The sequence below is a fragment of the Enterobacter sp. CPE_E890 genome (genome assembly GCF_046521475.1).
GTDB lineage: Bacteria > Pseudomonadota > Gammaproteobacteria > Enterobacterales > Enterobacteriaceae > Enterobacter > Enterobacter adelaidei.
The window spans coordinates 4251704-4308769 of record NZ_JBKFZW010000001.1; the positions used below are offsets into that span (position 1 = coordinate 4251704).

The 57066-nt window shown below is 55.0% G+C and carries 56 protein-coding genes and 1 riboswitch (2 of these 57 only partly in view); of the genes, 29 read left to right on the plus strand and 27 right to left on the minus strand.

The features are described 5' to 3' along the window. On the plus strand, positions 1 to 404 hold the 3' end of the coding sequence (locus tag ACLHV9_RS21000; RefSeq protein WP_028019654.1) for an aldo/keto reductase. Its footprint begins 637 nt before the window's first position; only the last 404 of its 1041 coding nucleotides appear in the window; the start codon falls outside the window, past its left edge; the stop codon is at positions 402 to 404. 44 nt (positions 405 to 448) lie between these two features. Here ACLHV9_RS21000 and ACLHV9_RS21005 read toward each other — a convergent pair whose 3' ends face one another. Both ACLHV9_RS21005 and ACLHV9_RS21010 read right to left on the minus strand, forming a co-directional pair. Beyond that, a complete protein-coding gene (locus ACLHV9_RS21005) occupies positions 449 to 937 on the minus strand; it encodes a TIGR00645 family protein (protein WP_023309169.1) in 489 nt (162 codons plus the stop codon). An 81-nt stretch (positions 938 to 1018) separates the two neighbouring features. Next, a complete protein-coding gene (locus ACLHV9_RS21010) occupies positions 1019 to 1522 on the minus strand; it encodes an ESA_00282 family adhesion-associated protein (protein ID WP_028019653.1) in 504 nt (167 codons plus the stop codon). A gap of 103 nt (positions 1523 to 1625) precedes the next feature. Here ACLHV9_RS21010 and ACLHV9_RS21015 point away from each other — a divergent pair, with 103 nt between their 5' ends. Then, a complete protein-coding gene (locus tag ACLHV9_RS21015) occupies positions 1626 to 2030 on the plus strand; it encodes a hypothetical protein (protein ID WP_028019652.1) in 405 nt (134 codons plus the stop codon). Position 2031: 1 nt separating this feature from the next. Beyond that, entirely contained in the window at positions 2032 to 2484 is a 453-nt protein-coding gene (locus ACLHV9_RS21020; RefSeq protein ID WP_028019651.1) for a hypothetical protein, read from the plus strand. Between the two features lie 45 nt (positions 2485 to 2529). Here ACLHV9_RS21020 and exbD read toward each other — a convergent pair whose 3' ends face one another. Further along, the gene (gene exbD / locus ACLHV9_RS21025; protein WP_028019650.1) at positions 2530 to 2955 is read right to left on the minus strand and encodes a TonB system transport protein ExbD; all 426 of its coding nucleotides are present in this window, start codon (positions 2953 to 2955) and stop codon (positions 2530 to 2532) included. Between the two features lie 4 nt (positions 2956 to 2959). Continuing rightward, positions 2960 to 3691, minus strand: a complete 732-nt coding sequence (gene exbB, locus ACLHV9_RS21030) for a tol-pal system-associated acyl-CoA thioesterase (RefSeq protein ID WP_028019649.1) — start codon at positions 3689 to 3691, stop codon at positions 2960 to 2962. A 251-nt stretch (positions 3692 to 3942) separates the two neighbouring features. Here exbB and metC point away from each other — a divergent pair, with 251 nt between their 5' ends. Next, on the plus strand, positions 3943 to 5130 hold the full coding sequence (metC, locus tag ACLHV9_RS21035; RefSeq protein ID WP_028019648.1) for a cystathionine beta-lyase: 1188 nt from the start codon (positions 3943 to 3945) through the stop codon (positions 5128 to 5130). A gap of 143 nt (positions 5131 to 5273) precedes the next feature. Continuing rightward, positions 5274 to 5933, plus strand: coding sequence for a DedA family general envelope maintenance protein YghB (yghB, locus tag ACLHV9_RS21040; protein ID WP_028019647.1), 660 nt, complete (start codon positions 5274 to 5276; stop codon positions 5931 to 5933). 46 nt (positions 5934 to 5979) lie between these two features. Here the strand turns inward: yghB and ACLHV9_RS21045 are convergent, their stop codons facing one another. Further along, positions 5980 to 6879, minus strand: a complete 900-nt coding sequence (locus ACLHV9_RS21045; protein WP_049005046.1) for an AraC family transcriptional regulator — start codon at positions 6877 to 6879, stop codon at positions 5980 to 5982. 195 nt (positions 6880 to 7074) lie between these two features. Here ACLHV9_RS21045 and yqhD point away from each other — a divergent pair, with 195 nt between their 5' ends. After that, positions 7075 to 8238, plus strand: a complete 1164-nt coding sequence (gene yqhD, locus ACLHV9_RS21050; protein ID WP_108090465.1) for an alcohol dehydrogenase — start codon at positions 7075 to 7077, stop codon at positions 8236 to 8238. A 105-nt stretch (positions 8239 to 8343) separates the two neighbouring features. After that, positions 8344 to 9171, plus strand: coding sequence for a 2,5-didehydrogluconate reductase DkgA (gene dkgA, locus ACLHV9_RS21055; protein WP_049005047.1), 828 nt, complete (start codon positions 8344 to 8346; stop codon positions 9169 to 9171). 34 nt (positions 9172 to 9205) lie between these two features. On the opposite strand, the gene ACLHV9_RS21060 is transcribed toward dkgA, so the two are convergent. Continuing rightward, positions 9206 to 11377, minus strand: a complete 2172-nt coding sequence (locus tag ACLHV9_RS21060; protein WP_049005048.1) for a YgiQ family radical SAM protein — start codon at positions 11375 to 11377, stop codon at positions 9206 to 9208. A gap of 200 nt (positions 11378 to 11577) precedes the next feature. Between ACLHV9_RS21060 and ACLHV9_RS21065 the strand changes: the two genes are divergently transcribed. Continuing rightward, positions 11578 to 13053 (plus strand): TrkH family potassium uptake protein, encoded by a 1476-nt coding sequence (locus ACLHV9_RS21065; protein ID WP_028017173.1) that lies wholly within the window; start codon positions 11578 to 11580, stop codon positions 13051 to 13053. A 32-nt stretch (positions 13054 to 13085) separates the two neighbouring features. On the opposite strand, the gene ftsP is transcribed toward ACLHV9_RS21065, so the two are convergent. The 4 genes from ftsP to ACLHV9_RS21085 all read right to left on the minus strand — a co-directional run bounded on the left by ftsP (position 13086) and on the right by ACLHV9_RS21085 (position 18236). Continuing rightward, positions 13086 to 14498 carry a cell division protein FtsP gene (gene ftsP, locus ACLHV9_RS21070; RefSeq protein ID WP_028017172.1) on the minus strand — a complete coding sequence of 471 codons (1413 nt, stop codon included), beginning with the start codon at positions 14496 to 14498 and terminating at the stop codon, positions 13086 to 13088. 58 nt (positions 14499 to 14556) lie between these two features. Next, complete coding sequence (plsC, locus tag ACLHV9_RS21075; RefSeq protein ID WP_049005051.1) at positions 14557 to 15294, minus strand: 1-acylglycerol-3-phosphate O-acyltransferase; 738 nt, start codon at positions 15292 to 15294, stop codon at positions 14557 to 14559. Between the two features lie 163 nt (positions 15295 to 15457). Then, positions 15458 to 17716, minus strand: a complete 2259-nt coding sequence (gene parC / locus ACLHV9_RS21080) for a DNA topoisomerase IV subunit A (RefSeq protein ID WP_129324659.1) — start codon at positions 17714 to 17716, stop codon at positions 15458 to 15460. A gap of 118 nt (positions 17717 to 17834) precedes the next feature. Further along, complete coding sequence (locus ACLHV9_RS21085) at positions 17835 to 18236, minus strand: YgiW/YdeI family stress tolerance OB fold protein (protein WP_108090468.1); 402 nt, start codon at positions 18234 to 18236, stop codon at positions 17835 to 17837. Between the two features lie 138 nt (positions 18237 to 18374). On the opposite strand from ACLHV9_RS21085, the gene qseB reads away from it, so the two are divergent. The 4 genes from qseB to ACLHV9_RS21105 all read left to right on the plus strand — a co-directional run bounded on the left by qseB (position 18375) and on the right by ACLHV9_RS21105 (position 21401). Next, positions 18375 to 19034, plus strand: coding sequence for a quorum sensing response regulator transcription factor QseB (gene qseB, locus ACLHV9_RS21090; RefSeq protein WP_108090469.1), 660 nt, complete (start codon positions 18375 to 18377; stop codon positions 19032 to 19034). Further along, positions 19031 to 20368 (plus strand): quorum sensing histidine kinase QseC, encoded by a 1338-nt coding sequence (qseC, locus tag ACLHV9_RS21095; RefSeq protein WP_108090470.1) that lies wholly within the window; start codon positions 19031 to 19033, stop codon positions 20366 to 20368. Before qseB ends, qseC begins: the two co-directional genes overlap by 4 nt. 105 nt (positions 20369 to 20473) lie before the next feature. After that, positions 20474 to 21055 carry an NAD(P)H-dependent oxidoreductase gene (locus tag ACLHV9_RS21100; protein ID WP_108090471.1) on the plus strand — a complete coding sequence of 194 codons (582 nt, stop codon included), beginning with the start codon at positions 20474 to 20476 and terminating at the stop codon, positions 21053 to 21055. Between the two features lie 31 nt (positions 21056 to 21086). Next, positions 21087 to 21401, plus strand: a complete 315-nt coding sequence (locus ACLHV9_RS21105) for a putative quinol monooxygenase (RefSeq protein ID WP_028017166.1) — start codon at positions 21087 to 21089, stop codon at positions 21399 to 21401. Positions 21402 to 21446: 45 nt separating this feature from the next. Here ACLHV9_RS21105 and ACLHV9_RS21110 read toward each other — a convergent pair whose 3' ends face one another. The 5 genes from ACLHV9_RS21110 to ACLHV9_RS21130 are packed head-to-tail and all read right to left on the minus strand — an operon-like array spanning position 21447 to position 26121. Continuing rightward, complete coding sequence (locus ACLHV9_RS21110) at positions 21447 to 22334, minus strand: MurR/RpiR family transcriptional regulator (RefSeq protein ID WP_028017165.1); 888 nt, start codon at positions 22332 to 22334, stop codon at positions 21447 to 21449. Continuing rightward, a complete protein-coding gene (locus ACLHV9_RS21115) occupies positions 22331 to 23281 on the minus strand; it encodes an iron-siderophore ABC transporter substrate-binding protein (protein ID WP_108090472.1) in 951 nt (316 codons plus the stop codon). The genes ACLHV9_RS21110 and ACLHV9_RS21115 overlap by 4 nt, the downstream gene beginning before the upstream one ends. Before the next feature lie 10 nt (positions 23282 to 23291). Beyond that, the gene (locus ACLHV9_RS21120) at positions 23292 to 24332 is read right to left on the minus strand and encodes a FecCD family ABC transporter permease (protein ID WP_407221051.1); all 1041 of its coding nucleotides are present in this window, start codon (positions 24330 to 24332) and stop codon (positions 23292 to 23294) included. Then, on the minus strand, positions 24329 to 25312 hold the full coding sequence (locus tag ACLHV9_RS21125; RefSeq protein ID WP_407221052.1) for a FecCD family ABC transporter permease: 984 nt from the start codon (positions 25310 to 25312) through the stop codon (positions 24329 to 24331). Before ACLHV9_RS21125 ends, ACLHV9_RS21120 begins: the two co-directional genes overlap by 4 nt. Next, complete coding sequence (locus tag ACLHV9_RS21130) at positions 25309 to 26121, minus strand: ABC transporter ATP-binding protein (protein WP_108090474.1); 813 nt, start codon at positions 26119 to 26121, stop codon at positions 25309 to 25311. Before ACLHV9_RS21130 ends, ACLHV9_RS21125 begins: the two co-directional genes overlap by 4 nt. Positions 26122 to 26512: 391 nt before the next feature. On the opposite strand from ACLHV9_RS21130, the gene ACLHV9_RS21135 reads away from it, so the two are divergent. Further along, complete coding sequence (locus ACLHV9_RS21135; RefSeq protein WP_407221053.1) at positions 26513 to 28654, plus strand: TonB-dependent siderophore receptor; 2142 nt, start codon at positions 26513 to 26515, stop codon at positions 28652 to 28654. Positions 28655 to 28691: 37 nt separating this feature from the next. On the opposite strand, the gene parE is transcribed toward ACLHV9_RS21135, so the two are convergent. The 5 genes from parE to nudF are packed head-to-tail and all read right to left on the minus strand — an operon-like array spanning position 28692 to position 33100. Further along, positions 28692 to 30584 (minus strand): DNA topoisomerase IV subunit B, encoded by a 1893-nt coding sequence (gene parE, locus ACLHV9_RS21140; protein WP_049005057.1) that lies wholly within the window; start codon positions 30582 to 30584, stop codon positions 28692 to 28694. Positions 30585 to 30612: 28 nt separating this feature from the next. Beyond that, the gene (gene yqiA / locus ACLHV9_RS21145) at positions 30613 to 31194 is read right to left on the minus strand and encodes an esterase YqiA (RefSeq protein ID WP_028017158.1); all 582 of its coding nucleotides are present in this window, start codon (positions 31192 to 31194) and stop codon (positions 30613 to 30615) included. After that, positions 31194 to 32021 (minus strand): 3',5'-cyclic-AMP phosphodiesterase, encoded by an 828-nt coding sequence (gene cpdA, locus ACLHV9_RS21150; protein WP_108090476.1) that lies wholly within the window; start codon positions 32019 to 32021, stop codon positions 31194 to 31196. The genes yqiA and cpdA overlap by 1 nt, the downstream gene beginning before the upstream one ends. 27 nt (positions 32022 to 32048) lie before the next feature. Further along, positions 32049 to 32471, minus strand: coding sequence for a DUF1249 family protein (locus tag ACLHV9_RS21155; RefSeq protein WP_014833293.1), 423 nt, complete (start codon positions 32469 to 32471; stop codon positions 32049 to 32051). After that, a complete protein-coding gene (nudF, locus tag ACLHV9_RS21160; protein WP_028017156.1) occupies positions 32468 to 33100 on the minus strand; it encodes an ADP-ribose diphosphatase in 633 nt (210 codons plus the stop codon). Before nudF ends, ACLHV9_RS21155 begins: the two co-directional genes overlap by 4 nt. 204 nt (positions 33101 to 33304) lie before the next feature. On the opposite strand from nudF, the gene tolC reads away from it, so the two are divergent. From tolC to ACLHV9_RS21175, 3 genes are all read left to right on the plus strand, one after another. Continuing rightward, positions 33305 to 34783 (plus strand): outer membrane channel protein TolC, encoded by a 1479-nt coding sequence (gene tolC, locus ACLHV9_RS21165; protein ID WP_108090477.1) that lies wholly within the window; start codon positions 33305 to 33307, stop codon positions 34781 to 34783. A 161-nt stretch (positions 34784 to 34944) separates the two neighbouring features. Next, entirely contained in the window at positions 34945 to 35610 is a 666-nt protein-coding gene (locus ACLHV9_RS21170; protein ID WP_028017154.1) for a DUF1190 family protein, read from the plus strand. A 2-nt stretch (positions 35611 to 35612) separates the two neighbouring features. Then, positions 35613 to 36773, plus strand: a complete 1161-nt coding sequence (locus ACLHV9_RS21175) for a glutathionylspermidine synthase family protein (RefSeq protein ID WP_108090478.1) — start codon at positions 35613 to 35615, stop codon at positions 36771 to 36773. An 80-nt stretch (positions 36774 to 36853) separates the two neighbouring features. Here the strand turns inward: ACLHV9_RS21175 and ygiD are convergent, their stop codons facing one another. Further along, positions 36854 to 37642 carry a 4,5-DOPA dioxygenase extradiol gene (gene ygiD / locus ACLHV9_RS21180; protein ID WP_108090479.1) on the minus strand — a complete coding sequence of 263 codons (789 nt, stop codon included), beginning with the start codon at positions 37640 to 37642 and terminating at the stop codon, positions 36854 to 36856. A gap of 196 nt (positions 37643 to 37838) precedes the next feature. Here ygiD and zupT point away from each other — a divergent pair, with 196 nt between their 5' ends. The 5 genes from zupT (at position 37839) to ACLHV9_RS21205 (ending at position 43836) form a co-directional block, all read left to right on the plus strand. Next, positions 37839 to 38612: a zinc transporter ZupT gene (gene zupT, locus ACLHV9_RS21185; RefSeq protein ID WP_045909982.1), complete on the plus strand. Its 774-nt coding sequence runs from the start codon at positions 37839 to 37841 to the stop codon at positions 38610 to 38612. A 331-nt stretch (positions 38613 to 38943) separates the two neighbouring features. Further along, the gene (locus tag ACLHV9_RS21190) at positions 38944 to 39504 is read left to right on the plus strand and encodes a fimbrial protein (protein ID WP_108090480.1); all 561 of its coding nucleotides are present in this window, start codon (positions 38944 to 38946) and stop codon (positions 39502 to 39504) included. A 74-nt stretch (positions 39505 to 39578) separates the two neighbouring features. Next, positions 39579 to 42023, plus strand: coding sequence for a fimbria/pilus outer membrane usher protein (locus ACLHV9_RS21195; protein ID WP_407221054.1), 2445 nt, complete (start codon positions 39579 to 39581; stop codon positions 42021 to 42023). A gap of 9 nt (positions 42024 to 42032) precedes the next feature. After that, a complete protein-coding gene (locus ACLHV9_RS21200; RefSeq protein WP_407221195.1) occupies positions 42033 to 42791 on the plus strand; it encodes a molecular chaperone in 759 nt (252 codons plus the stop codon). Continuing rightward, positions 42775 to 43836: a type 1 fimbrial protein gene (locus ACLHV9_RS21205; protein ID WP_108090483.1), complete on the plus strand. Its 1062-nt coding sequence runs from the start codon at positions 42775 to 42777 to the stop codon at positions 43834 to 43836. Before ACLHV9_RS21200 ends, ACLHV9_RS21205 begins: the two co-directional genes overlap by 17 nt. Positions 43837 to 43880: 44 nt before the next feature. On the opposite strand, the gene ribB is transcribed toward ACLHV9_RS21205, so the two are convergent. Continuing rightward, on the minus strand, positions 43881 to 44534 hold the full coding sequence (ribB, locus tag ACLHV9_RS21210; RefSeq protein WP_028017147.1) for a 3,4-dihydroxy-2-butanone-4-phosphate synthase: 654 nt from the start codon (positions 44532 to 44534) through the stop codon (positions 43881 to 43883). 105 nt (positions 44535 to 44639) lie between these two features. After that, positions 44640 to 44790, minus strand: a riboswitch (FMN riboswitch). A 120-nt stretch (positions 44791 to 44910) separates the two neighbouring features. Between ribB and ubiK the strand changes: the two genes are divergently transcribed. Continuing rightward, positions 44911 to 45207: a ubiquinone biosynthesis accessory factor UbiK gene (gene ubiK, locus ACLHV9_RS21215; RefSeq protein ID WP_049005067.1), complete on the plus strand. Its 297-nt coding sequence runs from the start codon at positions 44911 to 44913 to the stop codon at positions 45205 to 45207. A gap of 78 nt (positions 45208 to 45285) precedes the next feature. Here the strand turns inward: ubiK and hldE are convergent, their stop codons facing one another. From hldE to ACLHV9_RS21230, 3 genes are read right to left on the minus strand one after another with little or no spacing between them, the layout of a single operon-like run. Further along, entirely contained in the window at positions 45286 to 46716 is a 1431-nt protein-coding gene (gene hldE / locus ACLHV9_RS21220; RefSeq protein WP_108090484.1) for a bifunctional D-glycero-beta-D-manno-heptose-7-phosphate kinase/D-glycero-beta-D-manno-heptose 1-phosphate adenylyltransferase HldE, read from the minus strand. 40 nt (positions 46717 to 46756) lie between these two features. After that, the gene (glnE, locus tag ACLHV9_RS21225) at positions 46757 to 49612 is read right to left on the minus strand and encodes a bifunctional [glutamate--ammonia ligase]-adenylyl-L-tyrosine phosphorylase/[glutamate--ammonia-ligase] adenylyltransferase (RefSeq protein ID WP_108090485.1); all 2856 of its coding nucleotides are present in this window, start codon (positions 49610 to 49612) and stop codon (positions 46757 to 46759) included. 21 nt (positions 49613 to 49633) lie between these two features. Next, positions 49634 to 50935, minus strand: coding sequence for an inorganic triphosphatase (locus ACLHV9_RS21230; protein ID WP_108090486.1), 1302 nt, complete (start codon positions 50933 to 50935; stop codon positions 49634 to 49636). Positions 50936 to 51164: 229 nt separating this feature from the next. Between ACLHV9_RS21230 and ACLHV9_RS21235 the strand changes: the two genes are divergently transcribed. Both ACLHV9_RS21235 and ACLHV9_RS21240 read left to right on the plus strand, forming a co-directional pair. Beyond that, on the plus strand, positions 51165 to 51785 hold the full coding sequence (locus ACLHV9_RS21235; RefSeq protein WP_028017142.1) for a TIGR04211 family SH3 domain-containing protein: 621 nt from the start codon (positions 51165 to 51167) through the stop codon (positions 51783 to 51785). A 61-nt stretch (positions 51786 to 51846) separates the two neighbouring features. After that, entirely contained in the window at positions 51847 to 53088 is a 1242-nt protein-coding gene (locus tag ACLHV9_RS21240; protein WP_108090487.1) for a multifunctional CCA addition/repair protein, read from the plus strand. A gap of 10 nt (positions 53089 to 53098) precedes the next feature. On the opposite strand, the gene bacA is transcribed toward ACLHV9_RS21240, so the two are convergent. Together bacA and folB are read right to left on the minus strand one after the other, a co-directional pair. After that, complete coding sequence (gene bacA / locus ACLHV9_RS21245) at positions 53099 to 53920, minus strand: undecaprenyl-diphosphate phosphatase (protein ID WP_032666809.1); 822 nt, start codon at positions 53918 to 53920, stop codon at positions 53099 to 53101. Positions 53921 to 54026: 106 nt separating this feature from the next. Then, a complete protein-coding gene (folB, locus tag ACLHV9_RS21250; protein WP_028017139.1) occupies positions 54027 to 54395 on the minus strand; it encodes a bifunctional dihydroneopterin aldolase/7,8-dihydroneopterin epimerase in 369 nt (122 codons plus the stop codon). A 107-nt stretch (positions 54396 to 54502) separates the two neighbouring features. Between folB and plsY the strand changes: the two genes are divergently transcribed. The 5 genes from plsY to ureC all read left to right on the plus strand — a co-directional run. Beyond that, on the plus strand, positions 54503 to 55117 hold the full coding sequence (plsY, locus tag ACLHV9_RS21255; protein WP_028017138.1) for a glycerol-3-phosphate 1-O-acyltransferase PlsY: 615 nt from the start codon (positions 54503 to 54505) through the stop codon (positions 55115 to 55117). Positions 55118 to 55227: 110 nt separating this feature from the next. Next, on the plus strand, positions 55228 to 56055 hold the full coding sequence (locus tag ACLHV9_RS21260; RefSeq protein ID WP_108090488.1) for an urease accessory protein UreD: 828 nt from the start codon (positions 55228 to 55230) through the stop codon (positions 56053 to 56055). Between the two features lie 10 nt (positions 56056 to 56065). After that, positions 56066 to 56368 carry an urease subunit gamma gene (locus ACLHV9_RS21265; RefSeq protein ID WP_003862556.1) on the plus strand — a complete coding sequence of 101 codons (303 nt, stop codon included), beginning with the start codon at positions 56066 to 56068 and terminating at the stop codon, positions 56366 to 56368. Positions 56369 to 56378: 10 nt separating this feature from the next. Continuing rightward, on the plus strand, positions 56379 to 56705 hold the full coding sequence (locus ACLHV9_RS21270; protein WP_108090489.1) for an urease subunit beta: 327 nt from the start codon (positions 56379 to 56381) through the stop codon (positions 56703 to 56705). Beyond that, on the plus strand, positions 56698 to 57066 hold the beginning of the coding sequence (gene ureC / locus ACLHV9_RS21275; protein ID WP_108090490.1) for an urease subunit alpha. Its footprint extends 1335 nt past the window's final position; only the first 369 of its 1704 coding nucleotides appear in the window; its start codon is at positions 56698 to 56700; its stop codon lies beyond the right edge, outside the window. The genes ACLHV9_RS21270 and ureC overlap by 8 nt, the downstream gene beginning before the upstream one ends.

The window sequence follows — 57066 nt, forward strand, 5'->3', positions numbered from 1 at the left end:
AGCAAAACGGGACGGGTTGCATTGCGTTTACCCCGCTGGCGCAGGGGTTGCTTACCGGAAAATACCTGAACGGGATCCCTGAAGATTCTCGCATGCAGCGCGAGGGTAAAAAGGTACGCGGCCTGACGGAAAAAATGCTGACCGAAGCCAATCTCAACAGCCTGCGTTTGCTGAGTGAAATGGCGCATGTCCGTGGACAGACGATGGCGCAGATGGCGCTAAGCTGGTTGCTCAAGGATGAACGCGTTACCTCAGTGCTGATCGGTGCAAGTCGCCCGGCCCAGATCGAAGAAAACGTTCGGGCCCTGGATAACCTGCACTTCAGCGAAGATGAGCTGGAAAGGATTGATCGACATGTTGCGGACGGGGAGTTGAACCTGTGGCAGGCATCATCAGATAAATAGGTCATTTCGCCCCCTCAGCCCGTAGGCCGAGGGGGACACGTACTTTACTTCTTACTGATCTTATCCAGATACCCCATCACAAACGCTGACAACACAAACGTCAGATGGATAATGACGTACCACATCAGTTTGTTATCCGGGACATTTTTCGCGTCCATAAATACGCGTAACAGGTGGATAGAGGAGATTGCCACAATCGACGCGGCCACTTTATTCTTCAGCGATGAAGCATCCATTTTGCCCAGCCAGCTGAGCTTCTCTTTACGCTCGTCGATATCAAGCTGGGAGACAAAATTTTCGTAGCCAGAGAACATCACCATCACCAGCAGTCCGCCCACCAGGGTCATATCTACCAGCGACAGCAGAACCAGAATCAAATCCGCTTCGGCAATGGAAAAAATGTTCGGCAAAACATGCCAGATTTCCTGAAAGAACTTAATCGTCAGAGCGATAAGCGCCAGCGAAAGGCCAAAATAGACGGGAGCCAGTATCCAGCGAGAGGCGTACATGGCATTTTCAAAAAAGCGTTCCATAAAGTCCTGTTTGCAAAAGAAACCAGCGCCCAGTATATCTCAACGGCGCTGACTGTTTGCAATAACTCAACGGTACGTCACTCAGACGTTATCCGGGTTAACCTCCGGACGTGCGTACTCCGGCCAGACAAGCGCCACCAGCTCAGGATAGGCTTCCAGACTGAACTCACGAAAGCACTGACGCAGATTTAATACGTCGAGGTCGGAATATGATACTTTCTCACCGTTCAGACAGCGTTTTTTGATATTATCATAATATTTATACACTGCTGAATTCAGGTCGCTGCAGCGACGCTGTGCCTCAAACAGTCCGGGCGTATCATTAATTTCCGACATTTTCATGCGTTTAATTGTCGCGTGTAAAAAGTCGATATATTCATGGTTCACCCGCCAGTACCAAACAGGCGTTACTGAGTTCATCAATACAGAGAAATGATCTTCCCCTTCCTCTTTTGTCATCCGTTCAGGTTGTGGAGGTTCACTGGCGTCCTTCGACACTTTCGTTTTATTGAATTCCTGCATCAATAAAAGAACACCAGCGGTCAGTAATAGTAATGTGATGACCGTAAAAAAGATGCTGTTCATGGGTAGGCTCCATTTTTTTTGATTTTAAAATTGCCTCATGATATTGTCAACGAATCTCACGCCTTTACCAACCCCACCCTGTTGAAATTAAAGGAAATTAAAAATGCTGCCCGACTATCTCGTCCCGGCTAAGTACCACATTGCGTCTGTGGAACAGCAACCCGCGGAAGCAGAAAAAGAGGCGAGTTTCACTCAGGGAAAAAGAAAGCTCTCCGATTTCGAGCCTGACATATTAATTGGCGTTTCCCAAACAGGGAAATCCCGTAATATGTTGCTGGAAGAGCACGATCGTCATATAAAGGACCGCTTATTTCGCGCTATAAAAATTGAAGCCTTTGTCCATCTGCTGAATGACCTGCAAGCCGAAGGCGAAATAGATGCCCAGAAACTAAGTCAAATAATGGCCGAAAAAACAGAAGAAATAAATGAAGCGGGCAATGAAATTTGGCTTAATCTAATTACACGAGAAAAAAACAACCCTATATTTTACACCCTGGGGGAAGATTAACGTGAAAGAAATTAAAAATAACGACGTTTATTTGACTTTAGATGATAAAAAAAGTGATGAATTTATCTTAAAGCAAAATCTCGACGCGCTGAGAAAGACAAAAAATGACGAGATGACGCGTATAACACAAGATTTGGTATCGATCCCGGCGACGCTCGTGCGTCTGAAATGGCAGAATCGCCGTGAAATTTACCCGCTACAGGTCAAAGAAGAAATTTACGGTGCCGTGGTGAATGCCATCATCGAGCAGCGTCCAGAACTGAAAGAGAAGGTGCTGGGACGTCTTGAGGCCAATTATCAGTATCTGCTTGCCAGAGAAATCGCCACCCTGCGTCTGACGCGCAAGCTGTCAGACGGTGAGTACCGTACCTCAAACGTCACCTGCGTGGCGCTTGATGAGGACGCGCTGGCTTCTCACCCGACCGCTCCTGCATCCACTGATACAAAAAAATAATCAAACCGATATGCATAAAAAAAGCCGGCTTTCGCCAGCTCTTTTTTACTTCACGGTCGCTTTCTCTTCGCCGACCAGCCCAATCTTCAGATAACCCGCCTGATGCAGCGTGTCCATTACCTTCATCATGGTTTCATAATCGACGGTTTTATCCGCACGGAAGAAGACCGTGGTGTCCTTCTTGCCACCCGTGAGCTGATCCAGTGCCGGGATGACAGAGTCGGCCGTCACCGGGTCGTTCCCGAGGAACATGGATTTATCCGCTTTTACCGAGATATAGATTGGCTTCTCCGGGCGCGGCTGTGGCTGGCTGGAAGAGGCAGGTAGATTCACCTTCACATCCACCGTCGCCAGCGGCGCAGCCACCATGAAGATAATCAGCAGAACCAGCATAACGTCGATAAACGGCGTTACGTTGATTTCATGCATTTCGCCGTTATCGTCCAGATTTTCGTTCAGACGCATCGCCATAGCATCAACCTGCGCGCAGTTTAGACGCCGCGTGCACCGGCTTAACCGAGCTGGCATTCAAATCAAGATCGCGACTTTGCAGTAGCAGAACCTGTGCTGCAACATCACCGAGAGTGGCTTTGTAACTGCCAATCATACGCGCGAAGATGTTGTAGATAACCACAGCCGGGATTGCGGCAACCAGACCGATTGCCGTCGCCAGCAGCGCTTCCGCGATACCCGGCGCAACCACCGCAAGGTTGGTAGTTTGAGACTGCGCGATACCGATAAAGCTGTTCATGATGCCCCAGACCGTACCGAAAAGCCCGATGAACGGCGAGATCGCGCCGATCGTCGCCAGATAACCATTGCCACGGCCCATATGTCGACCTACAGCGGCAACACGACGCTCCAGACGGAAGCCGGTACGTTCTTTAATACCTTCGTTATCTTCACTGCCAGCGGAAAGTTCCAGCTCGTTCTGAGCTTCATTAACTAACAGGGTGGTCAGGCTTTTTACGTGGAAGGATGAGGTCATATCTGAAGCCTGATCCAGAGAGCGGGCTTCAGCCAGTTGCTGTTGCTCCCGCTTAAGGCGACGCTTCTGCGAAAGCAGCTCAGCACTTTTGCTGAAGAAGATAGCCCATGTGACAACGGACGCCAGAATCAGGCCGATCATCACAATCTTAACCACGATGTCAGCATGTTGATACATGCCCCAAACGGAGAGATCCGTCTGCATCAAATTATTACCCACTCTGTATCTCCAGGACGCAAATCACAAAATCTGAACGTAATAATATCAAAACATCGTCGAATTGATAGTAGTTCTCATTAGTATTTGCATGGTGCCGTAATTTTCGCTCACTTTCCTTGCGCTTACGCAGTAAAAATTTCTTATGCGGTTTTTTGCTAATATTTCCTGCTTATTCGATAAGCATCCGGGTGCAGTTTTTTACAATCGTGGTAGTCTGGACGTCCAGACGTATAAAAACAGGGTTAGCGAACATGACAAAGAAGCATCTTGATACCACGCTGGTACAGGCAGGACGCAGCAAAAAATACACCCAGGGATCGGTCAATAGCGTGATTCAACGAGCCTCCTCACTGGTATTTGATACCGTTGAGGAGAAAAAAATCGCCACGCGTAACCGCGCAAAAGGCGGACTTTTTTATGGTCGTCGCGGCACGCTAACCCATTTTTCACTCCAGGAGGCCATGTGCGAACTGGAAGGCGGCGTGGGCTGTGCGCTGTTCCCGTGTGGTGCGGCAGCCGTCGCCAATACCATTCTGGCGTTTGTGGAACAAGGCGATCATATTCTGATGACCAACACCGCCTATGAACCCAGCCAGGACTTCTGCACCAAAATCCTCAGTAAGCTCGGCGTAACAACCGGTTGGTTCGACCCGCTGATCGGCGAAGGCATCGCAGAACTTATTCAGCCAAACACGCGTATCGTGTTCCTGGAATCTCCAGGGTCACTCACCATGGAAGTCCACGACGTCCCGGCTATCGTGAAAGCGGTTCGTAGCAAAGCGCCAGAAGCGATCATCATGATCGACAACACGTGGGCGGCGGGCGTGCTGTTTAAAGCACTGGAGTTTGACATTGATATCTCGATCCAGGCGGCGACCAAATACCTGATTGGCCATTCTGACGGCATGATTGGCACTGCGGTATCCAATGCACGCTGCTGGGATCAGCTGCGTGAAAATGCCTACCTGATGGGGCAAATGGTGGATGCGGATACCGCCTACATGACCAGCCGCGGGCTCCGTACGCTGGGCGTGCGCCTGCGTCAGCATCACGAAAGCAGCCTGAAAATAGCCGAATGGCTGGCGCAACACCCGCAGGTTGAGCGCGTCAACCATCCGGCGTTGCCCGGCAGCAAAGGTCATGAATACTGGCAACGGGACTTTACGGGGAGTAGCGGTTTGTTCTCATTCGTTCTTAAAAAACGGCTGAATAATGACGAACTGGCAAACTATCTGGATAATTTTACCCTCTTCAGCATGGCCTACTCCTGGGGCGGCTTTGAATCCCTGATCCTGCCAAACCAACCGGAGCAGATCGCGGCTTTGCGTCCCGGTGGTGAAGTGGACTTCAGCGGAACCCTGATCCGACTGCATATCGGTTTAGAAAATGTTGACGATTTAATCGCGGATTTAACAGCAGGGTTTGAGCGTATCGTGTAGAGTGCTGGCTGAAAATGTACTCCCTGGACGTTTTTGTGAACATTGCCACCAGAAAAGTCCGCATTAGTTGCGCCCGGGATCAAACCCGAAGCGCAAATAAAGGAGTACAATAGCTCTATATCTGCTGTTCCACAGGAAAGTCCATGGCTGTTATTCAAGATATTATCGCAGCGCTCTGGCAACACGATTTTGCCGCGCTGGCGGACCCTCACGTCTTAGGTATCGTCTATTTCGTGATGTTCGCGACTCTGTTTCTGGAAAATGGATTACTGCCAGCGTCATTTTTACCCGGTGACAGTTTGCTTTTACTTGCCGGGGCGTTGATCGGCAAAGGCGTCATGGACTTCACGCCAACGATGGTGATCCTCACTTCCGCAGCCAGCCTGGGCTGCTGGCTGAGCTATTTGCAGGGCCGCTGGCTTGGGAACACGCGCGTCGTGAAAAGCTGGCTGGCCCAGTTACCGCATAAATATCATCAACGTGCGACCTGCATGTTTGATCGGCATGGCCTGCTGGCACTGCTGGCCGGGCGTTTTCTGGCGTTTGTTCGTACTCTGCTGCCAACAATGGCGGGCATTTCTGGTCTGTCGAACCGCCGCTTCCAGTTCTTTAACTGGCTGAGCGCCCTGTTGTGGGTTGGTGTGGTCACGACGCTCGGCTACGCGCTGAATATGATCCCGTTCGTGAAACACCACGAAGATCAGGTGATGACCTTCCTGATGGTGCTGCCGATTTTCCTGCTGGTGGCAGGGCTGGTAGGGACCATCGCGGTAGTGATTAAGAAAAAGTACTGCAGTGCATAAACAAAAGCCGGGTGGCGCTACCGCTTACCCGGCCTAAGCTTCCCCTTCACGCTCCCTGCATGGTTCTTATACGTGACGCATCTTCCCCCGGCGTGACGCCGAAGTAGCGCTTAAACTCCCGACTGAACTGCGACGCACTTTCATAGCCCACCCTCATCGCCGCCGCGCTGGCCTTCATGCCATCGTGGATCATCAGCATTCGCGCCTTATGCAGGCGGTAGGTTTTGAGATACTGCAGCGGTGAAGTGCTGGTCACCGACTTAAAATTATGGTGAAACGCCGAGACACTCATATTCGCTTCTGCCGCGAGTTGGTCGACGCTCAGGTTTTCCGTGTACTGACTTTCAATACGCTTGAGCACGCGGCTTATCAGGCTGAAGTGGGTCTGTCGGCTCACCAGCGCGAGTAAAGCCCCTCCCCCCGGCCCCAGCAGTACATGGTAGAGAATTTCGCGGATAATCTGCTTGCCGAGAATACGTGCATCCAGCGGCCTTTCCATCACGTCCAGCAGACGCTCAATGGCGCAGAGGATCTCTTCAGATAATGTCGCGGAGTTAATCCCACTTGACGCCATTGACGGCTGAAAAAGCTCGTCCTCGCCAATCTCCATCAGCAGCTCCTGCAACTGAAGAATATCGACATTGACGCGAATACCCGCCAGCGGAACGGCCTCTGTCGCGAAAGTTTCACATTCAAAGGGTAAAGGTACTGTCAGCAGCAGGTATTCATTGGTGTCGTAACGGAAGACTCGTTCATTGATATAGCCAATTTTATGGCCAGAAAAGAGAAAAACGATGCCTGGTTGATACATGACCGGCGTGCGCGTTCCGGGTTGCGTACCGTAGAGCAGGCGAATGTCCGGCAGCAAATTGCTGACACCATTTTCATTATCTATCAGTCTCTTAATCTGCATTGTGAGCTGATGACAGATCGCTTCACGGTTCATATTACGTTACTCCGGGTACGGTTTCCGACGTTGATAGTGTGCGTGCTTTTCCGCGCTTTCTCCAGCGCTCTGTAGAAATGGGCAAGACATCGGCAGGAATGTGCATTGAGAGGATAGCCCCGGACAGCCACAATGTGCAGCATCAGGTAGCCTTCTGCGCCACCACGATTTTTCACCCACATAAGGGAACGAGCAATGAACAACTTTAATCTCCACACCCCAACCCGCATTCTGTTTGGTAAAGGCGCTATTGCCGAGTTGCGCGCACAGATCCCTGCTGACGCCCGCGTACTGATCACCTACGGTGGCGGCAGCGTGAAAAAAACCGGCGTGCTGGATCAGGTTTACAGTGCCCTGGAAGGTCTGGACGTGCATGAATTCGGCGGTATTGAGCCAAACCCGTCTTACGAAACGCTGATGAATGCAGTGAAAATCGCCCGCGAAGAGAACATCACCTTCCTGCTGGCCGTTGGCGGTGGCTCAGTGCTGGATGGCACTAAATTCATCGCCGCAGCGGCACATTACGCTGACGGCATCGACCCATGGCATATCCTGGAAACCCGTGGCAGCGATGTGAAAAGCGCTATCCCGATGGGCTCGGTACTGACTCTGCCAGCCACAGGCTCTGAATCCAACAAAGGTGCCGTGATCTCCCGCAAAACCACCGGTGATAAACAGGCCTTTATGAACGAACACGTTCAGCCTGTGTTCGCCATCCTCGACCCGGTTTACACCTACACCCTGCCTGCACGTCAGGTGGCTAACGGTGTGGTCGACGCCTTTGTGCATACCGTTGAGCAGTACGTGACCTACCCGGTGGATGCCAAAATTCAGGATCGCTTCGCGGAAGGCATTTTGCTGACACTGGTTGAAGAAGGTCCGAAAGCGCTGAAAGAGCCAGAAAACTACGATGTTCGCGCCAATGTGATGTGGGCGGCAACGCAGGCACTTAATGGCCTGATCGGTGCGGGTGTGCCTCAGGACTGGGCAACCCATATGCTGGGCCACGAACTGACGGCCATGCACGGTCTGGATCACGCTCAGACGCTGGCCGTAGTACTGCCTGCGCTGTGGAACGAAAAACGTGACACCAAACGCGCCAAACTGCTGCAGTACGCCGAGCGCGTGTGGAACATTACCGAAGGTTCTGACGATGCGCGTATTGATGCCGCCATCGAAGCGACCCGCAACTTCTTTGAAGGCCTGGGCGTGCCAACGCGTCTCTCTGGCTACGGCCTGGATGGTAGCTCCATCCCTGCCCTGCTGGCGAAACTGGAAGAACACGGTATGACTCACCTGGGTGAGCACGGCGACATCACGCTGGACGTGAGCCGTCGTATCTACGAAGCGGCACGCTAAGCGTTTTTGTCCTCCCGACTTTCGTTTTTTGACATTTCGTCCAGACTTAATGCACACCCCATCGTCGGAGAAACCCTCCGACGATGCGCACCTGAAGGAGGAAAAATGGCAAACCAAACCGTAATCAGGCTGAAGGACGGCAACGTGATGCCCCAACTGGGGCTCGGCGTATGGAAAGCCGGTAACGACGAGGTCGTCTCCGCCATTCATAAAGCCCTGGAAGTCGGCTACAGGTCGATTGATACCGCCGCTGCGTACAAAAACGAAGACGGTGTGGGTAAGGCACTGGCCAGCGCTGGCCTGCCCCGCGACGACCTTTTCATTACCACTAAACTGTGGAACGACGATCAAAAGCGCCCCCGCGAAGCTCTGCAGGAGAGCCTGGACAAGCTCCAGCTCGATTACATCGATCTCTGGCTGATGCACTGGCCTGTTCCGGCTATCGACCATTATGTTGATGCCTGGAAAGGAATGATTGAGCTGCAAAAAGAGGGGCGGGTGAAAAGTATCGGTGTCTGTAATTTCCAGGTTCACCATCTGCAGCGCCTGATCGACGAGACGGGTATCGCTCCTGTCATCAATCAGATCGAGCTGCACCCGCTGATGCAGCAGCGCCAGCTTCACGCCTGGAACGCAACCCACAATATCCAGACCGAATCCTGGAGCCCGCTGGCTCAGGGTGGTGAAGGCGTATTTGATCAGAAAATTATTCGCGACCTGGCGGATAAATACGGTAAGACGCCAGCACAGATTGTGATTCGCTGGCATCTGGATAACGGCCTGGTGGTGATCCCGAAATCGGTCACCCCTTCGCGCATCGCCGAGAACTTCGACGTCTGGGATTTCCGCCTGGACAAAGATGAGTTGGGTGAGATTGCGAAACTGGATAAGGGCAAACGGCTTGGGCCAGACCCGGATCAGTTTGGCGGATAGATAAAAAAAACCCCGGCTTGCCGGGGTTTTTATTTTACGCTTTACGTTTGGCTGGCTTCTTCGCCGTCGTGCCACCGTTTGAACGCTGGTGCACGATTGGTGTGTGCTTGGTCAACGCCGGGCGCGTATTGCGATTCTGACGACGCGCCTCGCGCATTTCATCCAGGGTAGGAGCCGGTACCAGACAGTCGCGACGCGAGCCAATCAGGTGCTTTTTACCCATATCTTCCAGCGCCTGACGGATCAGCGGCCAGTTTTTCGGATCGTGATAACGCAGCAGCGCTTTGTGCAGACGGCGCTGTTTATCCCCTTTTGGCACCACCACGTCTTCGCTCTTATAACCAATCTTACTCAGCGGGTTCTTGCCGGTGTAATACATGGTCGTCGAGTTGGCGAGCGGTGACGGGTAGAAGTTCTGCACCTGATCCAGACGGAAGCGACGCTGTTTCAGCCACAGCGCCAGGTTCACCATGTCCTCATCGCGCGTACCCGGGTGGGCAGAGATGAAGTAAGGGATCAGGTACTGCTCTTTCCCTGCCTGCTTAGAGTAGGTATCGAACAACTGTTTAAAGCGATCATAGCTGCCCATGCCCGGCTTCATCATTTTCGACAGCGGGCCTTCTTCGGTGTGCTCCGGCGCAATCTTCAGATAGCCGCCAACGTGGTGCGTTGCCAGCTCTTTAATGTAGCGCGGATCTTCCACGGCGATGTCGTAACGTACCCCGGAGGCGATGAGGATCTTCTTGATGCCTTTAAGGTCGCGGGCGCGACGATAGAGATTGATTGTCGGCTCATGGTTGGTATCCATGTGCTGGCAGATGTCCGGATAGACGCATGAGAGACGACGGCAGGTTTGCTCTGCACGCGGCGACTTACAGCGCAGCATGTACATGTTGGCGGTTGGGCCGCCAAGATCGGAGATCACGCCAGTAAAACCCGGTACGGTATCGCGAATGGCTTCGATCTCATTGATGATCGAATCTTCAGAGCGGCTCTGGATAATGCGTCCTTCATGCTCGGTAATAGAGCAGAACGAGCACCCGCCGAAGCAGCCGCGCATGATGTTGATCGAGAAGCGGATCATCTCATACGCCGGGATACGGGCGTTGCCATATGCCGGGTGCGGCACGCGCTTATAAGGCAGCGCAAAGACGCTATCCATCTCTTCAGTTGACAGCGGGATCGCTGGCGGGTTGATCCAGATATAGCGCTCGCCGTGTTTCTGCAGCAGTGCGCGGGCACAGCCCGGGTTGGTTTCATGGTGCAGAATACGCGACGCATGCGCGTAGAGCACTTTGTCAGCTTTTACCTTCTCGTAGGACGGCAGCAGTACATACGTTTTTTCCCACGGTTTCGGGCGTGGCGGTTGTACAACAATCGCCTTCGCTTCCGCTTTTTTCGGCTCAACCGGCTTGTTATCGGCACACGGCAGATCTTCGCCGTAAGGATGTGGGATAGGGTCGATTTTGCCCGGCATATCGATAATACGGGAATCCACCCCGCTCCAGCCCGGCAGCGCCTCTTTCACCATGATCGCGGTGTTACGCACGTCGCGAATACTGCTCACCGGTTCCCCCTGCGACAGACGGTGTGCGACTTCCACCAGCGGACGCTCGCCGTTACCGTAGATCAGCATGTCGGCTTTAGAATCCACCAGCACCGAGCGGCGCACGGTATCTGACCAGTAATCGTAGTGCGCGGTGCGGCGCAGACTTGCTTCAATGCCGCCCAGGATCACCGGCACATCTTTCCAGGCTTCTTTACAGCGTTGGGTATACACTAGGGTGGCGCGGTCCGGACGTTTACCCGCCACGTTATCCGGGGTATAGGCATCGTCATGACGCAGCTTACGGTCAGCGGTATAGCGGTTGATCATCGAATCCATGTTGCCGGCGGTCACACCGAAGAACAGGTTGGGTTTACCCAGACGCATAAAGTCGTCTTTGCTGTTCCAGTCAGGCTGAGAGATGATCCCCACGCGGAAGCCTTGTGCTTCGAGCATGCGGCCACAAATGGCCATGCCGAAGCTCGGATGGTCAACGTAGGCATCGCCCGTGACCAGAATGATGTCGCAGCTGTCCCAGCCCAGTTGGTCCATCTCTTCCCGGGACATCGGCAGGAACGGCGCCGGTCCAAAGCAGGCCGCCCAGTACTGGGGCCAGGAGAAGAGGTCACGATCCGGCTGGATCAGGGAAATTGCGCTCATAATGCTTCCGAAGAAAAAATAGACAAAAGGAGCCGGATTATACGCTGTTCATCCGCCACATTTGAAGAAAAGGATGCATGAAGCAGACAGATATTCCTGGAAGTCGTTAAAATACAGCGCCCTGTTAATTTTGGATCATAATATCCACTATATCTTCCGGTGTTTTGCCCCCGGAACGTGTTCTTGCGCGGAGTTCTGCTGTGAAGTCCAACGATTCGTTACACATTTCCCAGCTGCGGGTTGTCCTTCACCTCTGCGGTTTTCTGGTTCTGCTGTACAGCCTTTCGATGCTGCCGCCAATGGTCATCGCCCTGCTGAATAAAGAGCGGACCTACTTTGCATTTTTAACCACCTTTTTAACCTTTTTCAGCCTGGGTGGAGTGACGTGGAGGGCAACCCGTCATGCCGGTATTCAGCTGCGCACCCGCGACGGGTTTGTGATTATTGTGCTGTTCTGGCTGCTGTTTTCATTGATCAGTGCCATGCCGTTATGGATGGACGATGGTCTGCATCTTTCCTTTGCTGACGCGCTCTTCGAAGGGGTTTCCGGGATAACCACTACCGGTGCAACGGTAATCGGGGACGTCAGCGCCCTGCCTAAGTCGTACCTATATTACCGCGCCCAGCTGAATTTCATTGGTGGCTTAGGCGTCATCGTGTTGGCCGTCGCGGTCCTGCCGCTGCTGGGCATCGGTGGTATGAAACTATATCAGTCAGAGATGCCGGGGCCGTTCAAGGAGGAGCGTCTGACTCCCCGCCTTGCCGATACCGCGCGCACGCTGTGGGTAACTTACTTCGCGCTGGGCGCGGCCTGCACCCTGGCCTACTGGCTGGCGGGCATGTCTTTTTTTGACGCCATTTGTCACGGACTTTCGACCGTGTCATTGGGCGGATTCTCTACCCGCAGCGAGAGCATTGGTTTTTACGACAGCCACGCGATTGAACTCGTCGCTGGCGCGTTTTCGCTGCTCTCCGCGTTCAACTTCACCCTCTGGTACGTCGCGATTGTCAGACGCACCCTGAAGCCGATTCGCCGCAGCCCGGAGGTTAAATTCTTTCTGGGTGCCGCCGCAGTGGTGATTGTCATTACCGCCTGGCAGGTCTGGCATGCGGGGATGTACAACGCGACGGATAGCCTGGTTCATGCTTTCTTCCTGGCCAGTTCGATGATGACCGATAACGGTCTTTCGACGGCCGATTATGCGCACTGGCCTGCCCACACCATTTTCCTGCTGTTGAGCGCCAGCTTTTTTGGTGGCTGCGTGGGTTCGACCTGTGGCGGGATCAAAGCACTGCGTTTTCTGATCATGTTCAAACAGAGTATTCAGGAAATGAATCAGCTTGCACATCCGCGCGCGCTACTGAGTATCAAGGTCGGTAAAAGCGTGGTGAATGAACGCGTCCTGCGCTCGGTATGGAGCTTCTTTTTCCTCTACGTGATGATTACGGGCTTTTTTGTCTGGGCGCTCAATCTGATGGGCTACGACCTGTTTACGTCATTTGCAACGGTCGCTGCCTGTATCAATAACATGGGGCTGGGTTTTGGCGAGACCGCGTCCACCTTCGGGACGTTAAAAGAAGAGGCCAAGCTGTTGATGTGCGCAGCGATGATCTTAGGGCGTCTGGAAATTTATCCGGTGCTGATCCTCTTCTCGCGCTTTTTCTGGCGGGCATAAAACATTCCCGGCGAACCGGGAATGTCGGGGGGTTATGGCGCAGGGTTGACCAGCATCTGCCCCACTGACCCCCTGTCCATCATCTCCAGCGTCTGGCTGTGGAACAGGAACGGGAAGTGCGGCCACGAAGGCTGACCATAGTAGACAAGCAGTTCGACCTGACCATCCACCCAGACGGTGTCTTTCCAGCCACGGTCTTCCGGGAAAGGCATCGCGCCGTTCACGTTGCGGATCAGGAATGACACACCTTCAATATGGAACGACTGCGGCATGTCGGAACGCACGGTCCAGCGCTCCCAACTACCCTGCTGCGCGGTAATGTCGATACGGTTGACGTCCCACAGCGCGCCGTTGATACCCGGATCGTCGCCCAGGCTGATATCGCGGCTGCGCACAGGCGAACCGCTCATGATCTCCTGCGGCAGCAGGCGCATGGGCAGGCTGTCGGTCACCAACGGCAGCAGACCGGTTGGGCGCAGGGTCAGCACCAGAGTAGAAACAAGAATGCTCGACGGCTCAAAGAACCCTCGAATACGGTCAACAATACTTGCTGCTTCACCGCAGGTGACAGACACTTCATCCCCATTCGTCATATCAATGAGAATTTCACGACGTTCACCCGGCGACAGCGCCAGTTGTTTGACGGAAACCGGCGCAGGTAAAAAGCCCTGGTCACCGGAGATCACGTGCAGCGCGCGGCCATCACTCATTTTCAGCTGATAACGGCGCGAGTTTGAGGCGTTGAGCAGACGCAGACGCACCCAGCCACGCGAGACTTCAACGTAAGGGCTTTGCGCACCATTGACCAGCAGCGTGTCGCCGACGAAGCCACCGCTGCCCGGCTCGCTGTATTCCGGCGTACCGAAATTATCCAGACGTTTGTCCTGGATAATGATCGGGAAATCATCCACACCGTAGTGATTCGGGATCGGCAGGGATTTGCTGACCTCATCTTCTACCAGCCACATCCCGGCCAGACCGTTATACACCTGTTGTGCAGTGCGGTTAGGGGTATTGGCGTGATACCACAGCGTTGCCGCACTCTGACGAATGGGCAGCACTGGCGCCCAGTCAGCATTGGGTGACATCATCCTCGGCGCACCGCCAATCAGCGGGCCAGGAACCTGTAAACCGCTGATGGTCATGGCAACATTTTCGGACGTGCGGTTACTGTAGATGAGTTTAACGTCATCGCCATTCCATACGCGTATGGTCGGCCCAAGGTAACGCCCGTTAATGCCCCATACCGGCGCACGCGTCCCCTGGGTAAAGGACCAGTGGCTGCGCTGTAATGTCAGGAAAAGCGGTTGTCCGCGACGGGATTCAATTAACGGCGGAATGGGCAGCGGCTGTTGCTGCCCGGCGGCGCTGGCTGTCAGCGGCATCGCACCCGCACAAAGGGCGATCCCTGAAGCCTGAATAAACTGACGCCGACTGAGTGACATATAAGCTCCATCTGAAACGACTAACAACGCGGGAATTCGTTTTCCCTTTAACGCCGGATTAAATCTTACCGGCGGCTTCTCTCTCTGCGACTTCTTTGTCGAGCAGCGCAATATGCTGAGCCATCAGCTCGCGGCAGTGTGCTGCCAGCTCACGCACCTGATCTTTACCGTATTTGCTGGTATCGACGGGTGGCAGCATTTCGACAATTACCAACCCATTATTCAGGCGATTAAGATTAATCTTATTAGAAGTATTGGAAACACACACAGGAATAATTGGAACACCTGCCGCAATTGCGGCATGAAACGCGCCAGTTTTAAACGGCAGCAGGCCACGACCACGGCTGCGCGTCCCTTCCGGGAACATCCAGATGGATATTCTGCGTTTTTTAAAATGATTCACGACTTCCGCAATAGTGCTGTGCGCTTTTGCACGGTTATTACGGTCGATCAGCAGGTTACCGGTGAGCCAGTACAACTGGCCGAAAAACGGGATCCACAGCAGGCTCTTTTTCCCCACCGTCACGGTTGGTGGAAGAACGATATTAGAGGCCGTCACCATATCGTAGTTGTTCTGATGGTTGGCGATAAAGATGGCATTACCGAAATTCTCAGCGCCTTCCGGCAAACGTTTTTCAACCTTCAGACCAAACAGCGGCGCAAGACGACCAAACATATGACCAAAGGTGGCAACATGCTTCGGATTACGCGGGCTGAACAGGCAATAAATAGAGCCGAAAATACAGACCAGAATGCAGTAGATAACGGTAAGAATAAGACGAACAATGTATAGCATAGCGACCTCTGAAGCCCCAACAGCTGACAATTATACTTCACCTGTGGCCAGGTAAGGACTTTATTACGAGCGCGTATTGTTAATCGCAACGCACGAATTAACAACGATTTTACGGGAAATTTTATTGAAACTCCCCCTCCGGACAGAGGGGGATATCACGACATTACTCTTCGCTGTCACCTGCGGTGCTGCGTGCAGGAGAGTCAATCTCCACGCGGTCAATACGCTGCAGGCCACGCATCAGTGAACCGCGACGGCCGCGCTCACCGACGACCTTCTGCAACTCTTCCGGACGAAGTTTGATTTTACGCTTACCGACATGAATGGTCAGCGTGCTCTGCGGCGGCAGAAGGAAGAGGTGCGCGAGACCATCTTCACCCTTCGCTGCTTCCGCCGACGGGATGTTGATGATCTTGTTACCCTTGCCTTTTGACAGTTCAGGCAGATCGCTAACCGGGAACATCAGCATACGCCCGGCGGTGGTGATCGCCAGCAGCATGTCACTCTCATTCTCAATCACCAGCGGCGGCATAACGTGGGCGTTATCCGGCAGGCTAATCAGCGCCTTACCGGCACGGTTGCGCGAGACAAGATCGTTAAAGGTACAGATAAAACCGTAACCGGCATCAGACGCCAGCAGCAGTTTCTGCTCGTCGGCTTCCATCAGCATATGGTCAACCGTGGCACCCGGCGGCAGCGTCAGCTTGCCGGTGAGCGGCTCGCCCTGCCCGCGCGCGGAAGGCAGCGTGATTGGGTCAATCGCGTAGCTACGGCCCGTAGAATCGATAAACGCCACCGGCTGGTTGCTCTTCCCTTTCACGGCGGCTTTAAAGCTGTCGCCCGCTTTGTAGCTCAGTCCTGGCGCGTCGATGTCGTGGCCTTTAGCGCTACGCACCCAGCCGCTTTGCGACAGGACAATGGTCACCGGCTCGGACGGCTGCATGTCGTGCTCGTTCATTGCCTTCGCTTCTTCGCGCTCGTGCAGCGGAGAACGACGGTCATCACCAAATGCGTCGGCATCGGCCTGCAGCTCTTTTTTCAGCAGGTTGTTCATCTTGCGTTCGGACGCGAGGATCGCCTGCAGCTGATCGCGCTCTTTTTCCAGATCGCTCTGCTCACCGCGGATCTTCATCTCTTCCAGTTTGGCAAGATGGCGCAGTTTCAGTTCGAGGATCGCTTCGGCCTGGGTTTCGCTGATGCCAAAGCGCGACATCAGCGCAGGCTTAGGCTCGTCCTCGGTACGAATGATCTCAATCACTTCGTCGATATTGAGGAACGCCACCAGCAAACCTTCGAGGATATGCAGGCGCTTAAGCACTTTCTCCAGACGGTGGTTCAGACGACGGCGTACCGTATCGCGGCGGAACGTCAGCCATTCGGTGAGGATCTCCAGCAGGTTTTTCACCGCCGGACGCCCGTCGAGGCCAATCATGTTCAGGTTGATGCGGTAGCTTTTTTCCAGATCGGTGGTGGCAAACAGGTGGTTCATCACCTGCTCCATGTCCACGCGGTTGGAACGCGGCACGATCACCAGACGAGTCGGGTTCTCGTGATCCGATTCATCGCGCAGATCGTCCACCATCGGCAACTTCTTATTGCGCATCTGGGCGGCAATCTGTTCCAGCACTTTGGCGCCGGAGACCTGATGCGGCAGCGCGGTGATCACCACCGCACCGTCTTCTTTGGTCCACACCGCGCGCATACGCACGGAGCCGCGACCGTTCTGGTAGATTTTACGGATTTCCGCGCGGGAGGTGATAATCTCCGCTTCGGTTGGATAGTCCGGCCCCTGCACAATATCCAGCAGCTCGTCCAGCGAAGTTTTCGGCTGTTCAATCAGGGTGATGGCGGCTTTCGCCACTTCACGCAGGTTGTGCGGCGGGATGTCTGTCGCCATACCAACCGCGATACCGGTGGTGCCGTTCAGCAGGATGTTCGGCAGGCGCGCAGGCAGCATCTTCGGCTCCTGCATCGTGCCGTCGAAGTTTGGCACCCAGTCAACGGTTCCCTGACCCAGCTCGCCCAGCAGCACTTCGGCATATTTAGACAGACGGGATTCGGTATAACGCATCGCTGCGAAGGATTTTGGATCGTCCGGCGCCCCCCAGTTCCCCTGGCCATCCACCAGTGGATAGCGGTAAGAGAACGGCTGTGCCATCAACACCATCGCTTCATAACAGGCGCTGTCGCCGTGTGGATGGTATTTACCCAGTACATCACCAACGGTACGGGCGGATTTCTTGAACTTGGCGCTGGCATTCAGCCCCAGCTCGGACATCGCATAGACGATGCGGCGCTGAACAGGCTTCAGGCCATCCCCGATAAACGGCAACGCCCTGTCCATGATGACGTACATGGAGTAGTTCAGGTAGGCGTTTTCCGTGAATTCATGTAGCGCGAGGCGCTCTGCCATATCGCTCATTACGTGTGATTCCTCAACTCAGAAACCGAAGGGTTTCAGGCAATATTGCCGCAGATACTACCTTATCTGCCGTGTTGAGTCACAAAGAAAAAGGGCCGCTTATGCGGCCCTTTCCGGGTTATTTGTTCAGCTTAATAACCTGCTTCACGTCGATTTCGAAGTCGTTCCATTCTTTATCGACCTTACCCTGGATTTCCACTTTATCCTGTGGACTTACAGTCACGCCGTTCCAGCGCTTGTGGTCAATCTCCACGTTGACCGTGCCGGTCTCATCGCGGAAGGTATAGCGATCGTCGGACAGGCGCTGGGTGATGTTCCCGCGCAGCTTCACCCAGCTGTCATCTTTCATCTCTTTCACCTTCACCGCGGTGGTGAGGTTCGCGTCATTATCGACAAAGCCGCCTGCCTGCGTTTGGGTCTGGGTTTGTGTGGCCGACGGGCCGTTAAATCCACCCTGTGCAGCAAAAACAGGGGCAGTGGTCATCATCATGATGGCGGCAATTGCAGCGAATTTTTTCATATTAACTCTCCCTTTAATCTGGTTTCGCAGTCCATTTAACAGGGTAATCCTTAACAACTTCTTAAGGGAAAAATTTATTTATTATTGCTGTACAGCAGGCGCTTACAGAGGGTTTACTGACGACATCAAGGAGGGAACATGCGCATTTTACTGGTAGAAGATGACAGGTTAATCGGCGATGGCATCAAAGCGGGTTTAGGCAAAATGGGCTTTAGCGTGGACTGGTTTACCGACGGAAAAACGGGTCAGGCAGCACTGTATAGCGCGCCGTATGATGCCGTGGTGCTGGATCTGACGTTACCGGAAATTGACGGGCTGGAGATCCTACGTGGCTGGCGCGAAAGCGGGCGCAGCGAACCGGTGCTGATCCTGACCGCGCGGGATGCACTGAACCAGCGTGTTGAAGGGTTGCGTCTGGGCGCGGATGATTACCTTTGTAAGCCGTTCGCCCTGATCGAGGTCGGTGCCCGTCTCGAAGCTCTGGTCCGCCGCAGCCATGGACAGGCACGCAGCGAGCTTCGCCACGGCAACGTCACGCTCGATCCGACCCGTCTCATCGCCACGCGGGACGGCGAAACGCTGACGCTCAAACCCAAAGAATTCGCGCTGCTTGAGCTGCTGATGCGTAATGCAGGCCGGGTGTTGCCGCGTAAGCTGATCGAAGAAAAACTGTATACCTGGGACGATGAGGTCTCCAGCAATGCCATAGAGGTTCACGTCCATCATCTGCGCCGTAAACTTGGCAGCGAGTTTATCCGCACCGTGCATGGCATCGGCTATACCCTGGGTGACGCATGAAACTGAGCCTGAAACTTCGCCTGACGCTTCTCTTCCTGCTGCTCTCTCTGACGGCCTGGTTTGCCGCCAGCCTGGTCGCCTGGCAGCAGACGACACATAAGCTCGATAAGCTGTTTGATACCCAGCAAATGCTATTTGCCAAACGGCTGCTGACAATGGATCTTGATGAGATCCGTGCCCCCGAGCGCATGCGTGAGATCCCAAAGAAAGCGAAGCATGGTCGTCTGGATGACGACGCGCTGGCTTTCGCCATCTATACCGTCGACGGCAAAATGATACTGAACGACGGGGAAAACGGGCGTGATATTCCGTACCACTATCGCCGCGACGGGTTTGATAACGGGCAGCTGCAGGGCGACAACGACGAGTGGCGTTTTTTATGGCTGACCTCCCCCGACGGAAAGTACCGCGTGGTGATCGGCCAGGAGTGGGAGTACCGGCAGGATATGGCGCTGGATATAGTCAGTTCGCAGCTTACGCCGTGGCTGGTGGCGCTCCCCGTGATGCTGTTGTTGCTAATCCTACTGTTAAGCCGTGAACTCAGGCCGCTGAAAAAACTGGCGCAGACCCTGCGCTCCCGCTCGCCAGATGCCACCGAACCGCTGACGGTTCAGGGTGTCCCCACGGAAGTGCGCCCCCTGCTCGACTCGCTGAATCATCTGTTCGCCCGCACCCAGGAGATGATGACCCGCGAGCGCCGCTTTACCTCCGATGCCGCCCACGAATTACGCAGTCCGCTGGCGGCCCTGAAAGTGCAAACTGACGTGGCACAACTATCCTCAGACGATCCGCAGGCGCAGGCAAAAGCGCTGACACAACTGCACGCGGGTATTGACCGTGCGTCCCGGCTGGTGGATCAACTTCTTACGCTGTCGCGTCTGGATTCACTGGATAATCTTGACGATGTCGAACCGATTACCCTTGCCGATTTACTGCAGTCGGCCGTGCTGGATATCTGGCATCCCGCTCAACAGGCAGGCATTGATATCCGGCTGAACATCAATGCGCCAGAGGTTACACGCACGGGGCAGCAGCTGCTCCTGAGCCTGCTTGTTCGCAACCTGCTGGATAACGCCATTCGTTATAGCCCGCGAGGCAGCGTGGTGGACGTGACGCTGGACACCCGAAGCTTTACCGTGCGCGACAACGGCAACGGCATTTCGCCTGATGCGCTGGCGCGCCTCGGCGAGCGATTTTATCGACCACCGGGGCAGGATGCCATCGGCAGCGGGCTCGGATTATCCATTGTGAAGCGCATCGCCGCCCTGCACGGTATGCGTGTTTCATTAAGCAATGCGGCGGAAGGCGGTTTTGAAGTGAAGGTCAGCTGGTAAGGGATTATTGCATTTAGCGCAAAAGACTTTGCACATTTTGCTCATTTTTCCGCTCCGTCCTCGCGCGTAGAATACCCGCCATACTCTCATCATCGAGGACAAATAATGAGCAACATTCTGATTATTAACGGTGCAAAAGAATTTGCGCATTCTAAAGGCCAGTTGAATGACACCCTGACCGAGGTCGCGGACGGTTTCCTGCGCGACGCCGGGCATGATGTTAAGGTCGTGCGTGCAGACAGCAACTATGACGTGAAAGCCGAAGTGCAGAACTTCCTGTGGGCTGACGTGGTGATCTGGCAGATGCCGGGCTGGTGGATGGGCGCGCCGTGGACCGTGAAAAAATACATGGATGACGTGTTCACTGAAGGTCACGGCTCTCTGTATGCCAGCGATGGCCGCACCCGCTCTGACGCGTCCAAAAAATACGGTTCAGGCGGTCTGATTCAGGGCAAAAAATATATGCTGTCACTGACCTGGAACGCCCCGCTGGAAGCCTTCACCGAGAAAGATCATTTCTTCGAAGGCGTAGGCGTTGACGGCGCATACCTGCCGTTCCATAAGGCTAACCAGTTCCTGGGGATGGATCCACTGCCAACCTTTATCGTCAACGACGTGATTAAAATGCCTGATGTCCCACGCTATATCGCAGAATATCGCAAGCATCTCGCGGAAATTTTTGCTTAACTGGTAGCCTGGAATTAAAGGAGTAGTAAACATGCTTACCGTTATCGCAGAAATCCGTACTCGTCCAGGTCAACATCACCGTCAGGCGGTGCTGGATCAGTTCGCGAAAATTATCCCGACCGTACTGAAAGAAGAAGGCTGCCATGGCTACGCGCCAATGGTGGATGCCACCACTGACGCCAGCTTCCAGGCCACCGCGCCGGACTCAATCATCATGGTTGAGCAGTGGGAAACCGTCGCGCATCTTGAAGCGCACCTGCAGACCCCGCACATGAAAGCGTGGAGCGACGCGGTGAAGGGTGACGTGCTGGAAACCCACATCCGTATTCTGGAGCAAGGGGTTTAAGTTTCCCCCAGGCCCGGTAAGCGCTAGCGCCACCGGGCTTTGTTTTTAGCTACTTTTCTTCCCCGGTTTTAATCCCCGATGAAACTCGTTGATCCGCTTCATTGATTTGATGGTGCGCTGCGGCTCGGTGGAGGCAACGGACACAATAATCATCTCCAGACACAACAGTACCGTACCATGAAGTGGGATTTTGCCCTTTTCGCCGCCGCGCGGGACGTGGATCACCACGCTGGCCTCTTTACTGAAACGCGAGTCCAGGGCGTTGGTCAGCAGGATAGTCGGGATACCGAGACGTTTTGCTTCACGCAGCGTGGTTTGCCCCTCCCGGTGCGCGGATTTCTGGGCCATCATCACCAGCACGTCACCGCGCTGAAGGGCAATGAGCTGTTCGGCAAGCCCTATTCCTGTGCGGTTAAGCGGTGTGGCGGGTAATCCCATACGGCTGAACAACCTGGCGGTGTACTCGGCCAGAATACCCGATGCGCCGATACCAAAAATCGCGACCTGCCTCGCCTGTGCCAGCAGTGAGACCGCCTGAGCCATCGCATAGCGGTTGTGGGGTTCGGATAACACGTCCAGGGTGTGCTGATGTCCCTCCAGCACAAAATCAATGCTCGCGTTGACGTCGCTGGTCAGTGTATTCACCGTGGTAGACATCTTTTCGCTGGAGCTGACCACAGGGCCAAACCACTGCTCCAGCGTCTGTTTGAGATCGCGCAGCCCGGCGAACCCCAGCGCCTGAATGGCGCGAACGACGGTGGCATCCGAGGTTTTCAACTGCGTCGCGATCTCCATTGCGGTCTGTTCCATCACCGCTTCGCGGTTCTCATTGATATAGCTTGCCACCTGCAGCACGCGCGGCGTCAACTGGTGCGCACGCGAACGAAAGCGGTCACCGTAGACATCCACGCGCCCTTTCTCTTTGCGGATCACCGTGATGCCTCCGGCAGTGGTCGCCCGGCGATCTGCGATTGCACCTGCGCGGCCATCAGGCCTAAAGACGCGAAGGAATTCGAGATGGCCTCTTCACGTGAGATCAGCACGTAGTGTCCGGTTCGGCAGGCGTTCAGGAACTGACACCAGCCAGGCATTACCGCCTCCATCGCTGCCAGCTCGTCCTGCGGTTTACCGCCCGTATCCCCACGCCAGGTGGCGAAGACGAAATCAGCATCCAGCTCCGGCAGGCGCTCGGCGCTGACGTCAATCCGTCCCCCTTCCGGGATGGCCTCAATTAGCGGCGGGAAGGTGAACCCGGCATCACGCAGTACACGCCCCAACGAGTGGTAGCTGTGCATGGCGTTAATCTTTCCCTGATTCGCCTGAATCACTGATACGCTAATTTTACGGGTATCCACCGTCGCTTTCAGCGCGTTGATTTGTTCCTTATAGCGGCGCTCCAGGATCTTCAGTCGCGCCTGCGTGCCGGTAAGTTGCGCCAGCTTGCGGTAGATTTCCGGCGCACCGCCGTCGAGATGATCGATGCTCACCGTCGGGGCAATTTTTTGCAGCTGTTCCACCGGCGTGTTGCGGGTCGGCTCAGAGATAATCAGATCCGGTTTTGCAGCGGCGATGGCCTCAATGTCGATATCCGCAGTGCCGATAAACTTGATGTCGGAATTATCGAAATCGACGCCCGTTAGCATGCCGCTGGAGCGCAGAAAATGGCTGCCGTCCGGTCGCGTACGGCCGTGGCTGGCTACCGGCGGTACGCCAAGCTCAATGAGCGGGATGGTGATATCCAGGTCATGCAGCGAGACAATCCGTTTCGGATGAACCGGCACAACGACCTTGCGCCCCAAATCATCGGTAAATGTCTGAGTCGGTTCTGCCGCGCTCACCGCAAACCCGACCAGCAACAACATCGAAAAAAGTACGCGCATCCTCAGTCCCCTAAAATCTGTCCCGACGCTGCCAGAGCAACAGCAGGAAAAACGGTCCGCCAATCAATGAAATCACAATTCCCGCTGGCAGTTGCAGCGGGAGAAATGCCAGACGGCCAACGTTATCCGCCAGCAGCACCAGCAGCGCACCCAGCACAGCACTTCCCGTCAGGAGCGCGGTTTGCCCACCACGCAGCAGCAGACGTGCCATATGTGGGGCAATGAGTCCTACGAAACCAATACTGCCTACGCAGGAGACGCAGGCCGCCGTCAGCACCACCGGGGCGAGAACGCGCAGCAGTGCCAGTCGGGTTGTACGCACGCCCAGGCCTGTTGCGGCCTGATTACCGAGTAACGCAACATCGGCGGCACGCGCGGTAAACAGTAACAACGCAAACGCGGGAAGCGTCCAGAGTGCAGCCCGCCCCACCAGCGTCCAGTTTGCCGCATGCAGGCTTCCTGCCAGCCAGAGCATTGCCGTCTGCACGTCACGCACGTCGGCGGTAGTCATAAAGACGCCCATTGCAGCAGCAAAGGCCCATGACACGCCGATGCCAATCAGGATGAATCGCGGGCGCGAAATATCACGCGCCAGCAAGACCACCAGCATCGCAGTGAGTAGTCCCCCGGCCATTCCTGCCAGCGGACGCCAGGCCAGGCTCAACGCCGGGAACTGAAAGATCAGCACCAGCACTGCCGCACTGCAGCCCTCTTTCACGCCGATAAGACCGGGATCGGCCAGGCCATTGCGGGTGATGGACTGCATGGCCGCCCCGGCCATACCGAGCATTGCCCCGCACAGTATCGCCATCAGCAGGCGCGGCAGACGAATATCCATCACGATATAGTGCGCCTCTGCTGTCAGACCTTCAGGAGAAAACAGCGCGCGGGCAATAGCGGAGGTGGGAATGGGCAACGAACCGTGCGTCAGACCAAAGCCCAGCAGGCTTAATGCCACCAGTGCTAAAAACGCCAGGCATGCCAGCGTCTTCGGGGGAACCAATGCCGACAGGCGACCAATACGGATCGCGCGGAGTCCGGCCCGGTTCATTTGAACATCCTCGACGCCATGAAAATGAAGACTGGTGCGCCAACCAGGGCTGTCATGATGCCGGTTGCCAGCTCCCAGGGCGTAAACAATGTACGGGCGGCAATATCTGCCAGCAGCAGAACCAGCGCGCCACACAGGGCAGACAGCGGCACCATCACGCGTAAATCGACCGACACCAGACGGCGAATGAGCTGCGGCACGACCAGGCCGATAAAGCCAATCGGCCCGGCGATAGAGACGGCCGCACCGCAGAGCAGCGCGATGGCCAGCAGGGCGAGCAGGCGAGTTTTCAGCAGCGACACGCCAAGCCCCTGCGCCATCCGGTCGCCCAGAGCCAGCATATTGAGTGACGGCGGCACTCCGATAGCGAGAACAAAACCGGCAGCAGCAGCCCACAGGGCACTCCGGAGCGTTTCTTGTTTTACCCCCGCTAAATCCCCCGCCAGCCAGGTTCGCAGGGCGAGCAGGGTCTGTTCATCCAGAATCAGGACTGCGGCAGTCACTGATGAGGCAAATGCCGACAGTGCCACGCCACACAGCGTCACTTTCATGGGTGTGAGCCCGGTGCGGCCAGACGAGGAGAACATCAGCACCAACAAAAACAGCGCGGCGGCACCGGCGGCGGCAACGAGCGGGCGACCAAACGGCAGCGTCATCCCGAGCGCACTCGTCAGCACCACCGCCAGCGCCGCCCCGGCATTCAGCCCCAGAATATGCGGTTCACCGAGCGGGTTGCGGATCACGGACTGCAGCAGGACGCCCGCCACGCCGAGCGCGGCGCCTGTCACCATCGCGGCGCTGAGGCGCAGCAGTCTTAATTTGATAATGACGTTATGGTCGAAATTATGGGGATTAAAATCAAAAAACGCCTGGACCACCGTCAGCGGAGGAATAACGCGTGCGCCGATACCCAGGTGGGCGATCGCCCCCATCATCAGCAGTAACGCAAAGAGAATAAAAGCCAGCGTCGTGCGTATCATGGTTTTTCAGTGACCTGACGAAACGGCATAAAAAACGGTTTGCCGGTTAACGGGTTAACCGACATATGCACGTCGACATCAAACACCGCTTTGATCAGTTCCGGCGTGCAGGCATCGCCCTCATGCAATACGCCTTCAACTTTCCCCTGACGTAAAAAGATCAGTGAATCACCGTAGTTCACCGCGAAATTAAGATCGTGCAGCACCACCACGACGGTGCGTCCGTGCTGGCGAGTCAGCGTATGCAGCAATTCCAGGATCTCCACCTGATAGCGGAGATCGAGAAAGGTTGTCGGTTCATCCAGCAGGATATACGGCGTTTGCTGCGCCAGGGCCATGGCGATCCAGCAGCGTTGACGCTGGCCGCCGGACAAGCTTTCGACCGGCAGATGCGCAAACTCCGCCGTCCCCGTCAGGTGCAGCGCCTCTTCAACAGCCCGTTCGTCCTCGTCGCTCCACTGGCGCATAAAATTTTGCCAGGGAAAGCGCCCGCGAGAAACCAGTTCAAAGACGGTTAACCCTTCCGGCACCAGCGGAGACTGAGGAAGGATACCCAACTGACGGGCAACCGTTTTGGTCGGCTGCTCATGAATGGCTTTACCGTCCAGCAGCGCGGTGCCCCCGAGCGGCTGCAGCAGTCGCGCGATAGTGCTCAACAGTGTGGACTTTCCACAGCCGTTCGCCCCTACCAGCACCGTCATTTTCTGCTGAGGGATCGCAAGGGAGATATCATCAACGATGATTTTTTTCTGATAACCCGCAGAGAGGTTCTCCAGAACCAGTCCCGATTTTTTCGTGTTGTAAGTCACGTGAACGCCAACGTAATGAAAAACTAACAAATAAAAATAAAAATAAAACTCATTCTCTTTTGAGAAGTTTGACGCTGCGCCATGTAGTAGTCAAGCGAAGAAACACCCTGATAAAAACAGGGATAAGCAGGAAGTTAATCGAAAACACAAAACCTCATAAAGACATTAATTTCATCACGTTAAATGCAATTTCGTTTCATTTTTACGAGTGATTTTCGGTTGTAGTCGATTTTTGTTTTTTTCCATTTACTACTACATCCTCACATGATTGAATGATTCTCAATTACATGTTCGATGCCTGAACAGGCTAACGGACAGACTATCAAGGGCAATGACTCACACATTCTTCCGCAAACATTCATGTGCGGGATATTTCGGGAAAACAGATGTAATGGCTACGTACACACCTTCTCTCTCTGGGGCAAAAGGGCGCGCGCTCTTTTCACTGCTGTTTATGGCGCCGTTGGTACAGGCAGCGGACAACACAACGGCTAAAGACGGCGAAACGCTTACCGTCACCGCCAGTCCGAATGCCACGGCAGATGCTACAAATGGCTATCAGCCGTTGAATACCTCCACCGCCACACTGACCAACATGCCAATGCTGGATATCCCGCAGGTGGTCAATACCGTCAGCGATAAGGTGCTGGAAGATCAGCACGCCACTACGCTGGATGAAGCGCTCTATAACGTCAGCAACGTGGTGCAAACCAATACTCTGGGCGGTACGCAGGATGCATTTGTTCGTCGTGGGTTTGGCGCGAACCGCGACGGGTCAATCATGACCAACGGTCTGCGCACCGTCCTGCCGCGCAGTTTTAATGCCGCAACCGAGCGCGTGGAAGTGCTTAAAGGCCCGGCCTCTACGCTGTATGGCATTCTCGATCCTGGCGGTTTGATTAACGTCGTCACTAAACGCCCGGAGAAGACCTTCGGCGGCTCACTTTCTGCTACCTCTTCCAGCTTTGGCGGCGGTACCGGCCAGGTTGATGTTACCGGCCCAATTGAAGGCACGCGTCTGGCGTATCGTCTCACGAGTGAGTATCAGGACGAAGATTACTGGCGCAATTTTGGCAACGAGCGCAGCACCTTTATCGCACCGTCGCTGACCTGGTTTGGCGATGATGCCACCGTGACCGTGCTCTATTCGCATCGCGACTATAAGACACCATTCGATCGCGGAACGATCTTCGATCTCAACACCAAACAGCCGGTAAACGTTGATCGCAAAACGCGTTTTGACGAACCGTTTAACATCACCGATGGTCAATCAGACCTGGCGCAGCTCAACGCAGAATATCGCCTGAACAGCCAGTGGACCGCAAAGTTCGACTACAGCTTTAGCCAGGATAAATACAGCGATAACCAGGCCCGCGTAATGGCCTACGATTCAAAAACTGGCAACCTGACCCGCCGCGTAGATGCGACGCAAGGCTCGACCCAGCGGATGCATACGTCGCGTGCGGATCTGCAAGGGAATGTGGACATCGCTGGCTTCTACAACGAGATCCTGACCGGCGTATCGTATGAGAATTACGATCTGCTGCGTACGGATATGATCCGCTGTAAAAACGTCAAAGATTTCAATATCTATAACCCGACGTATGGCAACCTTAGCAAGTGCACCACTGTCTCAGCGTCAGACAGCGACCAGACCATCAAGCAAGAGAGCTACTCCGCCTACGCTCAGGACGCGCTGTACCTGACCGATAAATGGATCGCCGTCGCCGGATTACGCTATCAGTATTACACCCAGTACGCCGGTAAAGGCCGCCCGTTCAACGTCAATACCGACAGCCGCGACGACCAGTGGACACCGAAGCTGGGGCTGGTTTACAAACTCACGCCAGCGGTCTCGCTGTTTGCCAACTATTCCCAGACGTTTATGCCGCAATCGTCCATTGCGAGCTACATTGGCGAGCTGCCGCCAGAAACATCAAATGCGTATGAAATTGGCGCTAAGTTTGACCTGTTCGACGGTATTACTGCCAATATCGCACTGTTTGATATTCACAAACGCAACGTGTTGTACACCGAAAGCATCGCGGGAGAAACCGTCGCAAAAACCGCCGGCCGCGTGCGTTCGCAGGGTGTAGAGGTGGATCTGGCAGGGTCCCTGACGGAAAACACCAATATTATTGCCAGCTACGGCTATACCGACGCAAAAGTGCTGGAAGACCCGGACTATGCAGGCAAACCGCTGCCGAACGTGCCACGCCATACCGGCTCACTGTTCCTGACCTATGACATTCACAATGCGATCGGCGGAAATACGTTGACGCTTGGCGGGGGTGGACACGGCGTGAGCCGTCGCTCAGCGACCAACGGCGCGGACTATTATTTACCGGGCTATTTTGTTGCCGATGCCTTTGCGGCCTATAAGATGAAACTGCAGTATCCGGTGACGCTGCAGGTGAACGTGAAGAACCTGTTTGATAAGACTTACTACACCTCATCTATCGCGACCAATAACCTGGGCAACCAGATTGGCGACCCGCGCGAAGTGCAGTTTACGGTGAAGATGGAGTTTTGATATAAAAAAAGCCCTGCATCGCAGGGCTTTTTCAGCATCAGGCTTCAATATCCGCCATATCGCCTTTCTCCTGCAGCCAGTTACGTCGGTCTTCCGAACGTTTCTTGGCAAGGAGCATATCCATCATCGCGTTGGTTTGCTGCTCGTCTTCGTCACTGATCGTCAGTTGCACCAGACGACGCGTGTTGGGATCCAGCGTGGTTTCGCGCAGCTGCATCGGGTTCATCTCACCCAGCCCTTTAAAGCGCTGGACGTTCGGTTTGCCCTTCTTACGCTTCAGCTGTTCCAGCACACCCGCTTTTTCTTCTTCCGTCAGCGCGTAATACACTTCTTTGCCGAGGTCGATACGGTACAGCGGCGGCAGCGCCACGTGAACGTGGCCGTTTTTCACCAGCGTGCGGAAGTGCTTCACAAACAGTGCGCACAGCAGCGTAGCGATGTGCAAACCATCGGAGTCCGCATCCGCAAGGATACAGATCTTACCGTAGCGCAGCTGGCTCAGATCGTCGCTGTCAGGATCGATGCCGATCGCCACCGAGATATCATGCACTTCCTGCGAGGCCAGCACTTCATCTGAAGAGACCTCCCAGGTGTTCAGGATCTTACCCTTGAGCGGCATGATCGCCTGGTATTCACGATCGCGCGCCTGTTTGGCCGATCCACCCGCCGAGTCGCCTTCCACGAGGAACAGTTCGGTACGGTTGAGATCCTGCGCGGTACAGTCCGCCAGCTTGCCCGGCAGCGCAGGGCCGCTGGTCAGTTTTTTACGCACCACTTTCTTCGCCGCACGCAGACGACGCTGGGCGCTGGAAATGGCCATTTCAGCCAGCATCTCTGCCGCCTGAACGTTCTGGTTCAGCCACAGGGTAAACGCATCTTTCACCACGCCGGAGACAAACGCCGCACACTGACGTGACGACAAGCGCTCTTTAGTCTGACCGGCAAACTGCGGATCCTGCATTTTCACAGAGAGTACGTAGGCGCAGCGATCCCAGATATCTTCCGCCGACAGCTTCACGCCGCGCGGCAGAATGTTACGGTATTCGCAGAACTCGCGCATCGCGTCCAGCAGCCCCTGGCGCAGGCCGTTGACGTGGGTACCGCCAAGCATGGTGGGGATCAGGTTAACGTAGCTTTCGGTCAGCAGCTCACCGCCTTCCGGCAGCCACAGCAGCGCCCAGTCCACCGCTTCGGTATCGCCGGTAAAATTACCGACGAACGGTTTTTCCGGCAGCGTCGGCAGGCCGTTTACCGCTTCGCACAGATAGTCGTTAAGACCGTCTTCATAGCGCCAGCTCTGCTCGGTGTTGTTAACGTTGTCTTTAAAGGTGATTTCCACGCCGGGGCAGAGCACCGCTTTGGCTTTCAGCAGGTGCGTCAGGCGGGAAACGGAAAAGCGCGGGCTGTCGAAGAAGCTTTCGTCAGGCCAGAAGTGAACGCTGGTGCCGGTGTTGCGTTTACCGCACGTGCCGACGACCTGCAGATCCTGCACCTTCTCGCCATTTTCAAACGCGATGTTGTAGACCTGACCATCGCGGCGGACGTTTACTTCCACGCGCTTAGACAGGGCGTTAACGACTGAGATCCCCACGCCGTGTAAACCACCAGAGAACTGATAGTTTTTGTTGGAGAACTTACCCCCTGCATGCAGCCGGCAGAGGATCAGCTCAACGGCAGGGACGCCCTCTTCCGGGTGGATATCCACCGGCATACCGCGTCCGTCGTCAATGACTTCCAGCGACTGATCGGCATGCAGGATGACGTCAACGCGTTTGGCATGGCCCGCCAGCGCTTCGTCCACACTGTTATCAATAACTTCCTGGCCCAGGTGGTTTGGGCGTGTCGTATCGGTGTACATCCCCGGGCGGCGGCGAACCGGCTCAAGCCCGGTGAGGACCTCAATGGCATCAGCGTTATAGGTTTGCGTCATGATTTAAACTAGCAATTCGCATTGATTGTCAGTGGCTGTGCAGTCCAAGAAAATCGACAATCTGGGTGAAATGATTCTCAAAGCCCGTGAAAGCATGGTTTCCGCCCTCTTCTATAGTCTGGCGGCAGGATGCGTAATACGCCACTGCCTGGCGGTAATCCAGCACTTCATCACCCGTCTGTTGCAGCAACCAGATAAGATCCGGCGCTTCAAGCGGGTCAACCTGCATAACTTTGAGATCGTAAATATGGCGTGACTCTAGCACATATTGCTGGCCGGTGTAGGGGTTCTCGTTTGCGCCAAGAAAGTCCCGAAGCAACTCAAATGGCCGCACCGCCGGGTTAACGACAACAGCGGGCAGCATAAAGCATTGCGAGAGCCAGGTGGCGTAGTATCCGCCCAGCGATGAGCCGACCACACCGAATGATTCGCCGCCGTGTTCAAGCACAATAGATTCCAGCATCTCCGCGGCTTCCGCCGGGTAAGGAGGCAGCTGCGGGATAATCATCTCAACATCGGGATGATGCTCGCTCAGCCACTGGCGAAACTGTGTCGCTTTTGCGGAGCGCGGCGAGCTGTTGAATCCGTGCAGATAAAGGAGCGTAGACATCAGTAGCCTTCTGAAGCGGTGTCCGGACGGAATTTTGCGCCTGTCAAACGACAGACTTCCGTGGTCAGCGAACCATCGGCATGCAGTTCCAGCCAGCGCCAGCCTGGTGCGATGGTATCCAGCGTAAAGTTGGCACAGTGCGGCTTAAACTGAACGCAGGTCGATGGCGTCGCTAGCATACGGCGACCATTCCAGTCGAGATCCTGTTCCTGATGGATATGTCCGCACAGGAGATTCTTCACACGCGGGAATTTCGCCAGCACACGATCCAGCGCAGCAGAATTACGCAGACTGTGCTGATCGAGCCAGCTGCAACCCGCTGGCAGAGGGTGATGATGAAGTAATAACAGCGTATGACGTTCAGGTTCAGCAGCCAGTTTGGTCTCCAGCCAGTCGAGCTGGAACTCGCTTAATTCACCGTGCGGGACACCAAACACCTGGCTGTCCAGCAGCAGGATCTGCCACTGTTCACCCGCAAAGACACATTTTGCCGGAGAAATCCCCGCATCCTGGAGTGCATTGTACATAGCCGGCTGGAAATCGTGGTTTCCAGGTAGCCAGACGCAAGGCACACTAAAACTCGCGATGCCTTCAGCAAAATGCTGGTAGGCCGCGGAGGATTGGTCCTGCGCCAGATCGCCCGTTGCGACAATCAGATCGCATGCACGATTTTCAGCGTGAATGGCGCTAAGTACCGCCTGATAGCTCTCCCAGGTGTTGACCCCCAGCAGAGTTTCATGCTTTTCGGCAAAAAGGTGGGTATCGGTGATTTGTAATATCCTGACTGGCGCCCCACCAGCAACAGTCAGGTTCAACAGGCTTTCCAAATGGTGTCCTTAGGTAGGTTTATGACGCTAACAAACCGGAATCGCCATTGCTCCATGTGCTAAACAATATCTTAGCCAGTCAGCTAAAAACTGGTTAATTTGATGCTTTTCGTCGCGTTGATGCAACTTTTTATTCGGGTAATCATACCGTGCCTTGAAGCGAAAGATCTGCTGACTTGAACACACTTCAGCGACCATTGCATCGTGATAGAGGCGCACCGTCATCGACGGCAGGCTCCAGTAGCTAATACTGGGTGCCGTTTGCTCAATCTCCACCAGCGTAGTGTAGCGCGTTGATTCTGTTATCGTTAACCGATACTGCGCGTTGCTCACCTGATAGCTTACCGTTTCGCCGGGTGCGTCATTTTTCGGCAGCAGGCGGCGCAATTGTGCGAAATTGGTTTCGCACAGGCGCATCATTTCTGGGAAGTCAGGTGTATAACGCTTCATTTTTTCCACTCGTTTCGTAATGTCTGATAATGCAGTTGCAGCCATTGCAGGGCGATGACAGACGCTGCGTTGTCGATTTTCCCCTCTTCTACCCACTGATAAGCCTGTTCCCGGCTCACCACATGAACCCGAATATCTTCGTTTTCATCTGCCAGACCGTGGATCCCTTCCGCCGTCGTGGCGTCCACTTCGCCTACCATAATGGAAAGGCGCTCGCTGGTGCCCCCCGGGCTTGCCAGATAGCTCAGCACCGGTTTTGTACGTCCCACCACCAATCCTGCTTCTTCCAGTGCCTCACGGCGGGCAACGTCTTCGACCGATTCGCCCTCTTCGATCATCCCGGCTACCATCTCCAGTAACCACGGGCTCTCGCTGACGTCGTAAGCCGCAATTCGGATCTGTTCCACCAGCACAACTTCGTCGCGCACTGGGTCAAAGGGTAGCAAGACTGCCGCATGCCCGCGCTCAAAAATTTCGCGTCTGATTTCGCCGCTCATTTCACCGTTAAACAGGCGATGCCTGAAACGGTAAAGTTCCATCGAAAAAAAACCGCTATAAAGCATTTCTCGTGCAATAATTTCTACATCGTTTTTGGCGAATGTCACGGGCAACTTTTCTGGTTTCTGCATGAGTCGAGTCCTGGTAGCAATGGTGATGAAATTGTGAATTTCAAGGCTGTTTGGCTGCCGTTTGCAAGGCTATATGTTAGATTGGTGCAAATTACCGCCAGATGGCACGTAACGCCAACCTTTTGGTATGGAAGATTCTGTTAGAATCGGCAATTATTTTTTAATTAGATCAGCGCTAATACTGCTTCACAACAAGGAATGCAAATGAAGAAATTGCTCCCCATCCTTATCGGCCTGAGCCTGACGGGCTTCAGTGCAATGAGCCAGGCGGAAAACCTGTTACAGGTCTATCAGCAGGCACGTCTGGGCAACCCTGATTTACGTAAATCAGCGGCCGATCGTGATGCTGCGTTTGAAAAGATTAACGAAGCGCGTAGCCCATTGCTGCCACAGTTAGGTTTAGGTGCAGATTATACCTACAGCAACGGTTTCCGCGACGCTAACGGCGTCAACTCCAATGCTACCAGCGCCTCACTGCAATTGACACAAACGCTGTTTGATATGTCCAAATGGCGTGCCCTGACCCTGCAGGAAAAGAGCGCAGGCATCCAGGATGTGACCTATCAGACTGACCAGCAAACGCTGATCCTGAACACCGCCACAGCTTATTTCAACGTGCTGAGCGCGATTGACTCGCTCTCCTACACCGAAGCGCAGAAACAGGCCATTTACCGCCAGTTAGATCAAACCACACAGCGTTTCAACGTAGGTCTGGTTGCGATCACTGACGTGCAGAACGCCCGTTCACAGTACGACAGCGTACTGGCCAACGAAGTGACCGCGCGTAACAACCTCGACAACGCACTGGAATCACTGCGTCAGGTCACCGGGAATTACTACCCTGAGCTGGCGTCTCTGAACGTGGACAGCTTCAAAACGGATAAACCGCAGGCGGTCAACGCCCTGTTGAAAGAAGCGGAAAACCGTAACCTGACCTTGCTGCAGGCGCGTCTGAGCCAGGATCTGGCACGCGAACAGATTCGTCAGGCACAGGATGGCCACCTGCCTACCCTGAGCCTCAGTGCATCTACCGGTATTTCTGATACGACCTACAGCGGCTCCAAAACGAACTCAGCCCAGTATGACGACAGCAATATGGGTCAGAACAAAGTGGGTCTGAACTTCTCCCTGCCACTGTATCAGGGCGGCCAGGTCAACTCGCAGGTGAAACAGGCGCAGTACAACTTTGTTGGCGCGAGCGAGCAGCTGGAAAGTGCCCACCGCAATGTAGTGCAGACCGTACGTTCTTCTTTCAACAACGTGAACGCCTCTATCAGCAGCATCAACGCGTATAAACAAGCCGTGGTTTCTGCACAGAGCTCCCTGGATGCGATGGAAGCGGGCTACTCCGTGGGTACACGTACTATCGTTGACGTGCTGGACGCAACCACCACGCTGTACAACGCGAAACAGCAGCTCTCCAGCGCACGTTACCAGTACCTGATTAACCAGTTGAACATCAAACAGGCTCTGGGTACGCTGAACGAGCAAGACCTGCAGATGCTGAACAGCGCACTGGGCAAACCGGTCTCAACATCGCCGGACAGCGTGGCACCGGAGAATCCGGAGCAGGTTGCCGCCGTTGATAACTTCAACGCTAACAGCAGCGCCCCTGCTGCACAGCCTGCCGCCGCGCGTTCTACCAAGCCAGCAAGCAACGGCAGCAATCCGTTCCGTAACTAAGATTGTCATCAGGCCCTCTCCCTGTGGGAGAGGGCGCATCTGAATCACACCCGAACGTAAGCCAACGTAAAGATCCCCCTGATTCCCCCCCTCTTCGCTTCATTTTCAACCACTCATCCTCTATCCTGAGCGTTATTACCACTGGGTCCTGGAAGACAAAGATGAAACGGACAAAATCCATAAATCACGCTTCGTTCCGCAAAAGCTGGAATGCACGTCACCTCACCCCTGTTGCGCTGGCAGTTACGGCTGTCTTTATGCTGGCAGGTTGTGAGAAAACCGATGAAACGGTTTCGCTGTATCAAAATGCGGAAGACTGCTCAACGGCAACCGGTAACGCCGCTGAATGTAAGACTGCTTATAACAACGCCCTGAAAGAAGCAGAACGTACCGCACCGAAATATGCTTCACGCGCAGACTGTGTGGCAGAGTTCGGTGAAGGTCAGTGCCAGCAGACGCCTGCTCAGGCGGGCACTGCGCCGGAAAATCAGGCACAGGCGCAGTCCAGCGGCAGTTTCTGGATGCCGCTGATGGCAGGTTATATGATGGGCCGTCTGATGGGTGGCGGTGCGGGTTATCAGCAGCAACCGCTGTTTAGCTCGAAAAACCCGGCCAGCCCGGCTTATGGTCAATACACCGACGCCAGCGGCAAAGGCTACGGCGCAGCAACCCCAGGCCGCACTGTGACCGTCCCGAAAACGGCGATGGCGCCGAAGCCTGCGACCACCAGCACCATCACCCGTGGCGGGTTTGGTGAATCCGTAGCGAAGCAGACCAGCATGCAGCGTAGCGCAACAGGCTCCTCTACTCGCTCAATGGGCGGCTGATCATGGAGCGAGTCAGTATCACCGAGCGCCCGGACTGGCGCGAAAAAGCCACCGAATACGGTTTTAACTTCCACACCATGTACGGCGAGCCGTACTGGTGTGAAGATGCCTATTACAAACTCACGCTCGCCCAGGTTGAGAAACTGGAAGAAGTGACGGCCGAGCTGCACCAGATGTGCCTCAAGGTGGTGGATAAAGTCATCGACAGCGACGAGCTGATGGCAAAATTCCGCATTCCAAAGCACACCTGGAGCTTTGTCCGTCAGTCGTGGAAAACGAATCAGCCTTCGCTTTACTCTCGTCTTGACCTGGCATGGGACGGCGTGGGTGAACCTAAGCTTCTTGAAAATAACGCCGACACGCCCACTTCTTTATACGAAGCGGCGTTCTTCCAGTGGATCTGGCTGGAAGACCAGGCCAATGCCGGAAACCTGCCGGAAGGCAGCGATCAGTTCAACAGCCTGCAGGAAAAGCTGATAGAGCGTTTTGCCGAGCTGCGCGAACAATTTGGCTTCAACCTGCTGCACCTCGCCTGTTGCCGCGACACGGAAGAAGATCGCGGGACGGTTCAGTATCTGCAGGACTGCGCCGCCGAAGCGGAATTGGCAACCGAATTCCTCTATATCGAAGATATCGGCCTGGGTGAGAAAGGTCAGTTTACCGACCTGCAGGATCAGGTGATCAGCAACCTGTTCAAGCTCTACCCGTGGGAATATATGCTGCGCGAAATGTTCTCCACGAAGCTGGAAGATGCGGGCGTACGCTGGCTGGAACCCGCATGGAAGAGCATTATCTCCAACAAAGCCCTGCTGCCGTTGCTGTGGGAAATGTTCCCGAACCATCCTAACCTGCTGCCTGCGTATTTTGCGGAAGATGATTATCCGCAAATGGAGAAATACGTCGTGAAGCCGATCTTCTCCCGTGAAGGGGCGAACGTGTCGATTATCGAAAACGGCAAAACGCTGGAAGCGGTTGAAGGGCCTTACGGCGAAGAAGGGATGATCGTCCAGGAATTTTATCAACTGCCGAAATTTGGCGACAGCTACACGCTGATTGGCAGCTGGCTCATCAACGATCAGCCAGCCGGGATTGGCATCCGCGAAGATCGCGCCCTGATCACGCAGGATCTGTCACGATTCTATCCACATATTTTTGTTGAATAGACCGCGGCCTGATGCCCTCACCCCGTGGAAGAGGGTGCAAACACTAAAAACGGCAACCTGAGGTTGCCGTTTTGCTTTTATTACCCCACCTGCACCGAAAGCATACTCAGGCTCCCCATCTCAATACCGTCGACCGGGATCGTCACCGGCTCCTGACCATCCCACGCACCAAGAACGTACAATAGCGGCAGGAAGTGTTCCGGCGTCGGGTTAGAGAGCGAACCGCCTTCGTGATCCAGATAGTTCACTAACGGATGCTCCTCAGCCGGGCCTTGCCAGGTCAGATTCGCTTTGACGTAATCATTAAAAGAGGTCGCCCACGGATAGGGCGTGTTCTCGCCGTGCCAGCGTGCCGTTCGCAGGTTGTGAACCACGTTACCGCTTGCCACCAGCATGATGCCTTCATCACGCAGGGTTGCAAGCTTACGACCCATCTCCAGATGCCAGGCAGCCGGTTTGGTGCTGTCGATGCTCAACTGCACCATCGGGATATCTGCATCAGGATACATTTTAATCAGCACGCCCCAGGAGCCATGGTCAAAACCCCAGGCTTCTTTATCCAGCGCCACCGGAACAGGCGCCAGCAGTTCCACCAGCCTTTGCGCCAGCTCAGGCGAGCCGGGGGCCGGATAGTGCGTGTCATACAGCGCCTGCGGGAAGCCGCCAAAATCATGAATGGTCTTAGGCGCTTCCATGGCGGTCACGCCCGTGCCCCGGGTGAACCAGTGCGCGGATACCACCACAATCGCTTTTGGACGCGGCAGCGTCTCGCCCAGGCTACGCCATGCGCGGGTATAGACGTTGTCTTCCAGAACGTTCATTGGGCTGCCGTGGCCTAAAAACAGGGCTGGCATACGGGAAGAAGTCATGATGATATCCTTACAGAAGGTGTCAATTTAATGGTGCTACATTACGCGCAATCCGGCAAAGATGAACGCTGATAAGCGTGAAGATCATCATCAGGAAATTTGAATGTAAGGAATATGTAAAGCAGAGCCACTCTGCTCGCTTTGCTGACAAAGAATCATTTATATTAATGAGAATCATTATCAAAAGGAGTAATGAATGTCAGTACCTTTGATCCTGACGATACTTGCGGGCGCTGCAACCTTCATCGGTGCGATCCTCGGTGTTCTTGGTCAGAAACCCTCTAATCGCGTATTGGCCTTCTCACTGGGCTTTGCAGCCGGGATCATGCTACTCATCTCCCTGATGGAGATGCTGCCTGCCGCGTTGGGAACAGAAGGTATGTCTCCGCTGCTGGGCTACGGCATGTTTGTCGTTGGCCTGCTGGGATATTTCGCGCTCGACCGCATGTTGCCCCACGCGCACCCTCAGGACTTAATGCAAAAAAACGTAGCGCCCGCGCCGCGTAACATTAAGCGCACCGCCATTTTGCTGACGCTCGGCATAAGCCTGCACAACTTCCCGGAAGGCGTGGCGACGTATGTCACCGCCAGCAGTAACCTGGAAATGGGCCTCGGCATCGCCCTGGCGGTGGCGTTGCACAATATTCCTGAAGGACTCGCGGTGGCCGGTCCGGTCTATGCCGCCACGGGCTCAAAGCGCACGGCAATCTTCTGGGCCGGGATATCCGGCATGGCGGAAATTCTTGGCGGCGTGCTGGCCTGGCTCATCCTCGGTAGCCTGGTTTCGCCGGTAGTCATGGCTGCCATTATGGCCGCGGTTGCGGGGATTATGGTTGCGCTGTCGGTTGACGAGCTGATGCCGCTGGCAAAAGAGATCGATCCAAACAACAACCCAAGCTATGGCGTCCTGTGCGGGATGTCGGTGATGGGATTAAGTCTGGTCTTACTTCAGGCCGCAGGCATTGGCTGACGTGACGGGCGCCTCCTGAAACGGAGGTGCCTATTATTTGTTAAAGAAATAACTTTTTACGGAATATATGTCCCGCATCCTTCCTTATAAAAAAATCAAGTTTTTTATTGAACATTATTGTGCGTAATAACACTAAACAATGCATCCGGCATTATAATTTACACTTCTTGAAATTCATCCACTTACAATAACCCGTATTTATATTTTAATTAGATCTACAATGATTTTTAAGCTTGGTTAATCGCATTGCCCCGTCGGAGATCGGTATACTTCCCTGGCAATATTCTGATTAATATTCAGGATATGAATTCAACTGAAAAAGGATATTTTCATGTTTACAGGAAAAAAAGCAATTTTAGCCGTGGCAATGGCCACGTTTATTTCTGGGTCGGCGTTTGCTGCAGAACAAGGTTCCGGTAAGATTAAATTCAAAGGTGTGGTGATTGATGCACCATGCAATATTGCACCAGACAGCGTTGATAAAGAAGTCGATTTGGGTGAAATTACGACCGCCGTTATTAATGCCAATAAAAAATCGTCACCCGTGGCGGTAGATATCAACCTGGAAAACTGCCAGCTGGACGATCCAGGCGATGAAACCGATACCCCAATCACCAAGGTTGACGTCACGTTCACCAGCTCCGCCACGGATACAACGGATACCAGTCTGATGACCAACACGTATGCCAACGGCGCGCAGAACGTGGGCGTCCGCCTGCTGGATAATGCGGAAGCGAACATCACCCTGGGTAGCGCCAGTGAAGTTACCCTGCTGGCAGGCTCCGCCACCCAGACGCTGCACTTTAAGGCGCAGATGGAAGTACTGAGCGGCAAAACGGCAACGCCGGGTCAGGTTGAAGCCACCGCAAACTATGTGCTGGCGTATAAATAATTCAAATTTACCTCGTTATCTACCGACTGGCTCGTTATGCCAGTCGGCATTTTATATTTACTTTGGGCAACAGGATGATGAAACATAAATCAACATGCATAATCATCATTACCACCCTGTTAATGACGAAAGTCGCCTCTGGTACCGAATTTAATATTAATGCCATCGATAAAGATCAGCGCAACAGCGTCGATTTGACACAGTTTAAAGATCGCGCCTCCGTCGTCCCCGGACGTTATTTTGTTACGGTTTCGATTAATGACATCCCCTTAGCAAACGGCTGGCAGTTAACGTGGAAAAAAGTGAATGATGCAGTCCAGGTCTGTATTCCCGCCGAGCTGGCCGACACGTTCGGCCTGCAGGATAAAATACGGGAATCGCTAACTGAAAAAGAGGGCTGTATAGACTTCGCCCCGCTGCCGGACGTTCATTTTACCTTTGAACAAGCAAGCCAGACGCTAAACGTGTCCATTCCCCAGGCGTGGTTGCAGTACCGTTCTGCCGACTGGATGCCCCCGTCAACCTGGGATAACGGCGTGGCGGGCGTCCTGCTGGACTACAATCTTTTTGCCAGCCACTACCAGCCCAACAGCGGCAGCAGTTCAGATAATGCCAACACTTACGGCACGGCGGGCGCGAACGTCGGCGCCTGGCGGCTGCGCAGCGATTATCAATACAACCAGACGCACGCGGACGGCGGTTCAGAGCATAACGGGCGCTTCTCGCGCGTTTATATGTTCCGCCCCCTCCCCACCATGGGCGCAAAGCTGACGCTCGGCGAAACGGATTTCCAGTCGTCGATCTTCGACGCCTTCACCTACACCGGCGCGTCGCTTATCAGCGATGAGCGCATGCTGCCGTGGTCACTGCGCGGCTATGCGCCACAAATCTCCGGCATTGCCCAAACCAACGCGACGGTCACCGTAAGCCTCGCCGACAGGGTCATCTATCAAACAAAAGTCCCGCCGGGCCCGTTCATCATTCAGGATCTCAACCAGTCGGTGCAGGGCACGCTCGACGTGAAGGTAACGGAAGAGGATGGCCGGGTGAGTACGTTCCAGGTCTCTGCCGAATCCGTTCCCTTCCTGACGCGTCAGGGCCAGGTTCGCTACAAGCTGGCAGCAGGCAAGCCGCGAAAGGACGCATCGCATGACGTTGAGGACAGCACCTTCATGAGCGGCGAGTTTTCCTGGGGCATGCTGTCGCAAACCTCACTCTATGGAGGAACGCTGGCCGATGGTGACCACTACCGCGCCCTGGCCGCCGGGCTGGGACAAAACATGGCGTATCTGGGGGCGCTCTCGTTTGATATCACCCGGGCCACCAGCCAGCTGCCGGGTGCGGATCCGCAGACGGGCTACAGCTACCGTTTTAACTACAGTAAACGATTCGACACCACCGGTAGCCAGCTTACGCTGGCGAGCTACCGATACTCGGACCGTCAGTTCCTGAGCTATGCGCGCTATCTGGATGACGACTACAGCGACAGCCAGACGGAAAAACAGGCTCTCAGCGTCACCGCCAGTCAGTACATATCGGCCCTCTCGCTAAACCTTTATCTAAGCATGCTGCGCCAAACATGGTGGGATGACTCGCCTTCCACGACCGGCAGCGTCACCGCAGGCTATAACTTCGACCTTGGCCGCTGGAAAAACCTTGGCCTGACCCTGTCGTTGAGCAGAACCCATTACGAAGATGATGAAAAGGACGACAACCAGTTTTATCTCTCGCTGAGCGTGCCGCTCGATCCTGACCATCGCCTGAACTACGATCTTCGCAACGGCGACAGCCTGAGCCAGAGCGTCTCCTGGTACGATACCTCTGACCGGAACAATACCTGGGGCGTCTCTGCAGGCACCGAGAGCGAAAAAGCCGATGCGGGCGCACAGTTCAGCGGAAACTATCAGCACTATTCTTCGCTGGGGGATCTCAACGTCTCGGGCAGCTATAAGGCGAATGAGTACAACTCAATGAGCGCCAGCTGGAACGGCTCGTTTACCGGGACGGCGAAAGGGTTTGCCCTGCACCGTCGCAGCTACGGCAATGAGCCACGCGTCATGGTCAGCACCGACGGCGTGGGCCATATCCCGCTGAACGTATCGCATGACGAAACCAACGCGTCGGGTATCGGTGTTCTGCCGTCGTTTTCCAGCTATACCCCGGCCAGCGTGCGGGTCAACATGAACAATTTGCCTGACGGCGTTGACGTTGATACGCGGGTGGTCACTTCCACCTGGACAGAAGGCGCCATCGGCTATCGTCAAATCGCGACCCGAGCCGGTAACGATATTGCCGGCATTTTGCGAACGCCTTCCGGGACACCGCCGCTCGGCGCCCTGGTCCGCCTGCAGGATAACGGCCAGCAGGTAGGTATGGTCGCCGAGGAGGGTCGCGTCTGGCTGGGCGCCGTCCAGCCTGAGCAACAGTTCCTGGTCACGTGGGGAGACAACCATCAGTGTCGCTTCTCGTTACCTTCTCACCTTGAAAACAGTATGCAGCTCATGCTGCCTTGCCAGTAAGAAACCATGATGAAACTCACCCCACTCAAGGCCCTGAGCCTGATGTTGCTCGGCACCGCATTGAACGCGCATGCCGCCATTAACCTGGACCGTACGCGGATCGTTTTTCCCGAAGGGGACAAGGCAAGCAGCCTGAAAGTCGATAACCAGAGCAAAACCTTACCCTACCTGGCGCTTTCCTGGATTGAAGACGAAAACGGGCGCAAAGAGGACAGCCACTTCATGGCGCTGCCGCCCATTCAGCGCATTGAAGCGGGCGCGTCATCGCAGGTCAGAATTGTGAAGCAGGCGGCGGTTGGGCAGTTGCCGAAGGACAGAGAGTCGCTGTTTTACTTCAACCTGCGCGAAGTTCCGCCCACAAGCAGCGCCAGCGAAGCGCGCAGCGTTATGCAGGTGGCCATGCAGAGCCGCATTAAGCTGTTCTGGCGGCCAAAAGCCATCACCAAAAAGCCGGGTGATCAAAGCGAAATGCGCATGGAAATTACCGCCACCGCAACGGGGCTCAGCGTACACAACCCCACGCCCTATTACATCACCCTCGCGTGGCTGAGTAAAAATGCGAAAACCCAGCTGCCGGGCTTCGACAGCCTGATGATTGCTCCGTTTGCCACAGCGTCCACCTCTACCGGCGACTACCACGGGAGCTACTACAGCGTGGGTTACATTGATGATTACGGCGCGCTGAAAAAAGTGGACGTTACCTGTGCGGGTAAGTCTCAATGTCAGCTCAGAGAGCGGAAGGGTCAAAACAATGCGCAAGCTCGCTAATTTTTTGTTTTTGCTGCTACTTGCCCTTCTGCCATTCAGGGAGGCGATGGCGCTTGACTGCTATCTCGGCGTTTCCGGCGGGCCTGTGGAGGAGACAAAAACAATCTCGCCTTTTGCCATTCCCAGCAACGCGCAGGTGGGGGAGAAAATATGGGAATCTGACGATATCAAAGTTCCTGTGACCTGCGACCACAATGCCACCAGTAATTTTGAAAAAGAGGACATCTATGCCTGGGTTAACCCCTACCCGTCGGCGTCCGATCCCTACTACGATCTCGGCGTAACTTATGAAGGGATCGACTACGATGCGACAGGACAACCCAACGGGGTCGATACGTCCCAGTGCCTTGATAACAAACAGATCACTATCTATACACCTGCCCAAATCCAGCAAATGGGCTGGGAGAACCGCATCTGCTCCGGCAATGCAAACGACATTCACACCTCACGCACGTTCATCGTGCGCTTTCGTCTGTACGTCAGAATCAAGGTCATGCCGCCGCACGGATACGTTAGCACGCTCGGGGACTATATCGTGGTGCAGTTCGACGGTAAGGGCGGCGTCAACCAGATGTCCGACGCGAAAAACCTTAAGTATCATATTAATGGCCTGAACAATATCACCGTGCTGGACTGCGGGGCGACCTTCAGCATCTATCCGGAAAATCAGGAGATTGATTTTGGTACGTTCAGCGCCCGCGACATGATGAATCAGGGAAAGCGAACGCGCACGTTCTCGGTCAGAACGACCAAGATACAGGACGCCGAGTGTTCCGATGGGTTCAAAATGGATTCGTCGTTCTATACGAACGAGACGCTGAGCGATGAAGATACCGCCCTGCTCATCGGCAACGGCCTGAAATTACGCATCCTGAACGGAACGCAGCCCTACACCTTTAACCGATACGAAGAGTATGCCGATTTTACCGGCAGTACGTTGCAGTACGAACAGACCTATACCGCTGAGCTGACGCCGGTGCCGGGAAAAGCGATCCAGTCCGGACCATTCGAAACCGTAGTGCTGTTTAAAATTAACTACCACTAAACATAAAAAAGCCGGGTTTCCCCGGCTTTTTCACTTCAGCGGTTTCAGCTGGCTTTGCGCTCGTGCGCCTGGCGGTACTCGACCAGATCTTCAATCGTGACCACTGGCATATTGTGCAGACGGGCAAAGGTGATGCACTCCGGCGCGCGCGCCATGGTGCCGTCATCGTTGGTCAGTTCACACAAAACACCTGCTGGTTTGAAGCCTGCCAGCGTCACCAGATCGATAGTCGCTTCGGTGTGGCCGCCACGGGTCAGGACGCCGCCGGCCTGCGCGCGCAGAGGGAAGACGTGGCCTGGACGATGCAGATCGGAGGGCTTCGCATCATCAGCAATCGCGGCACGTACGGTGGTCAGACGGTCAGCCGCAGACACACCGGTGGTCACGCCATGCGCCGCTTCAATGGTCACAGTGAAACCCGTACCAAAGGCGCTGGTGTTGTTCTCAACCATCATTGGCAGTTCGAGCTGCTTACGACGATCTTCGGTAATACACAGGCATACGATGCCGCTACCGTGACGGATGGTCAGCGCCATCTGTTCAACGGTCATGTTTTCGGCGGCGAAAATCATGTCGCCTTCGTTTTCACGGTTTTCATCGTCAAGCACCATCACACCGCGGCCTTCGCGCAGTGCATCCAGTGCATGTTCAACACGTTGAGTTGAAGTGCCAAAAGAGGAAAGTAGCGTCTGATTCATGGTAAAAAAACCTCATTAACATTATGGTTACCAGAATCAGGGCAGTCTTAGGAGCGCCGTATAAGCGGCAAAAAAATAACGTGAGCGGGTCATGCCCGACTGGATCGTTACTCTCTCCCATCCGGACTCTAACCGTCGGCCCCGGAATTACACCGGATCTGCTGACCTTTGAGTGTTCACCCAAAGCGCTCGCGGGCTTTCAGCGTGAAGCTGATTTACCGCCGGTGGGGAATTTCGCCCCGCCCTGAGAATAAGCGAGATAACTATAACGCTATTGATTACCCTGGGCAATGCATAAGCATCAAACAATTTTGTTTAACCCGCGGCATGACGCGCTACAATAGGCACTGACACCTTTTCATCAAGGGAAACGACAATGATTGACCCGAAAAAAATTGAGCAAATTGCGCGTCAGGTACACGAATCCATGCCGAAAGGCATTCGTGAATTTGGTGATGACGTAGAAAAGAAAATCCGCCAGACGCTGCAGGCGCAGTTGGTTCGCCTTGATCTAGTCAGCCGCGAAGAGTTTGACGTGCAGACCCAGGTTCTGCTGCGTACCCGCGAGAAGCTGGCGTTGCTGGAACAGCGTCTGACCGAGCTGGAAAACCGCAATACGCAGGAAGAAGTGAAGCCGGCACCGGCCATTCCACCGGTGGATGAGCAGGAGTAAGAGCGGCCTGATGCACTCACCCCAACCCTCTCCCTGTGGGAGAGGGAGAAAAACGAACGGGCCAATTGGCCCGTTTTTTTACTGACTGTCTTTCTGGATCTTCTTAATGATGTTGGTGGTTGAACACCCGTCCTCAAAGTTGAGCACCATCACTTCGCCGCCGTTGGCCCAGACCTCTTCGCTGCCCGCAATTTGATCCGGCTTGTAATCGCCACCTTTCACCAGCAGGTCCGGCAGAATACCGGCAATCAGACGCTGCGGCGTGTCTTCTTCAAACGACACCACCCAGTCCACGGCTTCCAGCGCACCGAGAACGATCATACGCTGTTCCAGCGGGTTCACCGGACGCGTTTCCCCCTTCAGACGCTTCGTTGACGCATCACTGTTCACTGCCACAATCAGACGATCGCCCAGCTTGCGCGCATTCGCCAGATACGAAACATGGCCCGCGTGCAGAATGTCAAACACGCCGTTGGTCATAACCACTTTCTCACCGCGCTTACGCGCTGCGGCAACGGCGGCTTTCAGTTCGTCTTCGCTCATCACACCGAAACCGGTGTCTGCACGGCCACGCACGGCATTTTCCAGCTCAATAGGCGAAACGGTTGAAGTACCGAGTTTGCCGACGACAACACCCGCCGCTGCGTTAGCAAAGTAACAGGCTTCTTCAAGGGAATTCCCGGCTGCAAGCGTCGCCGCCAGCACGCCAATCACCGTATCGCCAGCACCGGTCACGTCATACACTTCCTGCGCCTGAGTGGGCATATGCAGGGGTGCTTTGCCTGGTTGAATCAGGGTCATCCCCTGCTCTGAACGGGTCACCAGCAGTGCAGACAGCTCGAAATCAGCAATGATCTTCATGCCGCGTTCGACAATTTCAGCTTCCGTTTTGCACTTACCCGCCACCGCTTCAAACTCAGAGAGGTTAGGCGTCAGCAGCGTTGCGCCACGGTAACGTTCAAAGTCGGTACCTTTCGGGTCGATCAGCACGGGAACATGGGCTTTACGCGCCAGCTGAATCATCTGCTGAACGCTTGCCAGCGCGCCTTTGGCGTAGTCGGAAAGTACCAGTGCACCGATGCTGCCCAGCGCCTGATTGATGCGCTCGTGCAGCGGCTCAGGATCAACGCCTTCGAACCCTTCTTCAAAGTCGAGGCGGATCAACTGCTGGTTACGCGACAGCACGCGCAGCTTGGTGATCGTCGGGTGGGTCGGAACAGAAACGAAGTCACACTTCACGTTCACGTCCGCCAGCGACTTACTCAGCGCACGCGCCGCGTCGTCGATGCCGGTCAAGCCCACCAGACGCGAATGTGCGCCCAGAGAAGCAATGTTCATCGCCACGTTTGCCGCGCCGCCGGGACGCTCTTCAATGGTGTCGACCTTAACCACCGGTACCGGCGCTTCCGGAGAGATGCGGCTGGTTGGCCCATACCAGTAGCGATCCAGCATCACATCCCCGACAACCATAACTCCAGCACGTTCAAACTCTGGCAGTGTTACTTTCATTCCTGACTCCAGAAAGATTCACAATTTGCGCGCGATAATATCACACTTGTTTTGTTACGCACGGTTCCACCAGCCACTTCTGCCAGCTTGCCGTCACCTGAGCGCGTTCACTGCTGAAACAGTCCAGCGCCACATGCCCCGGCTGTTCCTGCAGTGCCAGGTGGTGCAGCTCATCGCGTAGCGTGGTATAGGCGCGGGTTAACGCCTGTGCCTCCAGCTCGTCCATAATGTCGTTTTGCGCGAGCAGTTCCAGAATGCGTACATTGTCCGACCAGCGTGTCAGCTTCGGTTTATCGTGCGCGTGCAGCAGCACCAGGTACTGGGTAATAAACTCAATATCGGTAATCCCCCCCTCATCGGCTTTGATATCAAAGCGATCGCGATGTTTATTGCCCAGATGCGCGCGCATTTTCTCGCGCATTTCCCGCACTTCAGTTTGCAACGTGACACCCTCTCGCACCGTCGTCATGACATCCTTACGGATGACGTCAAACTGCGTTTTAAGCTGCGGATCGCCGTACACCACGCGGGCACGCACCAGCGCCTGATGCTCCCACGTCCAGGCTTCGTTCTTCTGGTAATCAGCAAAGGACTCCGTCGAGGTGACCAGCATGCCCGCCGCGCCGGAGGGTCGCAGACGTGCATCCACTTCGTACAAAATGCCGGATGAGGTACGGGTGCTGAACAGGTGCATAATGCGCTGGGCCAGACGCAGATAGAACTGGCGCCCGTCAATCTCACGTTCGCCGTCAGTCATCACGTCGACCGGGCAATCGTGCAGGAAGATTAAATCCAGATCGGAGCTATAGCCCAGCTCCCAGCCGCCGAGCTTGCCGTACCCCACCACCGCAAAACCACGACCCTCACGGTCGGCCAGGTGTTTCGGCTGGCCGTAGCGAGCCACCATCTGCACCCAGGCCTGATGCACGACCGTGTCGATGATCGCTTCCGCAAGCCAGGTTAAGTGATCGCTCACTTTCATCACCGGCAGCGTTCCGGCGATATCTGCCGCTGCCACGCGCAGCATCTGTGCCTGCTTAAACTGACGCAACGCCTCCAGCTGTTGCTCTTCATCCTCTTCCGGCACGCGCAGCAGATACTGACGCAGCTCGTCCCGGTAGGCGTCCGTTGCCGTCGGCTGGTAGAGCGTATTCGGGTCGAGCAGTTCGTCAAGCAACAGCGGATATCGCGCCAGCTTGTTGGCCACCATCGGGGAGGCGGCGCAGAGCGTAATCAGATGTTTAAGCGCCCCTGGAAACTCGCTCAATAGTTCAAGGTACGTGGTACGCGTGATAATCCCACTCAGCAGCGGCATCATGCGCGACAGCGGCACCGGCGCATCCGCGCGGGAGCAAACCTCGCTCAGCAGATGCGGCATCAAATGATCAAGTACCTGCCGACCACGTGGCCCAATCGCACGTTTATTCAGTTCAAGACGGAAATCAGCAATCAGTGCCACCACACGATGGCGGGCGTCGTCACTCAGGTGTGCCAGCACTGGTGTAGTGTCATCTTCCTGAAGCGCATCCTGCCACAGCTCGCGCCAGTGCTCGGAAAGCGCATCGTCCTGCGATTCACTTTCGTCATCGCCAATCAGGTCGTTAAAGATACGGCGTACGCCTGCCATATGCGCATCCAGCCGTTCGGTCAGCATTGACCAGTCATCTGCGCGCATCCCCCAGGCAAGACGCGCCCGGTTCAGGTCATCCGCTGGCAGGGTCTGAGTCTGTTCGTCGTTGATACTTTGCAGCAGGTTCTCCAGACGACGCAGGAACAGATAGGCCTCGCGCAGGGTTTGCGCGTCACCGTCCGGCAGCAGGTGAAGCTGCTCGATGGCGCTCAGCGTCGGCAGCAACGAACGTGATTGCAGGGACGGCTCACGCCCGCCGCGAATAAGCTGGAAGACCTGGACGATAAATTCGATTTCGCGGATACCGCCTGCACCGAGCTTAATATTGTCTTTCAGCCCACGGCGGCGCACTTCTCGGGCAATCATCCCTTTCATGTTTCTCAGGGACTGGATCACGCTGAAGTCAATGTAACGGCGGAACACGAACGGGCGCAGCATGGCGCGCAATTCGTTGGCATAGGCATCGTCGCTGTCGCCCATGATCCGCGCTTTGACCATGGCATAACGCTCCCAGTCGCGCCCCTGCTCCTGGTAATAATCTTCCAGTGCGGCAAAGCTCAACACAAGCGGGCCGCTGTCGCCAAAGGGACGCAGACGCATGTCCACGCGGTAGACGAAACCATCCTGCGTCGGCTGATCCAGGGCCTTAATCAGACGCTGGCCGAGTCGGGTAAAGAACTGGGCGTTATCCAGCTCACGGCGCCCGCCGCGCGTAGAGCCGTTCTCCGGCCAGGCAAAAATCAGATCGATATCGGAGGAGAAGTTAAGCTCGCAACCGCCCAGCTTACCCATCCCCAGAATCAACAGTGGCTGAGGAACCCCTTCCTCGCTGCACGGTGTTCCCCACTCTTTACAGCAGGCGGCGTAGAGCCAGTCTCGCGCAGCAACAATCAACGTCTGTGCCAGCTCACTTAGCTGCTGTAACGTGCTCTCTTCGCTGACCAGCGCCAGAGATTGCGCCCAGGCAATACGCACCATTACCCGGCGACGGAACTGGCGCAGGACGCGCATCAGCGTTGCTTCATCCGCAACTTCAGCAAGCGCGGTTTGCAACCAGTCAGCATAATGCCGCCACTCTTCTGCCTGTGGCGGTGAATTTTCAAGCTCCACCAGCCAGTCCGGGTTGGCGGTGATACTTTCCTGCACAAAATCACTGAAAGTGAGCACGCTCTTCGCCTGCTCGCTTAATGATGACGCCGGTAATGACTCAGGCAGACGTTCGCAAACGGTCTGCCACTGCTGCTGTAACTGCGAAGAAAGCGGCATGATTGGGGTTCCTTGCCAGAGTTAACGTTTTCCGCTGTGCAGCCAGAACGGCTCCTGCGAAATGGCCTCGTTACGGAAATGCTCAATCTCAATATGCTGACGGGTTTCAATGGCATGCTTCAGCCCCTGCCAGTTCTCCAGCCAGGCCTGAGCCTTTACGCCGTCATAGGCACCGGAAAGCAGCAGCATGCTGTCGATATTGCGCGAAAGACGAGGAAGCTGATCGCCATACTGGTCACCCAGCGGGTAAGCAAAGGTGCTCTTCAGCTCGGCGGCATGACGAGAGAGATGAATATCCGCGAAACGTTTGAAGTTCTCCGCGATTTTGGTCTGCGCTTTCGCATCCAGGAAGGTACGCCAGCCACGCGTGATCAGAAACTCGGTCAGTGCCAGTTTTGCCGTCGCCGTTTGCGGGCTATAGATCGCTGTTTGTGCCGATACGTCGGAGAGCATCAGCGTTTCGGTTTGCGTCAGCAGGTCACGTAAGTGAGCGCTCGCTTTGCGAGGAACAATACCGCCGAACAGCGTCAGGGTATGGCGCACCAGGGCAATCGCCGCCAGCACGTGGGATTTCGCGTTTTTCACATTTCGTGCCCACAGCTCTTCATGATACTGCCACTGCGAGAGCGCCAGCTCCAGCGCGGCTTCCAGCCCCTGCTCTACGCTGGCTTTCGGCGCAACGTGCAAAATCGTCGTCTCTTTCACCACGCGTGGCACATTTCCGGCCGCCAGGTGGTAACCTCGCGCGGCTTTACTCAGGCTTCCCTGACGTAATCCGGACTGGTTCACCAGCTTGCGTGCCAGCTTCAGCACATCGTTCGCATCCCCTTCCAGCAGTTCAAGCTCCAGTTCGCAGATCGGCTCCTGGAACTCACCCGCCTTCACCTCACCTAAATCCAGCGCGATTTCAATGCGGCTCTTGCCTTCCGTCACCAGCCATTTTTCGCGCCAGAAATCGGTACTGAACAGGGGCTGTACGTCTGCGGATAAGGTTTCTGGCAGTTTACCCTCAGGCCAAACCTCTGTCGGGAAACGTTCCAGCTCAAGTTCTGGCTTACTGATGTCGATATTGTATTCCGGGCGCTGATGTAAACCGCCAACCACGCGACCGGCAATTTTCATCGTCATCTCGTAGCGTCCGTTCGCGCCACGGATGCGCAGCCCCATATCGTGGCGGCGAAGCCAGTTGTCTGGCGTTTCGTAATAGATATTAAGCAGTTGTACCGGTGCATGGTGTTCGCCGGAAAGCGTGTGCAGATGCTGACGAAGAGCGTCAACGCTGTCTTTTTCGACGATAAACTTTAATTCAATTTCTTGTGCCATAGCCTTGTACTTTTGCGGGCGTCACAGACGCGTCAATGAGGGCGAACTTCCTCGCCATTTGTTTGTCAGTACATAGTATTTTGCGCCAAATTGCCATGCAATGAGCAATTTGACGGGCGTAAATGTGTAGAGTCGTGACACAGATGATTCTGATTGCTGACGAATGCTTTGCGTAGAGACACTGTTGCCACTACTATCGTTCCACTATTTATGAAAATAACGACTAATGATGCTTAAATTACGCCTGATTGGACTTACTTTACTCGCTTTTAGCGCCGCAACCACCGTGCACGCTGAAGAGAAGCGTTACGTTTCTGACGAACTGAACACCTGGGTACGCAGTGGCCCCGGAGATAATTATCGCCTCGTGGGCACGGTAAATGCCGGCGAGGAAGTCACCCTGTTACAGACCAACGCGGACACCAACTATGGCCAGGTTCGCGACAGTACCGGCCGTACGTCCTGGATCCCGCTGAAAGAGCTGAGCACCGTGCCAAGCCTGCGCACCCGCGTACCGGATCTGGAAAACCAGGTGAAAACCCTGACCGACAAGCTGAATAACATCGACGGAACCTGGAACCAACGCACCGCTGAAATGCAGCAGAAAGTGGCGCAGAGTGACGGTGTGATCAACGGTCTGAAAGAAGAGAACCAAAAACTCAAAAACGAGCTGATTGTCGCGCAGAAGAAAGTGAATGCCGCCAATCTGCAGCTCGACGACAAACAGCGCACCATCATCATGCAGTGGTTTATGTATGGCGGTGGCGTGCTGGGCGTGGGTCTGGTGCTCGGTCTGGTGCTGCCGCATCTGATCCCAAGCCGTAAGCGTAAAGACCGCTGGATGAACTAACTCGTCTTCTCTGCCAGACTTACGTATGATCCTGGAAAAAGAGAAAACGGGAGTGTAGGGCGTGAAGAGTTATCTGGTCGGTGGTGCGGTACGTGATGCGTTGTTAGGTCTGCCGGTCAAAGATAAAGACTGGGTGGTGGTCGGTGCCACCCCCGAAGAGATGCTCAACGCGGGCTACCAGCAGGTAGGCCGCGATTTTCCCGTATTCCTGCACCCAAAAAGCCGGGAAGAGTACGCCCTCGCGCGTACCGAACGGAAATCCGGTTCTGGCTACACGGGTTTCACCTGTTATGCCGCGCCGGATGTCACGCTGGAGCAAGATCTCCTGCGCCGCGATCTCACCATCAACGCGCTGGCACAGGACGAGCAGGGTCAGATTATTGACGCTTACGGCGGTCAGGACGATCTGCGTAACCGCCTTTTACGTCACGTCTCCCCGGCGTTTTCTGAAGATCCGCTCCGCGTTCTGCGCGTGGCGCGTTTTGCCGCGCGTTATGCCCACCTGAGTTTCCGTATTGCCGATGAGACAATGGCGCTGATGACCGCCATGACCGAGGCGGGTGAACTTGAACACCTGACGCCAGAGCGCGTCTGGAAAGAGACGGAAAATGCTCTCACTACGCGCAACCCGCAGGTCTTTTTCCAGGTCCTGCGCGACAGCGGCGCGCTGAAGGTGCTGTTCCCGGAAATCGACGCACTGTTTGGTGTCCCTGCACCGGCGAAATGGCACCCGGAAATTGATACCGGCGTTCATACCCTGATGACGCTCAGTATGGCGGCTATGCTCAGCCCCGAGGTCGACATCCGTTTTTCCACCCTGTGCCACGATCTCGGCAAAGGCTTAACGCCAAAAGAGTTCTGGCCGCGTCATCACGGGCATGGCCCGGCAGGCGTGAAGCTGGTCGAGGGGCTTTGTCAGCGTCTGCGCGTCCCGAATGAGATCCGCGATCTGGCGAAACTGGTGGCCGAGTTCCACGACCTGATCCACACCTTCCCCATCCTGAAACCGGCCACCATCGTCAAGCTGTTCGATAACATCGACGCCTGGCGCAAACCTCACCGCGTGGAGCAAATCGCCCTGACCAGTGAAGCTGACGTGCGTGGGCGCACCGGGTTTGAAGCGTGTGATTACCCGCAGGGACGTTTATTGCGTAAAGCCTGGGAAGTCGCGAAAGCGGTGCCAACGAAGGATGTTGTCGAAGCGGGCTTTAAAGGACCTGAGATCCGTGAAGAACTCACCAGACGTCGGATTCAGGCGGTGACAGACTGGAAAGAAAAGCATTGCCCTCAGCCGAAAGACTGAGGGCAATCGGTCAGAAGAAGACCACGTAAACCGCTGCCGCCACGATAAAGCGATAGATCGCGAACGGAATAAACGAGATACGCTTAATCAACTGCAAGAAAGTTTTAATGGCAATCAGCGCCACGATAAAGGCGGTGATGAAACCAACGGCGAACATCGGAATGTCACCCGTGGTGAGGAACCCAATACTTTTGTAGACGTCGAGTGCAGTGGCCCCCATCATCATCGGTACTGCCAGCAGGAACGAAAACTCAGAGGCCGCATAACGGCTTACGCCCATCAGCATCCCGCCAGAAATGGTCGCGCCTGAACGTGAGAAGCCCGGCCACAGTGCCAGGCACTGGAAGCAACCAATCATAAACGCCTGACGGTAGGTCATGTCATCCAGACCTTCCGCACGCGGGGTTTTCGGCTTCAGCACTTCCGCCGCGATCAGCAGGAAACCACCCACGACCAACGCGTACATCACATTAATCGGGTTAAACAGAGATTTAATGGCGTCGTGGAACACCAGACCCAGCACCACCGCAGGGATCATCCCGAGCAGAATATGGATCAGTGACAGTCGGCCTTTACCCATACCTTCGTGCTGAGGCGGACGGCCAAAGTGGATGCCGATCAGACCAAACAGACGACGCCAGAACATCACCACTACCGCCAGAATAGAACCCAGTTGGATGACCACTTCAAACGTTTTAGCGGTATCGCCTTCAAAGCCCAGCAGATGGCCAACGATAATCATATGGCCCGTACTGGAAACCGGCAAAAACTCCGTCAATCCTTCGACCACACCCAGTATTGCCGCCACCAGCAGCGAGTGCATATCGCTCATCTATAAACCCCTAAGAAGATATAAAAAAACGGTGCCCCATTCGGACAACCGAGAAAGATACAGCGTTAAGACCGGTATAACCTAAAATGGTTTAGCTATTATGACGTTAAATCTTGCCTTTCAGATTTGTGCCACGCTCAATAATAACGCCAACATTGGTGGCGCGCGCCACTGCTCCTGGTTTACTTAACTTAATGCGCACCCACGGTGAATTGAATTTTTTCAGCAGCAATTCTGCGACTTCTTCAGCCACCCGTTCGACCAGCGCAAAACGTTGCCCTTCAACGTGGGCGATGACCGTTTCACTGATATCGGCATAGCTCAGACAGTCATTCACGTCATCACTTTTTGCTGACTTACGGTTATCCCAGCCCATTTCGATATCGAACACCAGCTTCTGCTCAATGGTCTGTTCCCAGTCGTAAACACCAATAGTGGTGATTACCGAAAGTTGCTCTATAAATACAATATCCATCACGACCTGCCTGCTTTTTGGCTAAACCGGATACCACTTCCGGCGAATTATGCGTATTATCCACAGATGCTGAGAATACAGATACATTTTCAAAACGGAACAGCGTTATGAGTGCAATCGCGCCTGGAATGATCCTCCTCGCCTATCTTTGCGGCTCAATCTCCAGCGCCATTCTGGTCTGCCGCATTGCAGGGTTACCCGACCCGCGTGAAAGTGGTTCCGGGAACCCGGGGGCGACCAACGTACTACGAATTGGCGGCAAGGGTGCAGCCGTAGCGGTTTTGATTTTTGATGTTCTGAAAGGGATGCTACCCGTCTGGGGCGCATATGCGCTGGGCGTCACGCCGTTCTGGCTGGGGCTCATTGCCATCGCTGCCTGTGTCGGCCACATCTGGCCTGTATTCTTCGGATTTAAAGGTGGCAAAGGCGTTGCAACCGCCTTTGGTGCCATTGCGCCTATCGGCTGGGACTTAACCGGCGTCATGGCCGGCACCTGGCTGCTGACCATTCTTCTGAGCGGCTACTCGTCACTGGGTGCCATTGTCAGCGCGCTGATCGCCCCGTTTTACGTCTGGTGGTTCAAACCTCAATTCACCTTCCCGGTGTCGATGCTCTCTTGCCTTATCCTGCTGCGTCATCACGACAATATCCAGCGCCTGTGGCGTCGCCAGGAGACCAAAATCTGGACAAAGCTCAAGAGAAAGAAAAAAGAGCCGGAGTAATCGCGCGACACCCGCAGCAGATAACGTATCCATAAGCGACTCATATGACAGCCTTCATTTCCGCCAGGGCATACTGAAACGTATCCCGATGGTGAGCAAATGGATGCAGCATGTTAGCAGCTCAGGTCACTGATACTACGTATAAAGGCTGGCAGGCGTCGCTTGCCCTGCAGTTTTGTCACACGTCTGAGAAAACCCTCCTGCATTCCGCTCATCACCTCGGGCCACTTACGGTTCAGCGTCCGTTTTACCCGGAAGGGGATACCTGCCACCTTTACCTGCTGCATCCACCCGGCGGAATTGTGGGTGGCGATACGCTGGACATTTCTGTTCGGCTGGACGCCAAAAGCCATGTGCTCATCACCATGCCCGGTGCCAGTAAGTTCTATCGCAGCAGTGGCCCGCAGGCTCGTCTGAGCCAGCACTTTTATCTCGATGAAGACGCCACGCTGGAGTGGTTGCCGCAGGACACCATTATCTTTCCCGGCGCGAACGCCGCGCTGCGCTCCGTTTTCCACCTGAAGGCCTCCAGTACATTGATGGCCTGGGAGCTGTACTGTCTGGGGCGCCCGGTGATCGGTGAGACCTTCAGCCACGGCAGGCTGGAGAGCCGCCTTGAAATCTGGATTGAAGACGAACCTCGCCTGATTGAGCGTCAGCATCTTAGCGATGGCGATCTCACGCCCGTTGCCGGGCATCCGTGGGTCGGCACGCTGCTGTTCTATCCGGCCAGGGAAGAGCATCTCGACAGGGTACGTGAACTGCTTACACCACTGGAAAACGTTGCCGGGGCAACCCTTACTGACGATCTGCTGTCGGTGCGCTTTCTCTCTCACGATAACCTGATTTGTCAGCGAGTGATGCGCGATATCTGGCAGTCGCTTCGCCCGCTTTTATCCCACAAAACTGCCTGTTCGCCGCGTATCTGGCAGACATAAGAGAAACGTTATGGAACTGACCCCCAGAGAAAAAGACAAGCTGTTGCTGTTCACCGCCGCGCTGGTTGCCGAACGCCGCCTTGCACGCGGGGTAAAGCTCAATTATCCGGAATCCGTCGCGTTGATCAGCGCCTTTATTATGGAAGGTGCGCGCGATGGCGAAACCGTCGCCTCACTGATGGAGGCGGGCCGCCATGTCCTCACACGCGACCAGGTGATGGAAGGTGTACCCGAGATGATCCCCGACATTCAGGTAGAAGCCACCTTCCCCGACGGTTCAAAGCTCGTCACTGTCCATAACCCGATCGTCTAAGGAGCGCGTGATGATCCCAGGTGAATACCAGATCCAGCCCGGAAATATTGCCATCAACGTAGGGCGAGCAACGCAGAGTGTAATCGTCGAAAACCACGGTGACAGGCCGATCCAGGTGGGATCGCACTACCACTTTTACGAGGTCAACCCGGCGCTGAAGTTCGACCGGGCGATAACCAAAGGCTACCGGCTGAATATTCCGGCCGGGACCGCCGTACGTTTCGAACCCGGCCAAAAACGCGAAGTGACGCTGGTTCAGATCAGCGGCGCGAAGCGCATTGTCGGTTTTCGCGGTGAGGTGATGGGAGAGGTGATGGGAGAGGTGAGCAATGGCTGAAATTACACGTCAGGCCTACGCCGACATGTTCGGCCCCACCACGGGCGATAAAGTGCGGCTGGCCGACAGCGAGCTGTGGATCGAAGTGGAAGAGGATCTCACTGTTTACGGTGAAGAGGTCAAATTCGGCGGCGGAAAAGTGATCCGCGACGGCATGGGTCAAGGACAAATGACAACGGATCAATGCGTGGATCTGGTTCTCACCAACGCGCTGATAGTTGATCACTGGGGGATCGTGAAAGCCGATATCGGCGTGAAGAACGGGCGGATCTTCGCCGTCGGTAAAGCCGGTAACCCGGATATTCAGCCCGGCGTGACGATCCCGATTGGCGCGGCAACGGAAGTAATTGCCGCCGAGGGG

Coding starts and splice junctions, on each gene's coding strand:
- ACLHV9_RS21085 (WP_108090468.1), bottom strand. CDS start 18,236: ATGAAAAAATTCGCTGCAATTGCCGCCATCATGATGATGACCACTGCC.
- ACLHV9_RS21125 (WP_407221052.1), bottom strand. CDS start 25,312: ATGATACGCACGACGCTGGCTTTTATTCTCTTTGCGTTACTGCTGATG.
- ACLHV9_RS21170 (WP_028017154.1), top strand. CDS start 34,945: ATGAAACGGACAAAATCCATAAATCACGCTTCGTTCCGCAAAAGCTGG.
- exbD (WP_028019650.1), bottom strand. CDS start 2,955: ATGGCGATGCGTCTGAACGAAAATCTGGACGATAACGGCGAAATGCAT.
- ACLHV9_RS21005 (WP_023309169.1), bottom strand. CDS start 937: ATGGAACGCTTTTTTGAAAATGCCATGTACGCCTCTCGCTGGATACTG.
- ACLHV9_RS21105 (WP_028017166.1), top strand. CDS start 21,087: ATGCTTACCGTTATCGCAGAAATCCGTACTCGTCCAGGTCAACATCAC.
- yqiA (WP_028017158.1), bottom strand. CDS start 31,194: ATGTCTACGCTCCTTTATCTGCACGGATTCAACAGCTCGCCGCGCTCC.
- ACLHV9_RS21205 (WP_108090483.1), top strand. CDS start 42,775: ATGCGCAAGCTCGCTAATTTTTTGTTTTTGCTGCTACTTGCCCTTCTG.
- ribB (WP_028017147.1), bottom strand. CDS start 44,534: ATGAATCAGACGCTACTTTCCTCTTTTGGCACTTCAACTCAACGTGTT.
- ACLHV9_RS21155 (WP_014833293.1), bottom strand. CDS start 32,471: ATGAAGCGTTATACACCTGACTTCCCAGAAATGATGCGCCTGTGCGAA.
- ACLHV9_RS21175 (WP_108090478.1), top strand. CDS start 35,613: ATGGAGCGAGTCAGTATCACCGAGCGCCCGGACTGGCGCGAAAAAGCC.
- ACLHV9_RS21010 (WP_028019653.1), bottom strand. CDS start 1,522: ATGAACAGCATCTTTTTTACGGTCATCACATTACTATTACTGACCGCT.
- ACLHV9_RS21235 (WP_028017142.1), top strand. CDS start 51,165: ATGCTTAAATTACGCCTGATTGGACTTACTTTACTCGCTTTTAGCGCC.
- bacA (WP_032666809.1), bottom strand. CDS start 53,920: ATGAGCGATATGCACTCGCTGCTGGTGGCGGCAATACTGGGTGTGGTC.
- ACLHV9_RS21015 (WP_028019652.1), top strand. CDS start 1,626: ATGCTGCCCGACTATCTCGTCCCGGCTAAGTACCACATTGCGTCTGTG.
- dkgA (WP_049005047.1), top strand. CDS start 8,344: ATGGCAAACCAAACCGTAATCAGGCTGAAGGACGGCAACGTGATGCCC.
- yghB (WP_028019647.1), top strand. CDS start 5,274: ATGGCTGTTATTCAAGATATTATCGCAGCGCTCTGGCAACACGATTTT.
- ACLHV9_RS21260 (WP_108090488.1), top strand. CDS start 55,228: ATGTTAGCAGCTCAGGTCACTGATACTACGTATAAAGGCTGGCAGGCG.
- folB (WP_028017139.1), bottom strand. CDS start 54,395: ATGGATATTGTATTTATAGAGCAACTTTCGGTAATCACCACTATTGGT.
- tolC (WP_108090477.1), top strand. CDS start 33,305: ATGAAGAAATTGCTCCCCATCCTTATCGGCCTGAGCCTGACGGGCTTC.
- ygiD (WP_108090479.1), bottom strand. CDS start 37,642: ATGACTTCTTCCCGTATGCCAGCCCTGTTTTTAGGCCACGGCAGCCCA.
- qseB (WP_108090469.1), top strand. CDS start 18,375: ATGCGCATTTTACTGGTAGAAGATGACAGGTTAATCGGCGATGGCATC.
- ACLHV9_RS21115 (WP_108090472.1), bottom strand. CDS start 23,281: ATGCGCGTACTTTTTTCGATGTTGTTGCTGGTCGGGTTTGCGGTGAGC.
- qseC (WP_108090470.1), top strand. CDS start 19,031: ATGAAACTGAGCCTGAAACTTCGCCTGACGCTTCTCTTCCTGCTGCTC.
- ACLHV9_RS21135 (WP_407221053.1), top strand. CDS start 26,513: ATGGCTACGTACACACCTTCTCTCTCTGGGGCAAAAGGGCGCGCGCTC.
- ACLHV9_RS21230 (WP_108090486.1), bottom strand. CDS start 50,935: ATGGCACAAGAAATTGAATTAAAGTTTATCGTCGAAAAAGACAGCGTT.
- hldE (WP_108090484.1), bottom strand. CDS start 46,716: ATGAAAGTAACACTGCCAGAGTTTGAACGTGCTGGAGTTATGGTTGTC.
- ACLHV9_RS21190 (WP_108090480.1), top strand. CDS start 38,944: ATGTTTACAGGAAAAAAAGCAATTTTAGCCGTGGCAATGGCCACGTTT.
- parC (WP_129324659.1), bottom strand. CDS start 17,716: ATGAGCGATATGGCAGAGCGCCTCGCGCTACATGAATTCACGGAAAAC.
- ACLHV9_RS21195 (WP_407221054.1), top strand. CDS start 39,579: ATGATGAAACATAAATCAACATGCATAATCATCATTACCACCCTGTTA.
- parE (WP_049005057.1), bottom strand. CDS start 30,584: ATGACGCAAACCTATAACGCTGATGCCATTGAGGTCCTCACCGGGCTT.
- ACLHV9_RS21060 (WP_049005048.1), bottom strand. CDS start 11,377: ATGAGCGCAATTTCCCTGATCCAGCCGGATCGTGACCTCTTCTCCTGG.
- ACLHV9_RS21200 (WP_407221195.1), top strand. CDS start 42,033: ATGAAACTCACCCCACTCAAGGCCCTGAGCCTGATGTTGCTCGGCACC.
- ACLHV9_RS21100 (WP_108090471.1), top strand. CDS start 20,474: ATGAGCAACATTCTGATTATTAACGGTGCAAAAGAATTTGCGCATTCT.
- ACLHV9_RS21120 (WP_407221051.1), bottom strand. CDS start 24,332: ATGAACCGGGCCGGACTCCGCGCGATCCGTATTGGTCGCCTGTCGGCA.
- metC (WP_028019648.1), top strand. CDS start 3,943: ATGACAAAGAAGCATCTTGATACCACGCTGGTACAGGCAGGACGCAGC.
- plsY (WP_028017138.1), top strand. CDS start 54,503: ATGAGTGCAATCGCGCCTGGAATGATCCTCCTCGCCTATCTTTGCGGC.
- glnE (WP_108090485.1), bottom strand. CDS start 49,612: ATGCCGCTTTCTTCGCAGTTACAGCAGCAGTGGCAGACCGTTTGCGAA.
- ftsP (WP_028017172.1), bottom strand. CDS start 14,498: ATGTCACTCAGTCGGCGTCAGTTTATTCAGGCTTCAGGGATCGCCCTT.
- ACLHV9_RS21270 (WP_108090489.1), top strand. CDS start 56,379: ATGATCCCAGGTGAATACCAGATCCAGCCCGGAAATATTGCCATCAAC.
- nudF (WP_028017156.1), bottom strand. CDS start 33,100: ATGCAGAAACCAGAAAAGTTGCCCGTGACATTCGCCAAAAACGATGTA.
- yqhD (WP_108090465.1), top strand. CDS start 7,075: ATGAACAACTTTAATCTCCACACCCCAACCCGCATTCTGTTTGGTAAA.
- zupT (WP_045909982.1), top strand. CDS start 37,839: ATGTCAGTACCTTTGATCCTGACGATACTTGCGGGCGCTGCAACCTTC.
- ACLHV9_RS21265 (WP_003862556.1), top strand. CDS start 56,066: ATGGAACTGACCCCCAGAGAAAAAGACAAGCTGTTGCTGTTCACCGCC.
- ubiK (WP_049005067.1), top strand. CDS start 44,911: ATGATTGACCCGAAAAAAATTGAGCAAATTGCGCGTCAGGTACACGAA.
- plsC (WP_049005051.1), bottom strand. CDS start 15,294: ATGCTATACATTGTTCGTCTTATTCTTACCGTTATCTACTGCATTCTG.
- ACLHV9_RS21045 (WP_049005046.1), bottom strand. CDS start 6,879: ATGAACCGTGAAGCGATCTGTCATCAGCTCACAATGCAGATTAAGAGA.